The organism is Gordonia sp. NPDC058843 (assembly GCF_042743165.1).
Classification (GTDB): domain Bacteria; phylum Actinomycetota; class Actinomycetes; order Mycobacteriales; family Mycobacteriaceae; genus Gordonia.
In genome coordinates this window covers 112,408-169,204 of sequence record NZ_JBHYNC010000004.1, presented here as the reverse complement: position 1 = coordinate 169,204, position 56,797 = coordinate 112,408, and the positions used below count along the sequence as shown (strand labels likewise).

The 56,797-nt window shown below is 67.5% G+C and carries 52 protein-coding genes (2 of these 52 running past the window's edge); 21 read left to right on the top strand and 31 right to left on the bottom strand.

Annotation, left to right across the window (positions count from 1 at the left end):
* The 3 genes in view from recC to recD are tightly spaced (each overlapping or abutting the next) and all read left to right on the top strand, a layout consistent with a single transcriptional unit that may run on beyond the window.
* Window positions 1–970, top strand: the final stretch of a protein-coding gene (recC, locus tag ACFW3F_RS04870) for an exodeoxyribonuclease V subunit gamma (protein ID WP_388054858.1). Its footprint begins 2,510 nt before the window's first position; 970 of the gene's 3,480 nt are visible here — the last part of the coding sequence; its start codon lies beyond the left edge, outside the window; it ends in the stop codon at window positions 968–970.
* Complete coding sequence (locus tag ACFW3F_RS04865; protein ID WP_388054856.1) at window positions 967–4,341, top strand: UvrD-helicase domain-containing protein; 3,375 nt, start codon at window positions 967–969, stop codon at window positions 4,339–4,341. Before recC ends, ACFW3F_RS04865 begins: the two co-directional genes overlap by 4 nt.
* Window positions 4,338–6,245, top strand: a complete 1,908-nt coding sequence (gene recD / locus ACFW3F_RS04860) for an exodeoxyribonuclease V subunit alpha (protein ID WP_388054854.1) — start codon at window positions 4,338–4,340, stop codon at window positions 6,243–6,245. Before ACFW3F_RS04865 ends, recD begins: the two co-directional genes overlap by 4 nt.
* A gap of 86 nt (window positions 6,246–6,331) precedes the next feature.
* Here recD and ACFW3F_RS04855 read toward each other — a convergent pair whose 3' ends face one another.
* Complete coding sequence (locus tag ACFW3F_RS04855) at window positions 6,332–7,087, bottom strand: PIG-L family deacetylase (protein WP_388054852.1); 756 nt, start codon at window positions 7,085–7,087, stop codon at window positions 6,332–6,334.
* 174 nt (window positions 7,088–7,261) lie between these two features.
* On the opposite strand from ACFW3F_RS04855, the gene htpG reads away from it, so the two are divergent.
* Window positions 7,262–9,271 (top strand): molecular chaperone HtpG, encoded by a 2,010-nt coding sequence (htpG, locus tag ACFW3F_RS04850; RefSeq protein WP_388054850.1) that lies wholly within the window; start codon window positions 7,262–7,264, stop codon window positions 9,269–9,271.
* A 31-nt stretch (window positions 9,272–9,302) separates the two neighbouring features.
* Window positions 9,303–10,298, top strand: coding sequence for a hypothetical protein (locus ACFW3F_RS04845; protein WP_388054848.1), 996 nt, complete (start codon window positions 9,303–9,305; stop codon window positions 10,296–10,298).
* A 21-nt stretch (window positions 10,299–10,319) separates the two neighbouring features.
* Here ACFW3F_RS04845 and ACFW3F_RS04840 read toward each other — a convergent pair whose 3' ends face one another.
* On the bottom strand, window positions 10,320–10,793 hold the full coding sequence (locus ACFW3F_RS04840; protein WP_388054846.1) for a nitroreductase family deazaflavin-dependent oxidoreductase: 474 nt from the start codon (window positions 10,791–10,793) through the stop codon (window positions 10,320–10,322).
* A 149-nt stretch (window positions 10,794–10,942) separates the two neighbouring features.
* Here ACFW3F_RS04840 and ACFW3F_RS04835 point away from each other — a divergent pair, with 149 nt between their 5' ends.
* Window positions 10,943–11,917 (top strand): N-acetylglucosamine kinase, encoded by a 975-nt coding sequence (locus ACFW3F_RS04835; RefSeq protein ID WP_388054974.1) that lies wholly within the window; start codon window positions 10,943–10,945, stop codon window positions 11,915–11,917.
* A gap of 566 nt (window positions 11,918–12,483) precedes the next feature.
* Here the strand turns inward: ACFW3F_RS04835 and ACFW3F_RS04830 are convergent.
* On the bottom strand, window positions 12,484–13,326 hold the full coding sequence (locus tag ACFW3F_RS04830; protein ID WP_388054844.1) for a crotonase/enoyl-CoA hydratase family protein: 843 nt from the start codon (window positions 13,324–13,326) through the stop codon (window positions 12,484–12,486).
* A gap of 122 nt (window positions 13,327–13,448) precedes the next feature.
* Here ACFW3F_RS04830 and ACFW3F_RS04825 point away from each other — a divergent pair, with 122 nt between their 5' ends.
* Window positions 13,449–14,108: a PaaI family thioesterase gene (locus tag ACFW3F_RS04825; RefSeq protein ID WP_388054842.1), complete on the top strand. Its 660-nt coding sequence runs from the start codon at window positions 13,449–13,451 to the stop codon at window positions 14,106–14,108.
* 42 nt (window positions 14,109–14,150) lie between these two features.
* Here the strand turns inward: ACFW3F_RS04825 and ACFW3F_RS04820 are convergent, their stop codons facing one another.
* From ACFW3F_RS04820 to ACFW3F_RS04800, 5 genes are all read right to left on the bottom strand, one after another.
* A complete protein-coding gene (locus ACFW3F_RS04820; protein ID WP_388054840.1) occupies window positions 14,151–14,705 on the bottom strand; it encodes a dihydrofolate reductase family protein in 555 nt (184 codons plus the stop codon).
* Window positions 14,705–15,646, bottom strand: a complete 942-nt coding sequence (locus ACFW3F_RS04815; protein ID WP_388054838.1) for a helix-turn-helix domain-containing protein — start codon at window positions 15,644–15,646, stop codon at window positions 14,705–14,707. The genes ACFW3F_RS04820 and ACFW3F_RS04815 overlap by 1 nt, the downstream gene beginning before the upstream one ends.
* Before the next feature lie 67 nt (window positions 15,647–15,713).
* Window positions 15,714–17,465: an alpha/beta hydrolase gene (locus tag ACFW3F_RS04810; RefSeq protein WP_388054836.1), complete on the bottom strand. Its 1,752-nt coding sequence runs from the start codon at window positions 17,463–17,465 to the stop codon at window positions 15,714–15,716.
* Between the two features lie 103 nt (window positions 17,466–17,568).
* Window positions 17,569–18,381: an ABC transporter permease gene (locus ACFW3F_RS04805; protein ID WP_388054834.1), complete on the bottom strand. Its 813-nt coding sequence runs from the start codon at window positions 18,379–18,381 to the stop codon at window positions 17,569–17,571.
* On the bottom strand, window positions 18,378–19,301 hold the full coding sequence (locus ACFW3F_RS04800; protein ID WP_388054972.1) for an ABC transporter ATP-binding protein: 924 nt from the start codon (window positions 19,299–19,301) through the stop codon (window positions 18,378–18,380). Before ACFW3F_RS04800 ends, ACFW3F_RS04805 begins: the two co-directional genes overlap by 4 nt.
* A gap of 123 nt (window positions 19,302–19,424) precedes the next feature.
* Here ACFW3F_RS04800 and ACFW3F_RS04795 point away from each other — a divergent pair, with 123 nt between their 5' ends.
* Window positions 19,425–20,585 (top strand): sensor histidine kinase, encoded by a 1,161-nt coding sequence (locus ACFW3F_RS04795; RefSeq protein WP_388054971.1) that lies wholly within the window; start codon window positions 19,425–19,427, stop codon window positions 20,583–20,585.
* Complete coding sequence (locus ACFW3F_RS04790; RefSeq protein ID WP_388054832.1) at window positions 20,582–21,232, top strand: response regulator; 651 nt, start codon at window positions 20,582–20,584, stop codon at window positions 21,230–21,232. Before ACFW3F_RS04795 ends, ACFW3F_RS04790 begins: the two co-directional genes overlap by 4 nt.
* Window positions 21,233–21,329: 97 nt before the next feature.
* On the opposite strand, the gene ACFW3F_RS04785 is transcribed toward ACFW3F_RS04790, so the two are convergent.
* Entirely contained in the window at window positions 21,330–22,415 is a 1,086-nt protein-coding gene (locus ACFW3F_RS04785; RefSeq protein WP_388054830.1) for a diacylglycerol kinase, read from the bottom strand.
* 134 nt (window positions 22,416–22,549) lie between these two features.
* Between ACFW3F_RS04785 and ACFW3F_RS04780 the strand changes: the two genes are divergently transcribed.
* A complete protein-coding gene (locus ACFW3F_RS04780) occupies window positions 22,550–23,284 on the top strand; it encodes a glucose 1-dehydrogenase (protein WP_086534758.1) in 735 nt (244 codons plus the stop codon).
* Here the strand turns inward: ACFW3F_RS04780 and ACFW3F_RS04775 are convergent.
* Window positions 23,259–24,227, bottom strand: coding sequence for an arsenic resistance protein (locus ACFW3F_RS04775; protein WP_388054828.1), 969 nt, complete (start codon window positions 24,225–24,227; stop codon window positions 23,259–23,261). The genes ACFW3F_RS04780 and ACFW3F_RS04775 overlap by 26 nt on opposite strands.
* Window positions 24,228–24,296: 69 nt before the next feature.
* Between ACFW3F_RS04775 and ACFW3F_RS04770 the strand changes: the two genes are divergently transcribed.
* A complete protein-coding gene (locus ACFW3F_RS04770; protein WP_388054826.1) occupies window positions 24,297–25,007 on the top strand; it encodes a CPBP family intramembrane glutamic endopeptidase in 711 nt (236 codons plus the stop codon).
* A gap of 37 nt (window positions 25,008–25,044) precedes the next feature.
* On the opposite strand, the gene upp is transcribed toward ACFW3F_RS04770, so the two are convergent.
* The 5 genes from upp to ACFW3F_RS04745 form a co-directional block, all read right to left on the bottom strand.
* A complete protein-coding gene (gene upp / locus ACFW3F_RS04765; RefSeq protein ID WP_388054824.1) occupies window positions 25,045–25,674 on the bottom strand; it encodes a uracil phosphoribosyltransferase in 630 nt (209 codons plus the stop codon).
* Between the two features lie 51 nt (window positions 25,675–25,725).
* On the bottom strand, window positions 25,726–26,970 hold the full coding sequence (locus ACFW3F_RS04760; protein ID WP_388054822.1) for a URC4/urg3 family protein: 1,245 nt from the start codon (window positions 26,968–26,970) through the stop codon (window positions 25,726–25,728).
* Window positions 26,970–28,217, bottom strand: coding sequence for a GTP cyclohydrolase II (locus ACFW3F_RS04755; protein ID WP_388054820.1), 1,248 nt, complete (start codon window positions 28,215–28,217; stop codon window positions 26,970–26,972). The genes ACFW3F_RS04760 and ACFW3F_RS04755 overlap by 1 nt, the downstream gene beginning before the upstream one ends.
* 173 nt (window positions 28,218–28,390) lie before the next feature.
* The gene (gene katG / locus ACFW3F_RS04750; protein ID WP_388054818.1) at window positions 28,391–30,664 is read right to left on the bottom strand and encodes a catalase/peroxidase HPI; all 2,274 of its coding nucleotides are present in this window, start codon (window positions 30,662–30,664) and stop codon (window positions 28,391–28,393) included.
* Between the two features lie 161 nt (window positions 30,665–30,825).
* Window positions 30,826–31,245, bottom strand: coding sequence for a Fur family transcriptional regulator (locus tag ACFW3F_RS04745; protein WP_388054816.1), 420 nt, complete (start codon window positions 31,243–31,245; stop codon window positions 30,826–30,828).
* A 126-nt stretch (window positions 31,246–31,371) separates the two neighbouring features.
* On the opposite strand from ACFW3F_RS04745, the gene ACFW3F_RS04740 reads away from it, so the two are divergent.
* On the top strand, window positions 31,372–32,256 hold the full coding sequence (locus tag ACFW3F_RS04740; protein ID WP_388054815.1) for a hypothetical protein: 885 nt from the start codon (window positions 31,372–31,374) through the stop codon (window positions 32,254–32,256).
* A gap of 40 nt (window positions 32,257–32,296) precedes the next feature.
* Here ACFW3F_RS04740 and ACFW3F_RS04735 read toward each other — a convergent pair whose 3' ends face one another.
* Both ACFW3F_RS04735 and ACFW3F_RS04730 read right to left on the bottom strand, forming a co-directional pair.
* Window positions 32,297–32,710 carry a hypothetical protein gene (locus ACFW3F_RS04735; protein ID WP_388054813.1) on the bottom strand — a complete coding sequence of 138 codons (414 nt, stop codon included), beginning with the start codon at window positions 32,708–32,710 and terminating at the stop codon, window positions 32,297–32,299.
* Between the two features lie 73 nt (window positions 32,711–32,783).
* Complete coding sequence (locus tag ACFW3F_RS04730; protein WP_388054811.1) at window positions 32,784–33,344, bottom strand: DUF4334 domain-containing protein; 561 nt, start codon at window positions 33,342–33,344, stop codon at window positions 32,784–32,786.
* A gap of 123 nt (window positions 33,345–33,467) precedes the next feature.
* Between ACFW3F_RS04730 and ACFW3F_RS04725 the strand changes: the two genes are divergently transcribed.
* Window positions 33,468–33,899, top strand: a complete 432-nt coding sequence (locus ACFW3F_RS04725; RefSeq protein WP_388054809.1) for a PPOX class F420-dependent oxidoreductase — start codon at window positions 33,468–33,470, stop codon at window positions 33,897–33,899.
* 67 nt (window positions 33,900–33,966) lie between these two features.
* Entirely contained in the window at window positions 33,967–34,404 is a 438-nt protein-coding gene (locus ACFW3F_RS04720) for a VOC family protein (RefSeq protein WP_388054807.1), read from the top strand.
* A 71-nt stretch (window positions 34,405–34,475) separates the two neighbouring features.
* Here the strand turns inward: ACFW3F_RS04720 and ACFW3F_RS04715 are convergent, their stop codons facing one another.
* A complete protein-coding gene (locus ACFW3F_RS04715; RefSeq protein WP_388054805.1) occupies window positions 34,476–36,119 on the bottom strand; it encodes an alkaline phosphatase D family protein in 1,644 nt (547 codons plus the stop codon).
* A 163-nt stretch (window positions 36,120–36,282) separates the two neighbouring features.
* Here ACFW3F_RS04715 and ACFW3F_RS04710 point away from each other — a divergent pair, with 163 nt between their 5' ends.
* Both ACFW3F_RS04710 and ACFW3F_RS04705 read left to right on the top strand, forming a co-directional pair.
* Window positions 36,283–36,582, top strand: coding sequence for a putative quinol monooxygenase (locus ACFW3F_RS04710; RefSeq protein WP_388054803.1), 300 nt, complete (start codon window positions 36,283–36,285; stop codon window positions 36,580–36,582).
* Between the two features lie 68 nt (window positions 36,583–36,650).
* On the top strand, window positions 36,651–37,334 hold the full coding sequence (locus ACFW3F_RS04705) for a DNA alkylation repair protein (RefSeq protein WP_388054801.1): 684 nt from the start codon (window positions 36,651–36,653) through the stop codon (window positions 37,332–37,334).
* 105 nt (window positions 37,335–37,439) lie between these two features.
* Here the strand turns inward: ACFW3F_RS04705 and ACFW3F_RS04700 are convergent, their stop codons facing one another.
* From ACFW3F_RS04700 to ACFW3F_RS04685, 4 genes are all read right to left on the bottom strand, one after another.
* Window positions 37,440–37,958, bottom strand: coding sequence for a hypothetical protein (locus ACFW3F_RS04700; RefSeq protein ID WP_388054799.1), 519 nt, complete (start codon window positions 37,956–37,958; stop codon window positions 37,440–37,442).
* On the bottom strand, window positions 37,955–39,082 hold the full coding sequence (locus ACFW3F_RS04695) for a MerR family transcriptional regulator (RefSeq protein ID WP_388054797.1): 1,128 nt from the start codon (window positions 39,080–39,082) through the stop codon (window positions 37,955–37,957). Before ACFW3F_RS04695 ends, ACFW3F_RS04700 begins: the two co-directional genes overlap by 4 nt.
* A gap of 51 nt (window positions 39,083–39,133) precedes the next feature.
* On the bottom strand, window positions 39,134–40,495 hold the full coding sequence (gene gdhA / locus ACFW3F_RS04690) for an NADP-specific glutamate dehydrogenase (protein ID WP_388054795.1): 1,362 nt from the start codon (window positions 40,493–40,495) through the stop codon (window positions 39,134–39,136).
* Between the two features lie 192 nt (window positions 40,496–40,687).
* Window positions 40,688–41,035: a hypothetical protein gene (locus ACFW3F_RS04685; RefSeq protein ID WP_388054793.1), complete on the bottom strand. Its 348-nt coding sequence runs from the start codon at window positions 41,033–41,035 to the stop codon at window positions 40,688–40,690.
* A 20-nt stretch (window positions 41,036–41,055) separates the two neighbouring features.
* On the opposite strand from ACFW3F_RS04685, the gene ACFW3F_RS04680 reads away from it, so the two are divergent.
* The gene (locus ACFW3F_RS04680; protein WP_388054791.1) at window positions 41,056–41,334 is read left to right on the top strand and encodes a hypothetical protein; all 279 of its coding nucleotides are present in this window, start codon (window positions 41,056–41,058) and stop codon (window positions 41,332–41,334) included.
* A 59-nt stretch (window positions 41,335–41,393) separates the two neighbouring features.
* Here ACFW3F_RS04680 and ACFW3F_RS04675 read toward each other — a convergent pair whose 3' ends face one another.
* The gene (locus ACFW3F_RS04675) at window positions 41,394–42,389 is read right to left on the bottom strand and encodes an alpha/beta hydrolase (protein ID WP_388054789.1); all 996 of its coding nucleotides are present in this window, start codon (window positions 42,387–42,389) and stop codon (window positions 41,394–41,396) included.
* A 281-nt stretch (window positions 42,390–42,670) separates the two neighbouring features.
* Here ACFW3F_RS04675 and ACFW3F_RS04670 point away from each other — a divergent pair, with 281 nt between their 5' ends.
* A complete protein-coding gene (locus tag ACFW3F_RS04670) occupies window positions 42,671–44,050 on the top strand; it encodes an NAD-dependent succinate-semialdehyde dehydrogenase (protein WP_388054787.1) in 1,380 nt (459 codons plus the stop codon).
* 96 nt (window positions 44,051–44,146) lie between these two features.
* Here the strand turns inward: ACFW3F_RS04670 and ACFW3F_RS04665 are convergent, their stop codons facing one another.
* The 3 genes from ACFW3F_RS04665 to ACFW3F_RS04655 all read right to left on the bottom strand — a co-directional run bounded on the left by ACFW3F_RS04665 (window position 44,147) and on the right by ACFW3F_RS04655 (window position 46,090).
* Complete coding sequence (locus tag ACFW3F_RS04665; RefSeq protein WP_388054785.1) at window positions 44,147–44,893, bottom strand: MBL fold metallo-hydrolase; 747 nt, start codon at window positions 44,891–44,893, stop codon at window positions 44,147–44,149.
* A gap of 189 nt (window positions 44,894–45,082) precedes the next feature.
* On the bottom strand, window positions 45,083–45,592 hold the full coding sequence (locus tag ACFW3F_RS04660) for a putative immunity protein (RefSeq protein WP_388054783.1): 510 nt from the start codon (window positions 45,590–45,592) through the stop codon (window positions 45,083–45,085).
* Window positions 45,593–45,616: 24 nt separating this feature from the next.
* Complete coding sequence (locus tag ACFW3F_RS04655) at window positions 45,617–46,090, bottom strand: winged helix-turn-helix transcriptional regulator (protein ID WP_388054781.1); 474 nt, start codon at window positions 46,088–46,090, stop codon at window positions 45,617–45,619.
* A 125-nt stretch (window positions 46,091–46,215) separates the two neighbouring features.
* On the opposite strand from ACFW3F_RS04655, the gene ACFW3F_RS04650 reads away from it, so the two are divergent.
* Complete coding sequence (locus tag ACFW3F_RS04650) at window positions 46,216–47,391, top strand: acetyl-CoA C-acyltransferase (protein WP_388054779.1); 1,176 nt, start codon at window positions 46,216–46,218, stop codon at window positions 47,389–47,391.
* Between the two features lie 181 nt (window positions 47,392–47,572).
* Window positions 47,573–48,853: a low temperature requirement protein A gene (locus ACFW3F_RS04645; RefSeq protein ID WP_388054777.1), complete on the top strand. Its 1,281-nt coding sequence runs from the start codon at window positions 47,573–47,575 to the stop codon at window positions 48,851–48,853.
* A gap of 53 nt (window positions 48,854–48,906) precedes the next feature.
* Here ACFW3F_RS04645 and ACFW3F_RS04640 read toward each other — a convergent pair whose 3' ends face one another.
* From ACFW3F_RS04640 to ACFW3F_RS04620, 5 genes are all read right to left on the bottom strand, one after another.
* Window positions 48,907–50,523 (bottom strand): APC family permease, encoded by a 1,617-nt coding sequence (locus ACFW3F_RS04640; protein ID WP_388054775.1) that lies wholly within the window; start codon window positions 50,521–50,523, stop codon window positions 48,907–48,909.
* A 171-nt stretch (window positions 50,524–50,694) separates the two neighbouring features.
* Window positions 50,695–51,990, bottom strand: coding sequence for an NtaA/DmoA family FMN-dependent monooxygenase (locus ACFW3F_RS04635; RefSeq protein WP_388054773.1), 1,296 nt, complete (start codon window positions 51,988–51,990; stop codon window positions 50,695–50,697).
* A 58-nt stretch (window positions 51,991–52,048) separates the two neighbouring features.
* Complete coding sequence (locus ACFW3F_RS04630; RefSeq protein ID WP_388054771.1) at window positions 52,049–52,966, bottom strand: N5,N10-methylene tetrahydromethanopterin reductase; 918 nt, start codon at window positions 52,964–52,966, stop codon at window positions 52,049–52,051.
* 2 nt (window positions 52,967–52,968) lie between these two features.
* The gene (locus tag ACFW3F_RS04625; protein ID WP_388054770.1) at window positions 52,969–54,219 is read right to left on the bottom strand and encodes an acyl-CoA dehydrogenase family protein; all 1,251 of its coding nucleotides are present in this window, start codon (window positions 54,217–54,219) and stop codon (window positions 52,969–52,971) included.
* 62 nt (window positions 54,220–54,281) lie between these two features.
* On the bottom strand, window positions 54,282–55,481 hold the full coding sequence (locus tag ACFW3F_RS04620; RefSeq protein ID WP_388054768.1) for a GNAT family N-acetyltransferase: 1,200 nt from the start codon (window positions 55,479–55,481) through the stop codon (window positions 54,282–54,284).
* Between the two features lie 251 nt (window positions 55,482–55,732).
* Here ACFW3F_RS04620 and ACFW3F_RS04615 point away from each other — a divergent pair, with 251 nt between their 5' ends.
* Window positions 55,733–56,797: the 5' portion of an ABC transporter substrate-binding protein gene (locus ACFW3F_RS04615; RefSeq protein ID WP_388054766.1), read on the top strand. Its footprint extends 531 nt past the window's final position; only the first 1,065 of its 1,596 coding nucleotides appear in the window; it begins with the start codon at window positions 55,733–55,735; the stop codon falls past the right edge of the window.

The window sequence follows — 56,797 nt, the reverse complement described above, 5'->3', positions numbered from 1 at the left end:
TCTCGCCACCCTCATCGAGTTCCACGTCGATCCGATCGTCGCGTTCGTCCGTCAACGACTCGGTACACGCATTCCCGACGACGACCGGCCGCACGACGATCAGCTCGACGTCGAACTCGAACCGCTGGACAAGTGGGGGATCGGTGACCGGTTCCTGTCCCGGATGCTGACCGGCGTGTCCATCGGGGAGTGTGAAGCGGCCGAGCTCCGGCGCGGCACGCTGCCGCCCTTCGCCTTCGGGACCCGTGAACTCCGCGCGATCTCGCGGACGGTGACCCGTCTCCATGGCGTCGTCGACCCGCTGCGGACCGGGACTCCCACGACCCTCGACGTCCTGGTACGCCTGCCCGACGGGCGCCGGGTGCACGGGACGGTCAGCGACGTGTTCGGCGACATCGGCGCGGCCGCGGTGGTGCGGGCGACGTATTCCAAGCTCAAGGCCAAACAGCAACTCAGCGGCTGGATCACGCTTCTCGCGGTCGCCGCTGCCGCGACTCAGGGCAACGTCGCCGCAGCGCCGGTGGAGTCGGCGGTCATGGTCGGCCGCGCCGCGCGAGGCGGCGGGACCAGCACCATCAGGCTCCGGCGCCCCGAGGATCCGGTCCCGCTTCTCTACGACCTCGTCCGACTTCGAGACGAGGGTCTGCGCCGCCCCCTGCCGTTGCCGCTGGAACCGGCGTGCACGTTCGTCGAGAACGACGGTCCCGGCCGTCGCAGCTCCTTTGCACTGGCCAACGCGCGCAAGAACTTCGACGACAAGTTCGGTGCCGCACACGATCCTTGCGTGAAGCTCGCGTTCGGTGGGGATGTGCTGGCCGACGTCGAGTTCGACGACCTCCTCGACGGCCCGGGGGCCGAGCACCGCACCGTCGGCGGTGTCGAATTGCCGATCGCCCCGGACGAGACCCTGTTCGCCGGCCTGGCACGAACCGTGTGGGTACCGCTCAACCAGCACCGGGAGGGCACGTGAGACGGCCGGCCACGTTCGACATCACCGCCGACCTGCCGGATCACACCACGGTCCTGGAGGCGAGCGCGGGCACCGGAAAGACCTATGCGATCGTCGGTCTCGCCGCCCGGCACATCGCCGAGGGGGTTCCGATCTCGGAGATGCTCCTGGTGACGTTCAGCCGGGCCGCGACCGCGGAACTGCGCGAACGTATGCGAGACCGCGTGCGGGAACTGCTCGGCGGGCTCGGCCGGATCGGCGCGGCCGCCCACCACGACCCGCTGCTGCAGATGCTGGCGCAGGGGTCACCGGACGAGGTCGCCGCGCGTCGCCACAATCTGGCGCGCGCCCTGAGCGATTTCGACGCGTCGACGATCGCCACCACCCACACCTTCTGTAATCGCATGTTGGAGGCGCTCGGTTTCCTCGGCGAGCGTGAACTCGTCTACTCGATCGTCGAAGAGGTCGACGAGCTCACCGAGGAGGTGGCGCTGGACCTGTACCTGCGGGGCTTCTGGGCAAGCGACACACCGGAGTTCGACTACTCCGAAGCCAGGGCGATCGCCCGCGACGCGGTGCGTCAGGCGTCGGTCGCGTTGGCACCGGACGGGTCCGAGTCGCCAGATGGGCCCGGTGCCGACGCCGTGGCGGCCCGCCGGGTGAGTTTCGCGTCCGCGGTCCGCCGCATCGTGGAGTCCCGGAAACGCGATGCGCGCGTCCGAACCTACGACGACCTGCAGGCCATCCTGCACCGGATCGTGACCGACCCGGTGGTCGGCGAGCGTGCGTGTGAACGTATCCGCAACACCTTCACGGTGGTGCTGGTCGACGAGTTCCAGGACACCGATCCGTTGCAGTGGGAGATCCTGCGCCGCTGCTTCCACGGCCACCGCCGTCTCATCCTCGTCGGCGACCCCAAACAGTCGATCTACGGGTTCCGCGGTGCCGAGGTCCTGAGCTACCTTGCCGCGGTGTCCTCCGCCGACACCCTCCAGGCACTCGACGTGAACCGTCGATCCGACGGCGCGCTCGTCGACGCTCTCGGCCACCTGTACGGCGAAGCCGCGCTGGGACATCCGGACATTGTGGTCCATCCGGTCACCGCGGCGCACGCCGGTAGCCGTCTCGACGGTCGGCCACCGCTGCGCATCCGCGCGTTCCTGCGCAACGACTTCTCGTCCCGGAACTCCTACAACCTGCCTTCGGTGAAGGATGTCCGCGACCGGATCGCGACCGACGTCGCCGACGACATCGCGAACACCCTCGCCCAGGGAACGCGGCTCGACGTCGACGGAATCTCCCGCCCGGTCGACCCCGGTGACATCGCGATCCTGGTGCGGCTCAACAGCACCATCGAACCGCTCCAGCGAGAGCTGGCCGCGCGTGGGATCAACTCGGTCATCGGGTCGGGGGTCAACGTGTTCTCGACGAGCGCGGCCCAGCACTGGTTGTGGGTGTTGCGCGCCGTCGAGCAACCCTCCCGCGCCGACCGGGTGCGGTTGGCCGCGCTCACAACGCTCGTCGGCTGGTCGACCGAGCAGGTCGCGACCGCGGGCGAACCGGAGGTGGCCGAGCTGGGCGCCGAGATGTCCTCGCTGGCAAGGGTGTTCGTACAAGGCGGATTCGCCGCGATGGCGCAACGGTTGCTCGACTCGCACGGCGTGGCCGCCCGGGTCCTGGCCACCGAGAACGGTGAACGCATCCTCACCGATCTCCTGCAGGTGTCCGCGCTGTGCAACAAGCACGTGGTCGAGACCTCGGCGGGACTCAGCGCGCTTGTCGAGTGGCTTGCCGAACGGATCGCGGACACGTCCGCGCGGCAGCGATACGAGGACCAGAGCCGGCGACTCGACCGCGACACCCAGGCCGTCCAGATCATGACCGTGCACGGCAGCAAGGGTCTGCAGTTCCCGATCGTCTACGTGCCCTATGGCTGGGACGGGACGTGGATCGGGGACCGCGGCAACATCACCTACCACGACGAGTCCGGCACCCGGCGTCTCGATGTCGGCGGTGGGCAGGCTCCGGGGCGCGCAGCTCGGCGCAAGCGATACGCCGAGGAGACGGCGGGCGAGGACCTCCGCCTGCTCTACGTGGCGCTGACGCGAGCACAGTCGCAGGTCGTCGCATGGTGGGCGCCCTCGATGAACACCACGAGTGGACCGCTGCACCGGCTGATCTTCGGGCGCGGCACCGCGACGCGAATCCCTTCCGACACCGGAGAATCGGTGTGGTCGGTCGCTTCCGACGTTCCCATCCCGGATGACGACCCCACGTGCGTCAGCGTGCTGCGCGCACTGACCGAGCGCGACGCGGCGATCTCGGTCGAGCCCGCCGGCCGGATCGAGGCTGCCACAGTGTCGGGCCCGCCGCACGCCGCAGGCGAGCCCGCGACGCTCGGGGTCGCGCGATTCCGGCGCGGGATCGATCAGGAATGGCGTCGGACGTCGTACTCGTCCATCGTCGCCGACGTCGCGCACGGTGCACCCGCCGGCCCGGTCGTCACCACCGGCAGCGAACCGACCGAGGACATCGTGGGTGACGAACCGGCCGTGGCTCCGACCGAGATCGACGAGACGCTCCCCGACGTCGAGCGTGCCGGGATGCCGTCGTTGATGAATGGGCTGCCCTACGGTGCTGCATTCGGCACCCTGGTGCACGAGGTTCTCGAGTACGTCGACACCTCCGCCCCCGACATCGACACACATGTGCGCGATCTGTGTTCCCGCGCGCTCGGGGTCCTGCCGGCCGACATCGATGCAGACGTGCTGGTCACCGCTCTCGTCGGCGTCCTCACCACCCCGCTCGGATTCGGCGACCTCTGGGGTGTCGAACCCGGTGATCGCCTCGCCGAGCTCGACTTCGAGCTCCCGCTGGGGCCGGCCGATAGCGCCCCCCGCGCGGGTGGCGCGACACCGGACATGCTGGCGGAACTCCTGGACCGGCATCTGCCCGACGACGATCCGTTGCATGACTACGCCGACCACCTCCGCGAGCTCCCCGCCCGCGAACTGCGCGGGTTCCTGACGGGCAGCATCGATTCGGTGCTGCGCACCCCGGAGGGGCGTTACGTGGTCGTCGACTACAAGACCAACCGGATCCGCGCGGGTGACCTCGTCGTCGAGGACTTCGACACGGCGGCGATGGCAGGCGAGATGATCGCCGCCCACTACCCGTTGCAAGCGATGCTGTATTCGGTTGCGCTGCACAGATATCTCCGTTGGCGCGTCGCCGGTTACGATCCGGTCCGGCATCTCGGCCCGGTGCAGTATCACTTCGTGCGCGGGATGGCCGGCCCGGACACACCGCCGGGTTGCGGCGTGTTCGAGTGGGATCCGCCCGCGGCGCTGATCACCGCCTTGTCCGACGCGTTGGCGGGAGGATCTCGATGACCACTTCCGATGTCCAGGTGGTGGAGTGGGCCACCGGGGTGCTCGCCGAGTGGAACGAGGCCGGGGTGCTCGCCGCCGCGGACGTACACATCACCGATCGTCTCGTGGCGATGTGCGCGCCCGAACCGGTGTCCGAGTCCGCGCGACTCGGCGCCGCGCTGGCGGTACGGGCCGTGCGGCTGGGTTCGACGTGCCTGGCGCTGGACCGGCTGGGTGACCTGGTCGGCGAGGCCACCGCGGACCTCGTGATCCCGTCGTCGGGTGAGGTGCTCGATGCACTCCTCGAGAGTCCGCTCGTGGCCGGCAGCGACGCGGGCCCGTTGCGTCCGCTGGTGGTGCGGCGGTCCATCGATGGCCCGCTGGTGTACCTGCAGAAGTACTTTCGGCAGGAGCAGACCATCCGGGACACGCTGGCCCGGCGTGCGCAGACGTCCCCAGTGGTCGATCCCGGAGCCCTGCGCGCCGCGATTGCCGCCGTGTACACCTCGCCCGAGGACGGCCATCTGCAGAAGCTCGCCGCCGCGGTCGCCGCGACCCGCTGGACCACAGTGCTCGCGGGCGGTCCGGGCACGGGGAAGACCTACACCGTCGCACGCATTCTCGCCGTACTCGACTCGCTTCAGGGACCCGGTCTCCGGATCGGGCTGTGCGCGCCGACCGGCCGAGCGGCGGCTCAGCTCCAGGCCTCGGTGGAAGCGGAATCGACGGTGCCGGTCACGACGCACGCCGTCACGCTGCACTCGTTGCTCGGGTGGCGTCCGGGATCCAACCCGCGGTATGGCCGGGGGCGTACGCTGCCGCACGACGTCATCGTCGTCGACGAGACCTCGATGCTGTCGATGACCGCGATGAGTCGTCTGCTGGATGCGGTCCGTCCCGACGCGCGCGTGATCTTTGTCGGTGACCCGCATCAGCTCGCATCGGTCGAGGCGGGGGCGGTCCTCGCCGACCTCGTCGAACGACCGGACACCGGTGACGCGCAGATGGACTCGGGAACAGCGGTGGCCGTATCGCAGGCTGCGCTGGAGGCGGTGGGTCCGGCCGTCGCCGAAATGGAGTCGGGGGACGTGGACCACCTCGCCGACGGGGTCATCACCCTTCGGCGGCAGTTCCGATTCGGCGGCGGGATCTCGCGGGTTGCCGCAGCCGTGAACTCCGGTGATGCCGACGAGGTCGTGAAACTCGTGACCGCGGAGGATGTCCCGAATGTCGAGCTCGTCTCACCCGACGACCTCGACGGCGTGCGCGCCGATCTCGTCGAGTGGGGGAGGGCGCTTCGAGCGGCGGCCCGCGGCGCCGATGCCGAAGGCGCGCTGGACGCGCTCGACACGCATCGCGTCCTGTGCGCACATCGGGAGGGATCGTGGGGCGTCCGCGGATGGTCGGCCAGGATCACCGAATGGCTGGGTACCACCGGCGCGGAACACGCCGGATGGTATCCGGGACAGCCGATCCTGGTCACCGCCAATGATCGCCAGACGTCGACGTTCAACGGCGACACCGGCGTCGTGATCGCCGATCCCGAGGGCCGAATGCAGGGAGCCGACGCCGTCCGCGTTGCCTTCCGCCGCGGCGGATCTGTCCGATTGCTGCATCCGACGCAGCTCGCCGATGTGGTGTCGGTCCACGCGATGACGATCCACCGCAGCCAGGGGAGTCAGTTCCGGCAGGTCACGGTGATCCTGCCGCCCGCGGGTTCGGAACTGCTCACCCGGGAGTTGCTGTACACAGCCATCACGCGCGCCCGCGAACGCGTACGGATCGTCGGGACGCCTGAGGTCCTCGCCGCGGCGGTCAACCGTCGCGTGCAGCGCGCCAGTGGTCTGCGATCGACGGTGACGCCCTTCGACGATCAGGACAATCGGGCGTCGCCACATCCCGGCAAACCCACCCCGTTTCCGTGAACCCACCCGGTCCGAGCGCGGTGGGAATCTGGAAAAGGGGTGGGTTTGCGGGCGCGGGTAACCGCGCGATGTATCTGTCGACCGTCCTAGATCAGGTCGCAACCACCGGGGACGAGGTCGCGGCGCTGGTAGCACTCGACGCCGAGCAGTTTCTCCTGGATGTCGTCGGGTAGCGACATGAACCCCGAGATGGCCCGGCTGCGGTCGATCTCGGAACGATGCGCGGTGACCGCGGCCCTCTTCCGGGCCGTGAGGTCGGACACGTCGACCACCACGTCGATCTCGGACTCGGGTGTCCCGGGCAGCTGCGCGCGCGGGATATCCGCGAAGAGACTCTCCGCGAGGATGTCCATCATCCATTCCGGAATCGTGGCGAAGTACAGCGAGCGGACCCGCCAGGCCGGCCCGGCGCGGTGGTAGAGCTTTGTCGACGCCGCGGCGTCGGCGGCCGCGCAGGCGAGGCGATGTGCGTGCACGTGGTCGGGGTGACCGTAGATGCCCAGCGGATCGTAGGTGATCACGATGTCGGGTTTCAGGGCACGGATGTGATGGGTGAGAGCACGGACCTGTTCGTCGAACGACGCGTCGCACAACCGCGGTGCGTCGGGTGCCGATTCGGGCCGGCGGTCGTCGGCGTAACCGAGCATGATCGGCGGCCGCCGAATGCCGAGGATGTCCACTGCGGCGGCGAGTTCGCGGTGCCGGACCGTGCCGTCGGTCCAGGTGCACATGACGAGGTCGGCCTCGCCTCCGGCGTCGGTGTGACGCGCGATGAGGCCTCCGGTCCACAGCGATTCGTCGTCGGGGTGCGCGTGCACCAACAGCAGTCGCGGTGTGCCCATCCACCTGGCTTCCTGATCGTTCCCGCACGGCACGGATGTCGTCCGGGTTAGTCGGTCCCCGACCCAGGGTAGCCACACCACCGCTCGGTAAAGTCGGTGTCCGTCCCCACGTGTCGCACCGGTGCGTGACCTCGGGTCCGCTCGGTGCACGAGAACAGAACATGGAGGTCTGCGATGAGCGCTCAGCCCGAAGTCCACGAGTTCCAGGCCGAGACCCGGCAACTGCTGGATCTCATGGTCCACTCGATCTACTCCAACAAGGACAGCTTCCTGCGCGAGTTGATCTCGAACGCGTCCGATGCGCTGGACAAGCTGCGGCTGGAGTCCCTGCTCGACAAGGATCTCGACGTCGACACCTCCGACCTGCACATCACGCTCGAGCCCGATGCGCAGGCCCGCACGCTGGTCGTCGCCGACAACGGGATCGGCATGACCCGTGACGAGGTCGTCGGATTGATCGGCACGCTTGCCCGTTCGGGCACCGCCGAGCTGCGCCGGTCGCTCGCCGAGGCCCGGGCGAACGGGGTGTCCGACGCGGCTGCCGAGGAACTGATCGGCCAATTCGGTATCGGCTTCTACTCGACTTTCATGGTTGCCGAGAAGGTCACCCTGGTGACCCGCAAGGCGGGGGAGAGCACCGGTACCCGCTGGGAGTCGACCGGCGACGGCACGTACACGATCGACGATGTCCCCGACGCGCCGCAGGGCACCTCGGTCACGTTGGCGCTCAAGCCTGTCGACACCGAGGACCACCTCTACGACTATTCGGATCAGAGCAAGCTGCGCCAGCTCGTGAAGCGGTACTCGGACTTCATCGCCTGGCCGATCCGGATGGACGTGGAGAAGACGGTTCCGGTCGAGACCCCCGACGCCGAAACCGGCACCGACGAGTCCGACGAGCCTACGGCGCCGGAGACGAAGACCGTCGTCGAGTCCGAGACGATCAACTCGATGAAGGCGCTGTGGGCGAAGTCGCGTTCGGAGGTGACCGACGACGAGTACCAGGAGTTCTACCGGCACGTCTCGCATGCCTGGGATGCGCCGCTGGAGACCATCACGCTGCAGGCCGAGGGCACCTTCGAGTACCAGGCGCTGCTCTTCATCCCGACGCAGCCGCCGTTCGACCTGTTCATGCGGGATAGCAAGGTCGGCATCCACCTCTACGTCAAGCGCGTGTTCATCATGGACGACTGCGCCGAACTGATGCCGGAGTACCTGCGGTTCGTCAAGGGCGTCGTCGATGCGGCCGACCTCTCGCTGAACGTGTCCCGCGAGATCCTGCAGCAAGATCGGCAGATCCGCGCCATCCGTCGCCGGCTCACGAAGAAGGTCATCTCGACGGTCACCGAGATGCGCGCCGGTCGTCCGGACGACTACCGAACCTTCTGGGACGCCTTCGGTCGGGTGTTCAAGGAAGGTCTCGTCAACGATCCGGACAACCGCGATGCACTCCTCAAGGCGTCGTCGTTCGCGACCACCCACTCCGAGGACGAGCTGACCACGCTGGCCGACTACATCGGCCGGATGAAGAGCGGTCAGGACACGATCTACTACATGACGGGCGAATCGCGTCAGCAGATCGTGAACTCGCCCCACATGGAAGCGTTCCGCGCCAAGGGGATCGAGGTCCTCGTCCTGTCCGATCCCGTGGACGAGATGTGGGTCTCGGCGGGTGCCGAGTTCGAGGGCAAGACGTTCCAGTCGATCGCGAAGGGAGCTGTCGACCTCGAGGATGACGACGAGGACGTCGACGATTCCGCCAAAGAGGAACAGAACAAGACCTACGCGGACCTGTTGGGGTGGCTCACGAGCACACTCTCCGACGACGTCAGCGAGACACGACTCTCGTCGCGCCTGACCGAGTCGCCCGCCTGTCTCGTCGGTGACACGTTCTCGATGTCTCCGCAGCTGGAGAAGCTGTACCGGGCGTCCGGGCAGGAGTTCCCCAAGTCGAAGAGGGCACTCGAACTCAATCCCGATCACCCGCTGGTAGCCGCACTCAACAAGGCTCACGGCGCCGGTGATCACGAGCAGCTGGTGCCGACGGCGAAGCTGCTGTACGGCATGGCCGTCATCGCCGAGGGTGGCGAGCTCGACGACCCGGCGGAGTTCGCGAAGATCCTGGCCGGTCGCCTCACCGAGTCGTTCACCGGGGACGTGTCGTCGGCCGGTTCGGAGTCCTGATCCGGTCTGCCCGACCACGGACGACGCGCCGGTGAGCCGCCGGAGACGGATCGTCGTCTACGGCGGCCTGGCGGTTGTCCTGGTGATGGTGCTGGTAGCCGCGCTCGTCGTCGGTCTGGCGCGCGAGGACGAGAGGGCCGCCACGCCCGCCGATGCGGTCCGGACCTATCTGAACGCACTCGCCGCCGCCGACGCCGACGCTGCGCTGGGTGTGATCGGCTCGCGTCCCGACGCCCGGTTCCTGACCGACGGCGTGTTGCGTGCACAACGCGCCGCCGCGCCCCTCGCCGACATCGAGATCTGGCCGGCTGCCGACGGCGAACCGCAGGCGAATGTCCGGGCCAGATACCGGATGGGGGCGCGGGTGGTCGACACCGAGATCCGGACCGCACGGGTCCCCGACGGCTGGGCAGTCGCCGACGGCGCGATCGCGGTCCGGATCGAGTCGCTGCGGGTCGTGCGCCCGACGCTCTTCGGCGGCGAGGTCGAGGAGGGCGGCACAGTGCATCTGTTCCCCGGACCGCAGCGCTGGGGCTCTCGCGACACCGATTTCGTGGCGCGCGTGTCGGATGACGAGCATCCGACAGCGCCGCGCGGACCGATGGCGGTACGAGTCGTCGGCGAACTGAGTGCCACCGGCGCAGGGGCCGTCAGCGATGCGGTCTCGGCCCATCTGGCGGCGTGTGCGGCGGCGACCCGGGCCGATGCCGGGCGGCAACTCGTCGGGTGTACCCAACGGCTGTACCGCTCGGCGGTCGACGGCAGTGTGCGGTGGTCCGCGCCGAGGGACCTGTCCGGGCTGCGCTATCTGCTTCGTGATCCGGACTCGGCCTCCCCGGCGGACAGGGGGACCCAGGGCGGGGGCGGTCTCGGGACCGTCGACGTCGTCGGTCCGGTGCGCTGGCGGGTTGCGTACACGCCCGACTACGACGCCGACGGCCCACGTGTCGACACGGTCGACGAGCAGTATCTCGTCGGCCACGTCGACCTGACCGAGAGCCGGCCCGAATTCGTCACCGACGGCTGACCCCCCGACCTCGTACCGCAGTCAGGTCGGGTGGGGCCGAAGCCGGAACACCGGGATGCGGCGGTCGGTGCGCTTCTCGTACAGATCGAAGTTCGGCCACACCGTACGCAGGGTCTGCCAGGCGGCGTCCCGTTCGGCATCGAACAGCTCGGTCGCCTCGGCTGTGGACTCCTGACCGTGGACGACGATCTCGATCTCATCGGCGGCACGGAGATTGAAGACCCACGCCGGCATCTTGGGACCGCCGAAGTACGAGCCGGCGATCAGCCAGTCCGACCCGTCCGGGGCGGCGAGGAGCTGCGTCGTCCGGATCGCACCGCTCTTGCGCCCCGGGACCCGGATCGTGATGTTCGGCAGATCGCCGATGTCGAGGAGGCTGAGCCGATGTCCCGTCACGGATTGGATCACGCTGTCGCACTTCACGATCTGCGGAAGGAATCGGGGCATCCAGGAGATCGAACCGATCTTCACCGCGAGTCCGCGCCGCACCTTCATCCGCCCAGTGTGTCATGCGCGTTCTCACCCCGGCGCCGACCCTGGACGTCGTGTCGGCGCATCTGGAGGCTCCCGGCCGATCCGCCCGACGCCGCGGATGCGATGCGATGCCCGTCGGGCCGCTGAGCACCGAGGTAGCGTTGCGGTCCGTGACGACCGGTGACAACGCGACGCTCATTCTGCTCGACGGCGGCCAGACCGGGACGCGCGTGCGGATCGAATTCGCCGGCGGATCCGCCGATCGCGAGGCGCCACCGATCCGGACCGACCGGCCGGTCGTGGAGCAGATCGCCGCAATTGTGCGGGACATCCTGGAAACGGGAGCGGGCAGGCCGGGGCCCGACGGGTCGGCCGGCCCGTCGATGGTCGCGGCCGGTGTGTCCGGACTGACCCCCGACGCCTCTCGACCGGCCGACCTGCTCGAGACGCTCGCTGGAGTAGGAGTCGTTTCCGTTGCACTGACGCATGATTCGGTGACCGCATACCTGGCCGCCAATCGCCACGAGTTCGGCGCGGTCACCGCCGTGGGGACGGGTGTGGTCACGCTCGGCGTCGGCCGGGGTGGTGCGTGCCGCGTCGACGGCTGGGGTCACCTGTTCGGTGACGCGGGCAGCGCGTACTGGATCGGGCGCTCGGGTGTCTCGGCGGCCCTGCGTGCGTTCGACGGCCGTGGTCCGGACACGGCACTCCGCGCGGCTGCCGAGAAGGAATTCGGTCCGTTACCCGAGTTGTACATGGCGGTGCAGGCCGACCCGGATCGGGTAGCGCGCGTCGCCGGCTTCGCCCGGGAGGTCGACGCCGCATCGGAGGCCGGGGACGCGGTGGCGCAACAGATCCTCGACGACGCCGCCGGCGAGTTGGCCCTGTCGGTCCTCACCGCGCTGGACCGAAGCGGGCGCGAGGCCGACGAGAAGGCGCGTGTGAGCTGGGTGGGCGGCGTGCTGTCAGCGAGTAATCGACTCCGAAACCGGTTCGTGGACAATGTGTCCGGCCACGCTCCGGGGGTGTCTGTGGAACCGCCGCACGGCCGGCCCTTCGACGGGGTACGACTCCTGGCGGACCTCGACGTCACTCATCCACTGGCCGCGGAAGTACACCGCGCGAGCGCTGATCCTCACCCATGAGAAGCACATACCCACTGGCCCTCCGATCCCTGATACGGAAGAAGGCACAGACCCCCTCTGCTCCCTAATCCGAAAGAAGCGATCCACCCCTGCTCCCTGAGGTGCGAGGAGCGCATAACCCCTGCTCCCTGAGGTGTGAGGAGCGTAAGCGACGAGCCTCGAAGGGCCTGCTGAGACACGTTGCGAGACCCTTCGTGGCTCGCTTCGCTCGCACCTCAGGGAGCGTGGATTTCGGACACTCACGAGTGTTCTTTCGTGGTCCACGACGGCCGCTAGGCCGCAAATACTGAGGTGAGGAGCGCAAGCGGTGGCTGACCTCTGCTCCCTAATCCGAAAGAACCGCATAACCCCTGCTCCCTGAGGTGTGAGGAGCGCAAGCGACGAGCCTCGAAGGGTTCGGCGACCGAGGTTGCGAAACCCTTCGTGACGCTCGCAAGCTCGCTCCTCAGGGGGCAGGGTGGGTTCGCTCGCAAGCTCGCTCCTCAGGGGGCAGGGTGGGCTAGCTCGCTCCTCAGGGGGCAGGGGTGACGCTCGCTCCGCTGGGAGCAGGAGAGCCCCCTTCCGGCTCAGCGGCCCTTGAACTCTGGTTTGCGCTTCTCGAAGACGGCGGTGATGGCCTCGGAGAGATCCTCGCTGGGCAGGAACGCGGAGTTCCATGCGGCGACGTAGCGGAGGCTGTCGTGGACGGCGGCGCTGCGCGAATGGTCGAGGACGGACTTGATGCCGTGGACCACCAGCGGTGGATTGTCCGCGATCTCCCGGGCGGTCGACCGGGCGAGTTCGAGGACGGCGTCCTGATCGTCGGCGACGTCGTTGACGAGACCGATCTTCTCGGCCCGGGCGGCGTCGATGTCCTTGCCGGTCAGCGCGAGTTCGCGTAGATGACCGTCGCCGATGATGAACGGCAGGCGCGCGAGCGTGCCCACGTCGGCGACCATGCCGACCTTGACCTCCCGCACACTGAACTTGGCGTCGGCGCTCGCGTAGCGGACGTCTGCCGCGCAGATGAGGTCGACACCGCCGCCGATGCACCAACCGGACACGGCCGCGACCACCGGCTTGCGGCAGTCCGCGACCGCGGTGATCCCGGCTTGCAGTTTCCGCAGCGAGTCGAGGAACTCCGTGCGCGGCGCCGCTTTGGCGTCGCCCGCCAGGACACCCGACAGCGTCCCGCCCATCGCGACGAGATCCAGACCGTACGAGAAGTTCTTGCCCGACCCCGTCAGCACCACCGCGCGCACGGCGGGATCGGTGTCGAGGTGTCCGAACAGCTCCGGGAGTTCCTGCCAGAAGTCCGGTCCCATGGCGTTGCCCTTGCCCGGGCCGATCAGGGTGACCTCGGCGAGGTGGTCGGAGACGGTGACGTCGAATGCGGTCCAGGCGCGATCGTTCCAGGCGTGGTCTGTCATGCGAGGGAGCCTACTCGGCAGTCAGAACCGGCGGTGGCCGGATCCGCCACCGCCGTGGCAGCCCTGACCGATGGCCGCAGGCCTGCGGTGACCACGGCACATCAACCCTGTTAGATGGGCACATGAGCGGATACATCCAGGAGGACATCGGGCCGGAGGAACTCGCGCACCGGACCAAACTCGCGTCCGCGATCGCGGGCAGCGTCCGGGAACTGATCGATGCGACGGTGCGCACCGAGGTCGGCGAATCCGACATCGCGGAGGCGAGACGCCTCATCGCGGCCGCCACCGAGATCCTCCAGAAGGACCAGCTGCCGGGGCCGTTCGGCATCCGGTTCAACGCGGACGGCACCAAGCGGTCGTGGGGTAATGCCGTGCTCGGCCGGCGCAACCCGATCGCACCGCCGGTCGAGATCCGTCACGAGGCCGAGTACAGCTGGCTCGAGGTCGAACTCGGACCCCAGTACGAGGGTCCGGCCGGCCTCGTCCACGGCGGCGTCCTCGCCCTCGTCTTCGATCAATTGCTGGGCTCGGCTGCCGAATTCCAGGGTGTCCCCGGCATGACGGGCACTCTTACCGTGCGGTATCGGCACGGCACGAAGCTCGGCGTGATCCGCGGTGAGGCACGTGTCGATCGGGTGGAGGGCGTGAAGACGTTCGTCACCGGGACGATCTCGGTCGACGGTGAGGTCACCGCCGAGTCCGAGGGGATCTTCATCCTGCCCCGGTGGGCTCGCGGGGAAGTGCCCGACGCCATGCGGAACTCGGTCGGCGAGGGCTGAACCCGCCGATCGTCGGACATGACCTCTCAGCCCGTCAAGCGATCAGACGTCGGCGGGGACTGGTCGCGGTCCGACCGGCGAGTAACGCGCGCACAGGAACGCGCCGTTGCGTGCGAAGTCCTGCAGCTCGAAGTCGTAGGGGCGTGGGAAGAGCGGTCGTCCCGACCCGAGGGTGACCGGCGCGATCGAGACGATGACGTCGTCGAGCATGTGGGCCTCGGCGAATTGCGCGGCCAGGTCGCCGCCGCCCACGACCCAGACGTCGCGGTCGCCTGCTGCCTCGACGAGACGATCGCGGAGTTCTGCCGGGTTTCCGGCCACCACCGTGATGGTGTCCGACACCGGCGTGAGCGACCGATGGGTGAAGACGAACGTGGGAATCTCGTACGGCCAGGGCTTCCCGTCGGAGACCTCGTGATCGAGCAGCCACTGGTAGGTGGTGGCACCCATGACGGCGACGCCGACGTTGGCGAAGAAGTCGTCGTAGTTCATCGGACCGCCTTCCTCCAGCGGCTGGCTGAGCAGCCAGTCGAGGTTGTCGCGGTCGTCGGCGAGGAAGCCGTCGAGGGTGGTTGCGGTGTAGTAGCGGAATGCCATCAGAATCCTCCGGAGTGTTTGCGATGCCACATGATCGGGTCGGGGTCGAGTGCCGGATCGGTCACGTCGACGCCGGCCTCCCGCAACATCCACCGGGCGACGAGCCTGCGGTGGGCGGAAAAAGTCAGAACGTGCGCGACGATCTGCGAGAGCAGGAACGATTCGGGTGGATCGCACAGGGCGTCGATGACCCGGTCCTGCCACGCGCCGCGGCGGTCGATGTCGCGGATCAGAGCCAGCCAGCGAGGTGCGATGTCGCGATGGAGCTCGACCAGGTCGGTCAGGTCGGTCGGCGCGTCCGGCGGCAGATCGGCCCCCTCGACCGTCGACAGCCAAGGGAGTTTGTCGGCCACGAGATGCGAGATGACTTGAGCGAGAGTCTCTTCGGGTCCGCTCCAGGACATCAGCTGATTACCGGTCAGGCGTGGCGCGGTCCACGAAGCCGGGTCGACACCCTTCGCGGCGTCGAGAAGTGCTTCGATGTCGTCGAGGTCGTGGCGGACCATGAGCATCACCACGTTGCCCGCGTTCTCGGTGGTGGGTGAGCCGCTGTCGACGTAGAGGACGGTGGGCGAGTGGAAGTGGATCCCGTTGGGCGCCGGCAGCCAGTGGCTGTGCTCGCCCGCCGCGCCCATCCGGCCGGGACTGTGTCCGAAGGCTCGGCTGAACGCACGCGAGAAACCGTCCACCGACGAGTATCCGGAGTCGAAGGCCACGTCGGTCACCGATTCGCCGCGCTGCAACAACCAGGCCGCGCGTTCGAGGAGGACACGGCGGCGCAGGGCCACCGGCGCCTCGCCGGCGGCGCGCCGTACCTGCCGGGTGAAGTGGAACGGTGACGCGTAGGCGCCCGCGGCCATGTCGTCGAGCGATGCATTGTCGTCGGACAGCACCGCATCGAGCAGTTGCCGAAGACGGTCACGGTCGGAGGGGGTCACCATCTGAGTATGGAACCGCGGGGGCCCCGCGCGCCCGACCGAAATTGCTCCTGTGGGTCGGCGGTCGCGATCAGTCCCTCGTCAGCAGCGGGATCAACCGTTCGGTCTTGGCCTCGGTCCAGCCCGGCGGTTGCAGGATCTTGGCCCAGGCTGCCGGTATCGCGGACAGGTAGTTGTGTCCATGTCCGTCGGGGACACCGACGGAGACCGCCATGTCTGCGCTGACCTGGAGGAAGGTCACGAACGGGATCCAGCGCATCGCCGAGAGCACATCGCGCCCGGGATCTTCTTTGAGCCAGTCAGGTTCACGCAGGATCAATCGCGGATTCCACCACGAGATCGGATCGGAGGCGTGTTGCAGGTACACGGCGCGACCCGACGGGGACACCCACTCGGTGGTCGGGTCGTCGAGGTCCGGTGCGTCGGCGATGAAGCGGACCTGCCGGCCGTCGTCGTAGGTGGGCAACACCTCCGGGGTCCCGTCGTCGCGCGACCCCGTCGTGTCCACCCACAGCTTGTTGTTGAAGGTCGGGCCGCTGAACAACGCGCCGTCGGTGCGTGCGCTCAACGCCGGAATGGTCCCGAACGCCGACTCGGCAGCGAACGAGCCGAGGCTCTCGCCGAAGACCACGAGTCTCGGACGCTGGGCCTCGGGAACCTCGCGCACCCGTTCGGAGACCGCTTCGAAGAGCGCCTGCCCCGCCTGTCGCGCGCGTTCCTTGTCGACCAGGAACGACAGCCAGCTGGGTAGGTACGAGTACTGCATGCTGACCGTCGCGGTGTCGCCGTTGTACATGTACTCGAGGGAGTCGACGGTGGCCTGATTGATCCAGCCGGTACCGGTGGTCGACGCGACCGCGATGAGTTTGCGTTGCAACCCGCCGGCGCGGACGAGCTCCTCCGCGGCGAGTTCGGCGTTGGCACGCAGGTCTTTACCCGAGCCGAGTCCGACGTAGGCGCGGATCGGTTCGGTCGCCGGGGCGCCGTTGAACTCGCTCAGTTCCTGCACGGTCGGCGACACCGACACGAAGATGCGGCCCTGACGTCCGAGCGAATCCCATGTCACCAGCGACCCCGGACCGCCCGAACGCAGCGGCGTCGTCGGCGGATTGGAGTCCGCGGTGGTCTCGTCGTTGACCGCGGCGAATGAGGAGTTCAGTGCCTGCATCCCGTAGTTCGCGACCACGCCGTTGAGCACCAGGACCGTCACGATGACGGCGATCGTGGCGGCCGCGAATGCCGAGATACGAGGAGGCGCAACTCGATTGATCTTCCGCACGAGCCACGCCACGCCGTCGCCCCACGCTTGCCCGATGGTCATCAGCAGCGCGAAAACCACGACGGCGATCAGCACGATCTGCGGGTACGCGGTCCACGACAGCAGATCGACCCCCATCATCGTGCGGACTTGGTCCTGCCACCGCTGGAATGCGACGAGCATGACCACGCTCCCTGCGATCGCCGCCAGACCCAGCGCCACCCAGAGGCGGCGCATCGGTGGAGGCCACGGGTCGTCGCGGGAGATCATGTACCGGATCAGCCATGAGATCAGGACACCGAGGCCGTATCCGACGGCCGCCGAGGCCCCGCTCACGATGCCCTGGAACAGCGGTCCGCGGGGCAGGAGCGACGGTGTCACCGACAACCACAGGAAGATCAGTGCGACCGTCAGCCCGACACAGGAGTACCGGTGGAGCCGCCGGCGCCACCACGACGGTGCCGACCCGCCCTCGGTGTCGGCGGACGCGTCGCGCTCCGGAAGCGGCGTCTCGGCCGGTTCCGGAGCGGCGGGGGTGTGCGAGGTGGGTGCTGTCGACGACACTGGGTTCCTCTTTTCTCGAGAACCCGAGAACCGTAACACCGGTCGCCGGTGCGGCAGCGGCGCTTACGGGGTCCGTGACCGTCGTGCCGCCTACCGGCGTCCGTTACTTGACCTCGGACCGCAGGATACGCAGTACGCCGATCCCGAGCGGCAAACCGATCCAGATGACGGCCGAGACCAGCATCCTCGCCCATTCGCCCCCGGTTGCCCAGTCACCCTCTTGGAACGGCAGGTTCGTCAGGCCGGTGTCGACCCATTGCCCGAGGTTGTCCTTGAACCATGGGACCAGTTCGCTGACCACGGTCAGGGCGGTGGGCAGGGCGAAGTAGGCGACGATCGCCCCCGGGGTGTTCAGGATGAGGGTGGCGAAGCCGAACCCGAGGAGCAGCCCGAAAGTCTGCGACACAAAGGAATTGACGAAGCCCGCAAGGGTGAGGTCCCAGGAGCCGGCGGGATCGGCGAACGCCAGGCCCGCGATCCCGTTGCCGATGACACCGAGGACGAGTGCGACCGCGACGGCCGCGACGGCGGTGAGGAGCGCCGCCACCAGCTTCGCCCCGACGATGCGCTGCCGTCGTGGCTCGAGGGTGAACGTCGTCAGGGCGGTGCGCTGACTCCACTCGCCGGTCACGAGCAGGATCGCCAGGATCGGCAGGATGATGCCGGTGGGGATGTTCATCATGCCGAAGAACTGTCCGAGGTTCAGGTTCTCAGGGCTGTTGCGGTTCGCGATGAGCATCGCGATCACGACGACTGCTGCGATCACCCCGATCGAGGCGGTCAGCCAGAAGCCGGCGCGGGTGTCCACGAGCTTGCGGAGTTCGACCCGGACGAGCCGGGAGAAGGGGATTCCGGGGCGGTCGACGTCGATCACGTCGGCCGGCGGCAGGGGTGTGCCGAAGTCGGCGAGGGTCATCGGGCTGCTCCTTCGAGTGTGGTGTGTTCGCGCTGGGTCTCGGCGGTCAACTGCAGGAACATGGCTTCGAGCTGGGCTCCGTCCGCTGGACGCAGCTCGGTGAGGACGACGCCGACGGCGGCCGCGGCGCGTCCCACGTCGACGGGATCGGCATCGACGTCGAACCCACCGGAGGCGTTGCGGTGCACCGTGATCCCGGCGGACACCAGTGCCTCGCCGAGGGTCGGGTCGTCGAGCGATCGGACACGCGTCCCGGCGCCGGCCAGCAGTTCGTCCTTGGTGCCCTGGGCCACGATCCGCCCGTTGCCGATCACGACGATGTCGTCGGCGACGATCTCGATCTCGTGCAGCAGATGTGACGACAGCAGGACTGTTCCACCGCGATCGGCGTACCCGCGCAGCAGGGTTCGCATCCAGTGGATGCCCGCGGGGTCGAGTCCGTTGGCCGGTTCGTCGAGGATGAGGATCTTCGGGTCACCGAGCAGGGCCGCGGCGATGCCGAGCCGCTGGCGCATGCCGAGCGAGTAGTTGCGCACTCGCCGCCCGGCCTCCTCCGGGGTGAGGCTCACCAGTTCGAGCATCTCGTCGACGCGGTCTCGACCGATCCCCATGGTCATGGCCGACAGCCGCAGCACCTCTGCACCGGTTCGGCCCGCGTGCTGCGCCGAGGCGTCCAGGAGGATGCCGACCTGGGTGGCCGGGTTCGGGATCGTCCGGTAGTCGACGCCGTACAATTGCGCGATTCCGGAGGTCGGCGGGGTCAGTCCGGCGATGATCCGCATCGTCGTCGACTTCCCGGCGCCGTTCGGGCCGAGGAATCCGGTGACCTGCCCGGGACGGCAGGTGAACGACACGTCGTCGACCGCGACGTAGTCTCCATATCGTTTTGTCAGATTCTTCACTGTGATCATGGTGTCCATCGTCGCGGCCCCGAGCGCCGCGCACATCGGACGACCGGACATCGTCGTATCGGCCGAAAGTCGTAGGGGTCGGCACCCATCGGTAGGACGCGCTCGTCGGCGATGTACGACTACGGTGACGGTGTGCGTCCCGAGCAGTACCAACCCCCGATGACGTGGGCCGGCCGAATGTGGCGGCTCGCGGTCATGCTCTTCATCTCGGCCGCCACCTTCGCCACGCGTGCGTCGTACCTCTGGAACGAGGCCCGGTGGTGGTTCATCGCCGACCTCGCACTCGGGGTGGTGTCCTACGTCGTGATCTGGTGGCGCAGAGAGCATCCCGTAGCCGTGACGACGTTCACCAACATCGTCACCATCGTGTCCTCGTCGTCGCTCGGGCCGGGAACCCTCGCCATGGTGTCCTTGTCCAGCAGGCGACAGTGGCGCGAGATCATCCCGCAGGCGGTGCTGTCCGTCGTCGCGGGCATCATCGCCCTCGCGTTCTTCGCCACGCCGACCGAGACGAACGATCCCGTCATCGTCCAGTACTCGGTCACGGCGGTCGCGACGGCGGCCATGGTCGCGTGGGGTCTCTACATCGGTTCGCGGCGTGAGCTTCTCGCGAGTTGGCAGGCGCGCGCGCTCGCCTCCGAGGCCGAGCAGCAGGCGAAGGTCATGCAGGCACGTTCACTGGAACGAGCACGGATCGCGCGCGAGATGCACGACATTCTCGCGCATCGGATCTCGGCGATGAGCATGTCCGCGGGCGCGCTGGCCTACCGCTCGGACCTCACCGGAGAGCAGATCCGCGAGACGGCGCAGACCATCCAGGAGACCTCACATCTGGCGCTGACCGAACTCCGAGAGGTGCTCGGCGTTCTGCGCGAAGGTCCTGGCGACGCCACTCCGGAGAAGCCGCAAGGGGTTCCGGACCTGTTCGCATTGATCGACGAGGCGCGCGGCCTGGGTATGCGCGTGGAGAGTCGCTGCGACGCGGACGTGAGCTCGTTGAGTCCGGCGATCTCGCGCACGCTCTATCGGTGTGTGCAGGAGGCGCTGACCAACGCGCGCCGTCACTCACCGAGCGCACCCGTTTCCCTGCACATCCGCGGCGGACCGGAGCACGGAGTGGATCTACTCGTCGAGAATCCGCTGCCGCTGTCGACGGGTTCGAGCGATCCCACACCCGGGTACGGCCTCGTCGGCCTGGCCGAACGGGTCGGGCTGCACGGCGGTCGCCAGTCGGCGACGGTGAGTGAGGACAAACGGTTCCTGTTGCACGTCTGGCTACCGTGGCAGTCATGACCGCCCGCATCATGATCGTCGACGACGACCCCCTCGTCCGTTCGGGACTCCGGCTCCTCCTGGGCGGCGATCCGGGCCTGCACATCGTCGCCGAGGCGGGCAACGGGCAGGACGCCCTCGACGCCCATGACGACGCGCCCGTTGATCTGGTCCTCATGGATCTGCGGATGCCGGTCCTGGACGGGATCGCGGCCACCGGCCGCTTCAAAGCGCTGGCCACGCCGCCCGCGGTCATCGTCCTCACGACCTTCGACGCCGACGACTACGTGGTCCGCGCTCTGGCGATGGGCGCCGACGGATTTCTCCTGAAGGACACGCCACCCGACGACATCGTCGCCGCCATCCGTGAGGTGCTCAACGGCCGGCCGGCCCTGAGTCCGTCGGTGACGGCTGCGTTGATCAAGCAGGTCGTGACCACCGGCGGACACCGGACGTCGTCCGCGATCGAACGCGTCGACCAGCTCACCGCACGCGAGCGCGATGTGGCCGTCGAACTGGCCCGCGGGGCGTCCAACGCCGAGATCGCCGAACGTCTGTACATGAGTCTCGCGACGGTCAAGGCGCACATCTCGCACATCTTCACCAAACTCGACGCGACCAACCGGGTTCAGGTCGCGATCCTCATGCACGACGCCGGGATGGTGTGAGCGCCTGAGTCTGTCGAGATCTCCCCGGCGGGGGAGCATCTGGCTGCCGGTTGGCGCTTACCCGCCGGTTGAGCGTTTTACCCGCCGGTTGAGCGTTCTACCCGCCGGTTGAGCCTGTCGAAACCCCGGGACCCGTCACCAGCGGCAGGTCGAGTGTCGTGCGGAGTCCCGCCGGTCCGTCGACGACCGCGGGGATCGCGTTCACGATCCGGCCCGCCGCGGCGACGATCGCGGCGTGGTTGTGGTCGCCCTTGAGGCTCGTCGGGCAGATGTCGACCGTGTACGACGGCTCGCCGGTGATCTCGACGCGATAGCACCCACCCGGTTGGGCGGGTTGGGCCCAGTCCGGCCGGAGGTCGCCCCGAAGTCGCGTCACGTGTTCGATGACGATGACGGGTTCGCCGGCCACCTTGCCGATGATCTCGAAACGAACGGCAGCGCGGGTGCCCGCGGCGATGTGACCGGCCGCGATGTCGAAATCTTCTGGAGCGGGCTCGCTTTCGGACACCTCCTCGATGTCGTCGACCGTGACGCCGAGACCGGCGGCCAGTTGCCGGATCGTCGTCCCCCACGCCAGACCGAGCACGCCCGGCAGGAACAGCATCGGCGTCTCGTCGAGCGGTTTGCCGAAGCCCATGACGTCGAACATGACGGTCGCCCCGTCGTAGGTCGCGTAGTCGGCGATCTCCATGCAGCGCACCTGCTCGATCCGCTGGCAGGTGCCCGCGAACACGAACGGGATGAGGTCGTTGGCGAAGCCGGGATCGACACCCGTCACGAACAGGCTCGCCCCGCTGGCCGCGGTCGTGTCGTCGATCTTGGCGATGGTCTTCGCAGGCATCACGCCCCAGGGGTACTGGAGCGTGTTGGGGGAGGACCCGACGACGTCGATCCCGGCGGCGAGGATGCGCACCACATCGTCGAAGGCCTCGACGGGACGAGTGTCACCCATGGCGCAGTACACGACGCAGTCCGGCCTCGTCGCGATCGCCTCGTCGAGGTCGCCGACCGCGAGGATTCCGGTGGGAGTCTGTACTCCGGCCAGTGTCGCGGCGTCGACCCCGACTTTCTCCGGCGAGGACACGCAGACCGCCGTGAGTTCGAAGCGCGCGTCCTCGATCAGTTGAGTGAGGCACAACCGGCCGACGTTGCCGGTTCCGACGAGAGCTACCCGGATGGACATTGCGTGGAACTCCTTGCGCTCGGTAGTCGCCGGTAGGCGTGGTGTACACCTGTCCGGACGTTTGTCTGTTCAGTAGACCATTTCTTGGTGAAACCTGTTCTATTTTCGATCTCGTCGCGGTAGCGTTGCCGCCCATGGGACGCGTAGACGACAAGGTTGCAGTGATCACCGGCGGTTCGCGGGGGATGGGTGCCGAGCATGCTCGGGCCCTCGTCGCCGAGGGTGCGAAGGTGGTGATCGGCGACATCCTCGATGACGAGGGCAAGGCGCTGGCCGCCGAACTCGGGGACGCGGCGCGCTACGTCCACCTCGACGTCACGTCACCCGAGGACTGGCAGACGGCGGTGTCGACCGCGGTCGACGAGTTCGGCAAGGTCAACGTCCTGGTGAACAACGCGGGCATCGTGAACGGGTCGACCATCCAGAAGTTCCGGCTCGACAAGTGGAAGCAGATCCTGGACGTGAACCTGACGGGCACATTCCTGGGCATCCAGGCGGTCGCCGACCTGATGATCGACGCCGGTGGGGGGTCGATCATCAATGTCTCGTCGGTGGAGGGTCTGCGCGGCAGTCCGTGGGCGCACGGTTACGTCGCGAGCAAATGGGGCGTGCGGGGACTGGCCAAATCGGTTGCGCTCGAACTGGCCCCGCACAACGTGCGGGTGAACTCCATCCACCCGGGTCTCATCCGCACGCCGATGACCGAGGGGATCCCCGACGACATGGTGACGGTGCCGATGGGCCGTGCCGCGGAGTCGCGCGAGGTGTCGACCTTCGTGGTGTTCCTGGCCAGCGACGAGTCGTCATACGCCACCGGCGCCGAGTTCGTGATGGACGGCGGCCTCAGCGCCGACGTGCCACACAAGTGAACGCCCACACCAAGACAACCATCCCGATCAGTTCGACGAGGGTCTGCGTGATCACCGCCGCAGCGGCCAGTTCGGCCCCGACCGGCAGCGCCAGAGCCAGCGGGAGGACGACGAGCGAGTTTCGAGTGGCACCGGAGAAGACCACCGCCGTCGCGGGTTCCGGGGTGAGTCGGAACAGCCGGGTCACGACGTACCCGATCGCCACCATGCCGACCAGGAACGCGGCGTAGACCGGGATGACACCGGCGATGTCGGCGAAGCGTGAACCGACAAGTGGCACCTGAGAACTCACGGCGGTGAAGAGCACCGCGATCATCAGCGGGACCATGGTCGCGACGGCGCCGTCCGAAGTTCGTCGGCCCACCGCGGATCGATCCGCCCACGCCTGGGTCAGCCACGCCAGTGCCAGTGGGCACACGATGAGGACCAGGAAAGCCCAGAGGAACGGCTCCGGCTCGATCACCGAGCGTCCGTCGCCCATTAGCACCAGGAGATACAGCGGCGTCAGCAACATCTGGGCGAGCAGCAGCAACGGCGTCGCCGCGACAAGTCGTCGGGCGTCGCCGCCACCGAGTCCGGCGAACACGACGACGTAGTCGACGCACGGGCACAGCAGCACCAGCAACGCCCCGAGACGGATCGAGTCGTCGGCGGGAAGCGCGAGGGACAGCACCGCGACCAGGAGTGGTGCGAGGGCGAAGTTCAGGACCAGCACCGCGACCATGAACCCACGGTCGCGCCACGAGGCCAGCAGGTCGGACAGACGGATCTGCAAGAAGGTGACGTAGAGCAGTGCTGCGAGCAGCGGCGTGATCGCGGGCTCGAGGTTCTCGGCGGGTGAGGGTGCGAGCAGTCCCACCACCAGTCCGGCGAGGATCGCGGCGAGGTACAGCGTGACCTGATGACGTTCGAGACGGTCGACGACGGTCGCAGGGGCGGGCACCGCATCATTCTGCGACACCGCGGCCGCGTTCACCGACACCGCGGTGGCGCGGTACGGCAGACTCGACGAGTGATCACCCCGTCCCGGCGCACCGACGCCGCGCTGCTGGTCGTGGTGGTCGTGTTCCTCGCCGCGGTGAACATCGGCGCGCATCTCGCCGAAGGTGCGGTCTCGGTGGCGATCATCCCGATCGCCGCGGTCGTGGCCGTGATCATCGCGCGTCTGGCCGGTCTCGGCTGGCGGGATCTCGGCCTGAGCCGCGCCGAATTGCGCGCCGGCATTCCCGTCGCGGTGGCTGCGGTACTCGTGGTCGCCGCCGTGGTCTCGGCGGCGGTCGCGATCCCGGCCACGCGCGAGTTCTTCCTGTCGGACCGATACGACGACACCTCCGAGGCACTCCTGGCTGCGTTCGTGATCATCCCGCTGCAGACCGTTCTCCCGGAGGAGGTCCTGTTCCGCGGTGTGCTGCAAGGGGTTCTCAGCCGGTTGTTCGCCCCGCTGACGACTCTGGTGGTCGGCGCGATCGCCTTCGGGCTGTGGCACATCCTGTCCTCGACGGGCCTCACCGCGGGCAACGAGGGCCTCAGCGGCGCTCTGGGATCCGGGGCGGTCGCCCAGTTCGCCGGGGTCGCGGGTGCCGTCGTGGCGACCGGGGCCGCGGGTTTCGTGCTCGGCTGGCTTCGGCAGCGCACCACGAGCCTGCTCGCGCCGATCGCGCTGCACTGGGCCCTGAACGCGACCGGGGCGATCGGCGCTGCTGTGGCCTGGCAGGTGTCCTAGACCGGCCACCTCTGCTGGTGGTGGCGATCACCTCGGATCAAGCGGTTCCGAAGATGCGATCGCCCGCATCACCGAGCCCGGGACGGATGAAACCGTTCTCGTCGAGTTCCCGATCGACTCCCGCGGTGAAGATCGGTACGTCGGAGTGTGACCGGTGGAGCACCTCGATGCCCTCCGGGCACGCGAGCAGACACACGAACTTGATGGACTTCGGGCCGTACTCCTTGATGCGATCGATCGCGGCGACCGCCGAATGGCCGGTCGCCAGAAGCGGATCGACGATCACGACGTCGCGCTCGGACAGCTCCGACGGCATCTTGAAGTAGTACTCGACGACGACCATGGTCTTGGGATCGCGGTAGAGGCCGATGTGTCCGACGCGCGCGCCGGGAACGACCGTCAGCATGCCGTCGGCGATCCCGGCGCCGGCACGCAGGACCGCGGCGAACACCAGCTTCTTGCCGTCGATGACCCGCGCGGTGGTTGTCTCGAGCGGCGTCTCGATGGTGACGTCATGCATCGGGATGTCGCGCAGGACGTCGTACGCCATGAGGATCGAGATCTCGTCGAGGAGGCGCCGGAAGTCGTTGGTCGACGTCTCCTTTCGACGCATCAGGGTCAGTTTGTGTTGCACCAGCGGATGGTCGATGACGGCGACGCTACCCATGGATTCCTCTCGGTTGGCGAGATGTGCGCTCTTCTCAGGGCCTGCCGCTGTTCAGAAGACGGTGCCCGTACTACGTATCGACAACGGCGGCAGCCCATCTCGAAGTCGGTTCGCCAGGACTCGACCGGCTGCCCACGTACCGCCCTCGAGAACACAGGCCAGTGGCATCGTGGTCGCATCCGCGCCGAGACGCTTTCGCACGAGGTCGGCGACCTCGTCGAGGAGAGCAACGGTGAGCGCACGCCATTCGACGACGAGCTCGTCGCCGACCTCCCACTCGCGGCCGGCCCAGCTGTCCTCACGGAGTTCGAGCACACCGGAGTCGATGAGGAGCCCACCGTTGCGGTACTCGGGGAGGCCGGTCAGCTCGTCGAGCCCGGTCACCTGGACGCCGGACCATCGAAACGGCTCCAGCAGTGAGTAGGTCAACCACTGCGACAGCTTGTGGAACGGTACCCAGCCCGCCGTGAGCCCTGGTCCCGCGACCGCGTCGTGGTGCCAGCAGTCGCCCAGTGGATGGGTGTCGATCGTGTTGTCCGACGGCCAGATCGGGGCCAGGTGATCGAGGACCGCGCTCAAGATGTCCACCGCGGACACCTCGGCGCGCCCACCACGGGTGAGGTGATCGAACAGGCCGCCGGGCCGCGCATCCGGTCCGAAGATCTCTGGCCGGCGGGACAGGGCCGCACCCAGCCGACGCAAGAGATCGACCCGTCCGGGCAGACCGGTGAGATGGTTGTCGGGACCGACCTGGAAGGCGGCGCCGAGGGAGTCCGCCGTGATCCGGCTCAGACCGGCGGCGTCGACGCGGAGGGGCTGAGCCGGGTCGCTGGAGAACAAGCCGTCGCAGAAGGCCACCCAGCTCGCGACGCCGAGGCCCTCCGAACGCGTGAGAACGAGGTCGCTCGACTGTTCGCGGTAGGACCAAGCGGGTCCGGCTCCGGCATCGAGAAGGACGCTGACGAGCACGACGTCGATGAGGGCGCGGGTCCGCTCGGCCGAACCGGCGGCGGGTAATCCGACATCGATCGCACCGAGACGGTCGACGCCGCCTGCCTCGAAGTGACGCCACCGACTGTGAAAAGGTATGTCGCCGCTGGGATACCGCGAACCGGTTGTCTCCGCGACGATTCGGGCCGCCGCGTCCAGTGCGCCATCGTGGACCAGAAACCACGACGACTCGCCCGCCCGCGCTCGTTCGAGGAGCTGCCGCGACCGGCTCCGGATCGTGGCCGGGGACCGCAGTAACCGGGCGGCCTGGGAAGCCGACAATTCGACGCCTGGTGCGCCGGTCATCACAGCCCCCGGCCCTTGACCTGTCGTAGCTGCTCCGCGTCCGGGACCGGCCCGGGTGTGAAGTAACCGGCAGCCATCTTCGCGTCGATCTCGACGCGGGCGTCGGCGGGGATCAGTTCGTCGGGGATGTTGACGCGCTCGCCGACCTCGATGCCGGAGCCGGTGATGGCGTCGTACTTCATGTTCGACATCGACACCAGATGATGGATCCTGGTGATGCCGAACCAGTGCAGAACATCGGGCATGAGTTCTTGGAACCGCATGTCCTGCACGCCTGCAACACATTCGGTGCGTGCGAAGTACTGATCGGCGGTGTCGCCGCCGAGTTGGCGTTTGCGAGCGTTGTAGACTAGGAACTTGGTGACCTCGCCGAGGGCTCGCCCCTCCTTGCGCGAATAGGAGACCAGGCCGACGCCCCCGCGCTGAGTGCCGCGGATGCACTCTTCGATCGCGTGTGTCAGATATGGCCGGCAGGTGCAGATGTCGGAACCGAAGACGTCCGACCCGTTGCATTCGTCGTGAACGCGTGCGGTGAGGTCCACCGAGGGATCGGCGAGGTCGCGGGCGTCACCGAAGATGTAGACCGTCTGTCCACCGATGGGCGGCAGGAAGACCTCCAGATCCGAGCGCGTGACGAGTTCGGGGTACATGCCGCCGGTCTCCTCGAACAGCACCCGACGCAGCTCGGCTTCGGTGCAGCCGAAGCGATCGGCGACGCCGGGCAGGTGCCACACCGGCTCGACGGCCGCCTTGGTGACCAGCGCGGCGCCGCTGGGCAGGAGAACCTCACCGTCGGGGACGAGACGACCCTTCTCGATCGCCTCGGCGATCTCGGGGAGGATGACGTGGGCCTTGGTCACCGCGATGGTCGGCCGGATGTCGTAACCGCGGCGGATCTCGTCGGGGAAGCTCTCGGCCACCGTCGCACCCCACGGATCCAGCGAGACGATGGCACGCGGATCACCCCATTGCGGATACGGTCCGATGTGGTCGGTGGGCGAGGTGTTGGTGAGGTCGGCCCGGTGTTCGCGCGCGAGAGCACCGGCGGCGACGGCCAGTGCGCGGTAGACGCTGTAGGAACCGCTGTGGGTGCCGATGACATTGCGATGGGCACGCGTGCCCGTGGTCCCGATGACGGGACCGCGTTCGGCCGCGGTGGAAGCACCCCAGCGGATGGGCGGCGCGTCGATCCCGCCGCTGTGTGAGGTCAGTCGGATGTGGCCCAGGGACCTGTGCTCGCCAGACATCGTCGTCGTCCTCACCTTCTGTCGAGACGGTCACCCGTCACCGGAGGGAAAGCGCCAGCATAGTTCCGGATGCACGTGTCTGCCGGATGATGCCGAACGCCACGGCGGCGGCACCCGCAGGAGGTGCCGCCGCCGCGTTCAGGCCGTTGTGGTGACGGGTGGACCCTTGTCGATCAGAGTTCGAAGCGGTCCAGGTTCATCACCTTGTCCCACACCGCGACGAAGTCGTCCACGAACTTCTCGACGGCGTCGTCGGCCGCGTAGACCTCGGCCAGAGCGCGCAGCTGAGAGTTCGACGAGAACGCCAGATCGGCCCGGGTACCGGTCCAGATCTGCTCGCCGGTGGCGCGATCACGTCCGATGTACACGTTCTCCTCATCCGACGCCGACCAGGCCGTCGACATGTCCAGCAGATTGACGAAGAAGTCGTTCGTCAAGATGCCGGGGCGGTCGGTCAGCACACCCGCCGACGATCCGCCGAAGTTGTTGCCCAGCACCCGGAGCCCACCCACCAGCACGGTCATCTCGGGAGCACTGAGGGTCAGCAGGGATGCACTGTCGACCAGTGTGAACTCGGCCGGGAGACCACTGGCCGTTCCGACGTAGTTGCGGAACCCGTCGGCCTCCGGCTCGAGGTGCGCCAGGGAATCCACGTCGGTCTCCTCCTGCGAGGCGTCGGTACGTCCGGGGGTGAACGGCACGGTGATGCCGACGCCGGCGTCCCGCGCGGCCTTCTCCACTGCCGCCGCGCCGCCGAGGACCACGAGGTCGGCGAAGGAGATCCTCGCACCGGCCTCGCCGGTGAACGTGTCCTGGATGCCCTCCAGGGTGCGGATCACGGTCGCCAGTTCGGCGGGCTCGTTGACCTCCCAGGAGGACTGCGGCTGCAACCGGATGCGGCCGCCGTTGGCGCCGCCGCGCTTGTCGCTGCCGCGGAAGCTCGACGCCGACGCCCAGGCGGTCTTCACGAGTTGCCCGACAGTCAATCCCGAGTCGAGCAGTGTCGCCTTCAGCGCTGCGACGTCGGCCTCGGACACCATCGGCCCCTCATGCGCGGGGACATTGTCCTGCCAGAGGTAGGTCTCGGTCGGGACCAGCGGACCGCGGTACCGGACGGCCGGTCCCATGTCGCGGTGCAAGAGCTTGAACCAGGCCTTGGCGAACTCGTGGGCCAGTTCCTCCGGGTGATCGAGCCAGCGTCGGGTGATCTGCTCGAACCCGGGGTCGTATCGCATCGCGAGGTCGGTGGTCAGCATCGACGGATGGGTCTTCTCGTCGCCGAACGCCTTCGGAACGGTGCCGGCCCCGGCGCCGCCCGTCGGACGCCACTGGTTGGCCCCGGCCGGACTCTTGTAGAGCTCCCACTCATACCCGTACAGAGTCTCGAGAAATGCGTTGTCCCAGCTGGTCGGGGTGGGGTTCCAGATGACCTCGAGTCCGCTGGTGATCGCGTCCGCCCCCGTGCCGGATCCATGCGAGCTGGTCCAGCCGAGACCGGCATCCTCGAGGGCCGCCGCTTCGGGTTCGGGACCCACCAGTCCGGCGTCACCGGCGCCGTGGGTCTTGCCGAAGGTGTGGCCGCCGACGATCAGGGCAGCGGTCTCGACGTCGTTCATCGCCATGCGCGCGAATGTCTCGCGGATGTCGACCGCGGACGCGAGAATGTCCGGATTGCCGTTCGGACCTTCGGGATTCACATAGATGAGCCCCATCTGCACTGCGGCCAAGGGATTCTCGAGCTCGCGGTTGCCCGAGTAGCGCTGATCGGCCAGCCACTCGAGCTCGGGTCCCCAGTACACCTCGTCGGGCTCCCATTCGTCCACACGCCCGAAGGCGAAGCCGGCGGTCGTGAATCCCATCGACTCCAGTGCGACGTTGCCGGCGAAGACGAGCAGGTCGGCCCATGACACTGCTTTGCCGTACTTCTTCTTGATCGGCCAGAGAAGGCGACGAGCCTTGTCCAGGTTCGCGTTGTCCGGCCAGCTGTTCAGGGGGGCGAATCGCTGCATTCCGGCGCCGGCGCCACCTCGTCCGTCCTCGACCCGGTAGGTGCCCGCGGCGTGCCAGGACATGCGGACGAACAGACCCCCATAGTGCCCGAAGTCGGCGGGCCACCAGTCCTGGGAATCGGTCATGAGTGCGGTCAGATCCGCGCGCAGTGCCTCGACGTCGAGGGCCTCGAGGGCTGACTCGTAGTCGAAGTCGGCGCCCATCGGATTCGCGACGTCCGGATTGTGCTGGAGGACCTTCAGATTCAACTGGTTCGGCCACCAGTCGCGGTTGCCTCCGCCCTGCGTGGGAGGCGTGAGCCGTCCGTGTGCAACCGGGCATCCACCGGTTCCGGGCTCGGTGTTCGCCTCGGCGATGGGGGGATGCTCCTGCGCCTCGGGGGCAGCGGAAGGATGGTTGGCGGAAGGGGGAACTGACGAGGGGTCGTGCTGCGCCATCTGGAATTTCCTTTCGGGCACGGGGAGAACTGCGATCGCCGGGACGGGGATCGCAGAGGAAGGGAGTCGGCGGTGGGTTATAGATCGGGTCAGGCGCCTGGAGCGAAGCGAGCGGGTTGGGTGGGTTAGGCGCCGGGAGCGAAGCGAGCGGGCCGGGTTGGTCAGGGAACGCAGTCGGGGCAGCGGCCCCAGTAGATGACCTCCGCTTCGTCGATGACGAAACCTCGGTCGTCGGCCGGGGCCAGGCACGGGGCTTCGCCGATTGCGCAGTCGACGTCACCGATGAATCCGCATGTACGGCATATCACGTGGTGGTGGTTGTCCCCGACGCGTGACTCATATCGAGACACGTGGCCCGGAGGCTGGATGCGCCGCACGAGGCCGGCCGAGGTGAGTGCGCCCAGGACGTCGTACACGGTCTGCTGCGAGACCTCCGGCAACCGGGCACGTGCGAACCGGAAGACCTGGTCGGTGTCTGCATGGGGGTGAGCTCGGACGGCCTGCATCACCGCGATGCGCGGACGGGTCACCCGCAAGCCCGCGGCACGGAGGTGTCGGCCGCAGTCGTCGTCGGTGAGCATGCGACCATGGTGCCGTCTTTTCTGGAATCATTCAAGTTAAGTGCGGCGAGTGAGGTGCCGGTCACGGTCGCCGTCGTAGGATCGGCACATGCGGACAGCGACGCCGGCCGATGCGTGGGGGACCCGATGACCCCGTACGACGAGATCGTCGACGAGCTCTACGGTCTGGCGCCCGAGGCGTTCGTGCAACGTCGCAACGAGATCGCTCGCGAGGTCAAGGCGGACGGCGACCGCGAGCTGGCCGGCCGGGTCGCGAAGCTCCGGCGGCCCACCCAGGCGGCCTGGGCCATCAACCAATGGGTTCGTGCGAATCCTGACGAGAGTGCACTCATCGCCGAGTTGGCGTCGGAATTGACTGCGGCTCAGCGTCGCTCGGCGGTCGACAAGATGCGGACGTTGTCGAGCCGCCGCCAGGAGCTGATCGGTGCGTCGGTGGCGGCGGTCGCGCGGACTGCCTCAGATCTTCATGTGGCGTTGGCGGACAGTGCAATTCGGGAAGTCACCCAGACGCTGCGGGCCGCGGTTGCCGACCGCGAGGTTCTCGAACAGGTGGTGCGGGGGAATCTCACCGCGTCCGCCGAATACAGCGGTTTCGGGCCCGCCGGTGTGTTCGTGGTGCCGGAGCCGGCACCAGGGCCCGAGGCGGGTGAGCCCGGGGCCGGCACGAATCGCGCCGACGATGATCGCGCCGACCCGTTGCCGTCTGACGACGCCGATCGCGAACGGCGCGAACTCCACGCTCGACTCACCGACGCGGAGGAGGGGGAGCGGAGTGCGCGATCCGACCTCGACGATGCATCGCAGACCGTGCACGTCGCATCGTCGGAGGTCGACGAGATCGTCGGGCGCGCTCAGGAGCTGCGCGCGGAGCTGGCTCGCTGCGAAGAGTCGTTGCGCTTCGCGCGGCAACGTCTCTCCTCTGCTGAGCACGGTCGGGCCGAGGCCCGGATCGCGCTCCGCGAAGCCGTTGCGACGACCAACGAGATCCGTGCGGCGATCGCCGAGATCTGAGGCGCGCCGCCGGCGCCGGACGTGACCTGCGCGGCGGGGATCAGCGCGTCAAGTGGAAGCGCAGCAGCTCGGTCGACCCCGTCAGCGCGCGACCCCAGTAGCCGCCGCGGCCGTCGGCGCGGAGCTCGTCACGCACGAATCCCACGGGAGTGCCTGAATAGTCCACGACGATGACGGGTGCGCCGTCCTGCACCGAGCGCCCCGGGTAGACCGCGCCCGGAAAGGCCCACCCGATGGCGGTGTTGTTGACGACTCGGGAACCGATGAAGTCCTTGCCGAACCACACCGTGTCGGCGATGGGTGCGCTGGTGACATCGCCGCGGTAGTACCCGGTCGGCATCGGCGGCGCGGCCTGCGCGGTCCCGGTGGCGGCCAGCGTCATGGCTCCAGCCAGGACAACGGCCGCCGTCGGTAGGGCGCAGTGCCGGAGAGGGGAGGTCGGAAAGGGTTTCATCTACCCATTGAACGCTTCCGCGATCTGAAGGAACCGTGATTCGACGGACCGGCCGGTTGCGCGACGCGGCAGTTCAGTGGCCGATGAGGCGTAACGAATCGTCGCGGCGAAGGACGAAGAAATACGGGTTCGGCGAACCCTTCAGGTCCATCGCGCCGAGGACGGCGTCGTCGGAGATCCGGTGGAAGACGTCGTTGATGGGTAGCTGGTCGTAGACCATCGTCGCGGTGTCGGTTCCGCGGTAGCGAGTGGTGCGCAGTCGGGCGCGCGATCGGCGGGTCTGGCTGAGAAGCCGGGTGGCTGCGATCGGAGTCGCGAATGACATGGACTTGACGCCGTGCGCCTTCTCGGCGACACCGAGGCCGCTGAAGGCGAGCGTCGGATTCATCGCCCACAGAGCGGAACCGTCCCGGGTCGGGAAGAGCAGCGGGTGGACCGTCTCGGCGTCGAGGAACTGCTTGCCCCACCAACCGCTCGCGGCGAGGAATCCGTCGAGCGGGTGGTCGGTGGGGAGTTCGGCGCCCCGCCAGGTACCGATCATGAAATCGGGTTCGACGGCGGCGCAGGAGTCGAACAGGTCGAGCGCGTCGGCGGTGGTCGTCGGCGTGGTGGTCAGGATGTCGCGCACATGCATGCCGACGATGGTACGTGCAAAGACACAAGATCTGAAGATTGTCGCAACCGGTGACGGGTCAACCGGTCCGCCGAGACGGGCCCTCGGCGGAATATGCCGTGCGTACACCGGGTTGCCGCACGCATGAGCCAACCCACATACGACCCCCGTGACCTCCTCGCCGAAGGTGGTCTCGGTGTGCTCGCCACGATCAAGTCCTCGGGACTTCCGCAGCTGTCCCCGGTGACCCCCTTCTATGACCGCGACACCGAGACCGTCTACGTGTCGATGACCGAGGGTCGGGCCAAGACAGCGAACCTCCGACGCGATCCCCGCGCCGCCCTGGAGATCACCGGACCCGATCGATACACGTGGGCGACCGCGGAGGGCACCGTGACGTTGATCGGTCCGGGCAGCGAACCGGACGGCCCCGAGGTCGAGGCGCTCGTCGACTACTACCGCAAGGCGGCCGGTGAGCATCCGGACTGGGATGAGTACCGCAGGGTGATGGTCACGGACCGACGAGTCCTGATGGTGATGGCCGTGGATCGGGTGTACGGCGAACAGGTTCGCTGACATGTCGATCTAGGACCCGCGTCGATCTAGGACCCGCGCTGTCCTCATCCTGGCGCAGAGTGGTCGCATGGCGACTGATTTTCAGGTGACGTTCGATTGTGGTGACCCGGCATCGCTGTCGGGGTTCTGGGCCGAGGTGCTCGGCTACCGGCTCCAGGACCCACCGCCGGGCTTCGACAGCTGGGATGCCGCACTGGACGCGTTCGGCGTGCCCCCGGAGAGCCGAAACGACGCGTCGGGCGTGATCGATCCCGACGGTCGTGGGCCCCGGTTGTTCTTCCAGCGCGTGCCCGAGGGCAAGGCGGCCAAGAACCGCGTTCACCTCGACGTCCTGGCGGCCCCCGGCCTCAGCGGCGACGAGCGGATGAACGCCCTCGAAGCCGAAGCGGACCGGCTCGTGGGCCTCGGTGCCACCCGCGTCGAGCGACACGACCCCGCACCGCCTCTCGACGAGGGGCACATCGTGCTGCAGGACCCCGAAGGTAACGAGTTCTGCCTGGACTGAGGATGTCGTGGACCGAGGATGTCGTGGACTGAGGGTTCCGTGGACTGAGGATTCGGTGGCGACACTGCGCGCTAGTCGCGCGTTGTCGCCACCGAATCCCGGGTCAGGGAGATGTTTCCGGCCCGGCCCAAGGTTCCGTCGAGGTCAGGTTGCTCGAAGGTGACCTCGGCTGACCGTCCGTCCACCGACAGCGTCGCGATGGTGTTGCCGAACAGCGGGCCGAGTGTGTTGCGCCAGGCGACGGGCAGCTCGGGTGAACCACCGCGACGGGCCCAGCGGCGGACGACCGAGGCGAGCCGACTCGACCACCCCAGGCGGAAGACCACCTTGATGTAGGGCGGAATCGCGTTGTGGACCGGTGAGCACACCAGCTGGTGGACGTCGGCACTGGTTGCGTCGGCGAAGGTCGCCCGCGCGGCATAGCTGTGGTGGACGTCGCCGGACAGCACGCTGACTGTGGCCGGCCCCGAGTCGCGCGCCGCGACCCGGCGGATCATCTCGCTGAGCCGGACAAAGGAATCGAAGAATGCCGGCCAGTGCTCGAGGTCTGCACCCTGGCGGATCTTCTCGGCCAGTTGTCCACGACGACCTGACCGCCGGGCCCCGATCTCATTGAGGGTCTCCGCGTCGCCGACGACCGGTGGTAGCAGCCACGGCAGCGAGGAACCGAGCACGAGGTGGTCCAGTCGCTCGAGATCGTCGTCGACCTGACTCTCGATCCAGTCGAATTCGACGTCGCTCAACATCTTTCGTGTTCCACCGGAGAGGATGCGGCCGTTGCGGGAGTCGATCATGATGAGCCTGGTGTTGCCCAGGTCCCATCGGAAGCTGAAGCGGACGCCCTTGGTTCCGTCGGTTTCGCGATCGGCACGATCAGCGACATCAACCAGATGGGGCCAGCAGTCGCCGTCGATGTCACGAACACGGCGGTAGTCCTCGGACTCGGCGAGTTCGGCGGGGGAGAGGTTGCCGAGGTGCTGATACACCCAGTACGACGCGAGGCCGGCGCGAATCCGGTCTTGCCACCAGGGTGTCTCGCTCATCTGCCGACGCCAGGTGTCCGAGGTGTTCCAGTCGTCGCGGATGTCGTGATCGTCGAAGATCATGGCCGTCGCCACCGTCGAGAGGATCCAGCGGATCTCGGGGTCACCCCAGGTGTGCCGATACAGGCCCTCGTACTCCTCGAAGTCGACGACCTCGTCCGACGGTCCGGCGGTCGATGTCCGGCTCGATTCCAGCGACTGCTTCACCTGCGGGGTCAGTTCGTCGGCGTACACCTGATCGCCCAGCAGGATGAGCGTGTCCGGCCACTCTTCCACCGGCAGGTGGCGCATCCGGATGGCATAGCAGTCGAGTGCGTCGAGTCCGAGTTGCTGGTCGAGCTTCGGATCCTCGGCGCGGGGATACCGGCAGGAACCGAACACGAATCGGTGCCGGTCCGCGGTCTCCGGTCCCCGGGTTCGGATGACGCTGGGCGGGAACTCGGTGTCCGGGAGGGGCCACTCGAGGGCGCCGTCGACCCGGACCTGGTACTCCGTCACGGTGTCCGGCACCAGGCCGGTGACCTCGACCAACGCGTAGTGGTGACCGGACACCTCGAAGGTTCGGGTGCCGCACCCGAGGACCTCGACCTCGCTCGGCTCGTCGGTTTGCACCCAGACCAGCGCGGAGGTGTCGTCGACGTGCCGGAGGATCGGACCCAGAACCAAAGCCATTCGACCACAGTAGGCCGTGGTGCCAATTCGTGCGGGCGCGTCCATCGGAGGGCGATGAGTTCGCCGGGACAAGTCGGTCTGTATTCCTGTCGCGTCCCCGCAGAGGACACGGCTGTGCGCCGGGAACGGGCGGCACATGGCGAATCGACGGAGGAGGGACCCCATGGTCATCGTTGCCGGCAGTCTTCGAGTGGAGCCGCACGAGCGGGCGGCGTACCTCGCCGGATGCGAGGAGGTGATCAGGGCGGCGCGCCGCACCCCGGGATGTCTCGACTTCGCAATCGGTGCGGACTCGACGGATTCGGGGCGGATCAACATCTTCGAACGGTGGGACTCGCAGTCAGCGGTCGAGGCGTTCCGGGGCGACGGGGTCGGCGACGACCAGGCGCAGACGATCCTCTCGGCATCGGTCGCCGAGTACGACGTCGCCGACATCCGGATCCTGTCGGGCACCTCGGACTGACGAACGGGGCAGCCGATCGGTCACATCGTCGTCGTAGGCTGTGTGCGCGTCGCAACGAGGGGAGGGCCATGACCGGCACGACCGGTATTCAGCAGACTGTCACCGAGGTGCTCGATGAGCTCCGCACTCTCGACGACCCGAGGATTCGGGCAGTCAACGAGAAGCACGGCGACGACCATGGGGTCAACCTCACGGCGCTCAGGGCCATTGCGAAACGTCTTCGGACGCAGAGCGATCTCGCTGGGGCGCTGTGGGCGACGGGGGACACCGCGGCGCGCCTGCTGGCACTACTGATCTGCAAGCCCAAGGCGTTCGACGCCATGGAACTCGACACGATGATCCGCGAGGCCGACCGACCGAAGGTCCACGATTGGTTCGTCAACTATGTCGTCAAGAAGGGTGCGCACGCCGAGGACCTGCGTGCGGCGTGGATGGCTGACCCCGATCCCGTTGTCGCGGCGGCAGGCTGGGCCCTGACCATCGATCGGGTGACCAAAGCACCCGACGATCTCGACCTCGCCGGCCTGCTCGACACCATCGAGTCAGACATGGGGACCGCTCCGCCACGGCTGCAGTGGGCGATGAACACGTGTCTGGCGACCATCGGCATCGAGAGTCCCGACCTCCGTTCCCGGGCAATCGACATCGGTGAGCGGTTGCGCGTTCTGGAGGACTACCCGACCTCGCCGGGCTGTACGTCGCCGTATGCGCCGACATGGATCGCCGAGATGGTGCGGCGCCGGCAGGCTTGACCCGCCTGTCCGATGGCCACCCGACGGGTCCGGCGCTGCGCGTACGGAACTCGGCCGGTCGAACTCGCGTCCCGGTTGCGCGCTCGCGACAGCCCGGCAGAATCCTCACCTGTGACCGTCGGCGCCCGATACGCCCGGATGCGAGTCCCGAGCGGTCATGTCGCGATGTTCGACCGCGACAGCGATGTCATCGATCAGTTGTCGGATCATGGTGCCGTAGTGCCCTTGCGGAAGGTCGTCTGCGGCCCGGCGTGCTGCGTCGATATGCCGGCGGGCGGAGTCGAACGATCCCAGCCGCCGATGATCATCGGCGAGGTTGAGGTGCAGAGACGGATAGAAGCCTGTCACGGAGAGTTCGGGGTGGTGCGTCTGTAGTCGCCGATCGGTCAGAGCGTCGGCGGCGTCGAGCGCACGGACATCCCATGCGAGCGACTCGGCGGGGTCGCTGTACAGGTCGGCCAGGTGATGCGCGAGCGTGCAGCGATGGAGCACATCGCCCTGGACGCCGGGTGTCGCCCACAATGCCAGGAGTCTGTCCCGAGCCAGGTCGGTCTCGCCGCTGCGTCCGAGGGCCACCGCCTCGGTCAGTTCGCGCATCGTGTGGTCCGTATCGGCGTCGGTCATGTCACCGGCTCCCGTCGTGGTGGTCGGTCGATATGGGCGGGCGGGCGGGCGGCCGGCATGACGAAGGTTGTGAGGTCGCCGCCGTCGGCGGAACGAATCGTCATCGGGAGGTCGGCAGCGCGCACGTCGAGCAACAGCTCGGCCCCGATCGACACACTGATCGCGGGGTAGAGCGTCGCGACCTCGAACCACAGCGCGACCTGGGGACCGCATGCGTCGGCAGGCACGACGCCGACCGCTGTCGACGAGGCGTCGCTCAGCGCCAACGCCGTCGAGGTGAAGTCCAGGTGCACTCGTTCGGTGACACAGTGCTCCAACGACTGCAGCACAGCGGATTTCGCGACACTTGCGCGCATGATCACCGGTGGCAGTGCATCCACCATCGCATCATGGGAAGGAAACGGTCCGTCGAGCAGGCGGCACCACAGGTCGTCCCGACCGTCGAGTGCGAACCGGACCGTGGTGGTCCCGGCCTCGACACCGATGACGCCGCCTCGGGCCAGGTCGGACAGACCACCACGTAGATCACCGGCGCACAGCGTCCCCGACCACCGGGTGTCACTCGGTTCGAGGGTCGGTAGCGATCGTGACGACAGTCGGTAACGATCGGTCGATGTGAGGGTCAGCGTTCCATCCTCGAGGCGGAACTCGACGCCGTCGAGGACGGGGTGTGCGGCATCGCGAGCGGTGGCGGTGAGCACCTGCCCGATCGCGGCTGCCAGGATCGGACCACGCACGGACGTGAGCGCGGTCGTCGAGTCCGCCGCGATCGACAGCTTGATGGCCGTGGCCTCGCGTCGGGTCCGGTCGGCCTCGGTCGCGACATGTCGCACGTGGTCGTCGATGAGGTTTCCTGCGGTACTCGGTTCGGCATCGAGGACCACGCGGATGTCGGCGAGCGACATACCGATCTCGCGGAGTCGCCGGAGCGTGATCGCATGCGGCTCCTGCGACGCGCTGTACAGGCGGTACCCGGTCGACGCGTCCACGCTGGCCGGGTCGAGCAAACCCGAGTCGGCGTAGAACCGCAGCGCGGAGGCGGTGAGTCCGGTGCGTTGCGCGAAGGCGCCGATCGGGACGAGCTGATCGGGTTCGGTGTCGGGAGGAGGCACATCGGAGATCATCCGGCTTCGACCTACCTGAAGGTCAAGTACCGCACATCGCCGGCGCCTCGATCAGATGAGACCCAGCGCGAGCATGGCGTCGGCGACCTGGGTGAACGCGGCGATATTGGCCCCGGTCGCATAGTTGCCCGGTGCGCCGTACTCCTCGGCCGTGTGTAGGCAGTGATCGTGGATCGCCGTCATGATCTCGGAGAGCCGCTCCTCGGTGTGAGCGAACGTCCACGAGTCGCGGGATGCGTTCTGCTGCATCTCGAGTGCGCTCGTCGCCACCCCGCCCGCGTTAGCGGCCTTGCCCGGCGCGAAGCTGACGCCCGCGTCGTTGAAGATGCGTACACCCTCCGGCGTGGTGGGCATGTTCGCGCCCTCGGCAACGATGCGGCAGCCGTTCTTGACCAGCTCGGTTGCGTCGACCCCATTGAGCTCGTTCTGCGTCGCGCAGGGGATCGCGATGTCGGTGGGCACGCTCCACAGCGATCCCGAGCCGACGAATCGCGCGGACTCGCGGCGGGCCTGGGCGTAGTCGGCGATGCGCCCGCGTCGGCCGTTCTTGATCTCCTTCAGGAGATCGAGGTCGATGCCGGCCTCGTCCACGACGTAGCCACCGGAGTCGGAACAGGCCACGACGCGGCCGCCGAGCTGCTGCACCTTCTCGATGGCGTAGATCGCGACGTTGCCCGAGCCCGAGACGACAACGGTCTTGCCGTCGAGGTCGTCGCCGGCGGCAGCCAGCATGTCGCGGACGAAGAACACGACGCCGTAACCGGTTGCCTCCGTGCGGACCTGCGAGCCACCCCAAGAGAGTCCCTTGCCGGTGAGCACGCCGGATTCGTAGCGATTTGTGATGCGCTTGTACTGGCCGAAGAGGTAACCGATCTCACGACCACCGACGCCGATGTCGCCAGCGGGTACGTCGGTGTACTCGCCGATGTGGCGGTAGAGCTCGGTCATGAAGGACTGGCAGAAGCGCATGACCTCGCCGTCGGAGCGACCCTTCGGGTCGAAGTCGGCGCCGCCCTTGCCGCCGCCGATCGGGAGACCCGTCAGCGCGTTCTTGAAGATCTGCTCGAACCCGAGGAACTTGACGACGCCCAGATAGACGCTCGGGTGAAAGCGCAAGCCTCCTTTGTACGGTCCCAGAGCGGAGTTGAACTCGACCCGGAAGCCTCGGTTGATCTGGACCTGGCCCTGATCGTCGACCCACGGCACCCGGAAGATGATCTGGCGTTCCGGTTCCGTCAGCCTCTTGATGATCCCGGCGTCGGCGTAATGGGGGTGCTTCGCCAGAACCGGACCCAGACTGTCGAAGACCTCCCGGACGGCCTGGTGGAACTCGGCCTCCCCCGGGTTGCGTGCGACAACCTGCGCGTACAGATCGCTGATCTTCTCGTCGAGCACGGCCACGATGGCGACCACTTCCTTTTCCGATACGTGTGGGACGGCGACGTGCCCGGATGAGCACGCCGCCACCCGCACCCTATCGAGTGACAGGAATTCGACCGCAGACCGGTCCGACGGACGAGGATCGGCGGGTGTCCGCGATGGGGCCGTCAGAGTCCACCTGCCGCTGAGGCGAGGTGGCGGGTCGCATACCCCGACACGCGGTCATCACGATGTCGCGAGGAGGGGTCTCTGCACGTCGAGCGTCGGATGCCGGGTCACGATCTCACGCCGGGACACCTGATCTGCCCCAGTGGTGAGCGTCAGAATCCAGGGCACGGATTCAGCAACGTCCGAGGTCCACGGATCCGGTTCGAGGTAGGCCAGGATGTCGCGCGACAGGCTCTCCAGTCTCGCAACGGTCAGCCGACCGGACGGGTCCGCGAACCCGACGCACACGTCTCGGCCCTCCGGTACGCCGAACACATCGACGTCGTTCTCACGGTGCCATTGCCTACGCAGGAGCAACGAGTCGGATTCCTCGACGACGATCGAGCACTTGGCTGGATGCGACAAGGCGTCCGAACCTCGCGTCGATGCGCGATTCACGAATTCTCTCAATCGACTGGGCGAACCGCATACGCGTATACGGCACTCCATCACAACCGCTTTCACGGCCACTCTTCCTTTCTCAACTGCCGGTCATCCGGACCGGTGCCATGGACTCTAGCCGAGAAAAAAATAAAAGCCAGTCCGCCGAATTGCGTGAAGCCGTGCGGGCGAAATCTGCTGTGCAGCAGCATGTGAAGCTCTTCATCATGCGCATGAGACTTTTATCGAGAAAGGAGCAAATCGTGATGTTTGCGATTGTGTAGTAAAAAGTGGTTTATAGCGCGGATTTTCGCTACAAAACCCCGGTGGGGCCGATCGCAGGTCAGCGCGCGACCTTCAGCGCCCGGGCGATGGTGGGCCAGGCGCGGTGCAGATCTTGGTTCCAATAGCCCCAGGAGTGCAGACCGGATCGGAAGTCGTAGGTGATGTCGACTCCTGCGCGGTCCGCGCGACGCTTGAAACTCTCGGTGCACTGAGCGACGATGCCTTCGAGGACGCCGCCGACAGGTGATGCGAGCCCGGCGAGCCCGAGTGCGGGGTCGGGTAGGCCGTTGCCGACTGCGACGTACACGGGCTTACCGCGCAGCGCGGACACATGATCGGCAGGGTTGTGCGCGTCCCAGCTGTCGTGATCGAGCGGCCCCCACATGTTCTCCGGGTTGCCGCCACGGGTGGTGACCGACGTGGCGGTCGCCTGGCGGAACTCCGGTGATCCCTGATCGAGACATCCGCTGAAGGCGACGACGCCCCGATAGAGATCGGGATTGCGTACCGCGATCGACATCGCGCCGAGTGCTCCCATCGACAACCCGCCGATCACATTCCGTCCGTTGCCTCGAAAGCGTTTGTCGATCAGCGGAGGGAGCTCCACGGTCAGAAAGGTCTCCCACATGTTTCGTCCCAGCACGGGGTCGAGCCGACGCCAGTCGGTGTAGTACGAACCCGTACCTCCGATGGGCAGAACGACATTGACCTTCTTGTCGGCGACGAAGCGTGCGATGTCGGTTTGGAACGTCCACCCGCTCTGGGTGTAGTTGGTGTAGACCCCGCCGTCGATGCCGTCGAGCAGGTACACGGTCGGTCGCGGGCCGGTCCGTTCGCGGGGAACGAGCACGCTCACTCGTACCGGCCGCTTCATCGCCGCTGAATAAACGGTCATCGTCGCGCGCGTGGGCGTCTCCGAGGACACCGCGAGGATGCGTGAGGTCTTGCTGAGACCTGGTGGAGCTGCTGCGGCCGGTTGCCCTGCCGAGACGCTCGCGACGACCGCGATCAGGAAAGCACAACTGAGCCCTGCGGCTCGCTGCCAGCGTGACACTCTTCGTTCCCCCTCGGACACTGCCGACCATGTTCCCGACGACCCACCCCCAGGTCGACGGTCGGCCTTCGCCGCATGTCGGTCGATCACGGATCCGAAATCGGACCGCCGACATATTAGAACAGGTTCGTGACCGTTGTGTGACCACAGTGCGGGTGACGGTCCACCGCAGGCGACCGGTAGGGCGTGCGGTCGGTGTTTCGGTCCACGAGACCCGGGTACCCGAAAAATCCCGGGCTGTGGACAGTCGGGATTCAACGACAGAGGAAGGTAGGTGCTCTGTGAGCACATATGTCACCGCGAATCCGACCACCGGTGTGACCGATCGGGAATTCCCCGGACTGAAGGACGACGAGGTGGCCGGCGTTGCCGAACGGTCACTTGCGGCGTACCAGAACTGGCGTGCGACCGATGCGTCCGAACGAGCCGCGATACTCTCGCGGACCGCCGAGGAGTACGAGAGGCGCGCCGACGAACTCGCGGCCGTCATCACGACCGAGATGGGCAAACCCGCCAAGGAAGCGGCTGGAGAGGTTCAGCTCGCAGCCGACATCTATCGCTGGTACGCCGAACACGGACCTGACCTCCTCACGACCGAAGCCCTCGATCCGCAGGGTGCGAAGGCCTCGATCGTGCAGGTGGCGCCCATCGGGCCGCTCGTCGGCGTCATGCCGTGGAACTACCCGTACTACCAGGTCGCTCGATTCGTCGCGCCGAACCTGTTGGCGGGCAACACCGTGATCCTCAAGCACGCGTCGATCTGCGCGGCGTCCTCGGCTCTGATGGCCGACATCCTGCACGATGCCGGGGTGCCCGAAGATGCGTACATCAACGTGTATGCCAGCAGTGACCAGATCGCAGACATGCTCGCCCACAATGCGGTACGCGGAGTGTCCCTCACCGGTAGCGAGAAGGCTGGTGCGGCCGTGGCGAAGGTGGCGGCGGAGAACCTGAAGAAATCCGTGCTCGAGCTCGGGGGCTCGGACCCGTTCATCTTGCTCGATTCCGCCGACATGGAACGCACGACGAAGATCGCGGCTCGAGCGCGCTTGTCGAACGCCGGCCAGGCGTGCAATTCGCCCAAGAGGTTCATCGTGCTCGACGAGTTGTACGACGGTTTCGTCGATGGGGTGGTGAAGCAGTTCGAGTCGACCGCAGTCGGCGATCCGGCGGACGAATCCACTCAGATGGGACCGCTGTCGTCCCTGTCGGCACGCGACACCGTGGCCGAGCAGGTCGAGACCGCGGCCAAGCAGGGAGCCACAGTGCGGACGGGTGGGAAGCCGATGCAGCGAGACGGAGCCTTCTTCGAGCCGACCGTGCTCACGGACATCACCCCGGACATGGATGCGTACTCCGAGGAGATCTTCGGCCCCGTAGCCATGATCTACAAGGTGGCCTCGGCCGAGGACGCCGTAGCCCTTGCGAACGACGTCGAATTCGGCTTGAGCGGGTCCGTGTGGAGCGGCGACATCGGCAAGGCCGAGCAGGTGGCCGACCGGCTGGACGTCGGGATGGCCTATGTCAACGAGCACGGCACCACGCTCCCCGGACTTCCGTTCGGCGGAGTCAAGAGGTCCGGTTACGGACGTGAACTCGGTCGCTGGGGTATGGGAGAGTTCGTCAACACGAAGCTGCGCCGAACAGCCTCCGACCAGTAGACCCGCGCCCCAGAAGACGGTCCGGACGCACAGGACGGCAGGGCGGGCCGGCGCGGTGAGCGCCGGCCCGTGCCGGGCTGTCGGGTCCGGCTCGGGTCAGCCACAGGTCTCACGCGCACGGGCGACCGCGACGGCCGCGCCATGGTGCCACGGCACCCCGTGGCCGGGCAGGAGTGACTTCGCCTGCGTCGCTGCCAGTGCGTCGAGCGACGCGCGATTGCGTTCGAGGTCTGCGGTCGCGGACCCGGCGATCATGCGGGGCCCGGTCGCCGCGGTGTACGGATCGAGAGTCACCAGGGCGTCACCGGCGATCACTGCGTCGCGGAGCGGGAAGTGCAGCGACACATGACCGTAGGTGTGTCCCGGCGTCGGCACCACTTGCGCGCCGCCGGGGAGTATTGCGTCGTCGTCGAAGGTCGTCACGTCGGTGCGGTCGACGCCGCGCACGGTGAACGCGCCCGCGACCGCCATCCGTCCCAGAAGGCGAAGTGAGCGCGGATGACGAAGGGGAACACCGAATCTGGTGGCATTCTGGTGGGCGTAGCGATAGGGATGTGACGCCAGCCATGCATCGTCACGATGAACGTGCACCGGGATCCGCCACTCGCGGGACAGGCGTCGCGCGGTGCCGACATGGTCGAAATGGCCATGGGTGATGATCAGATCGGAGACGGCGTCGGTGTCCCGGCCGAGTTCGTGAATCGCGGAGACCAGCGGTTCGTACGAACGGGGGAGCCCGCAGTCGATGAGGACCAGTCGGTCTCGGTCCTCGACGACATACTGATTCGTGTGCGCGTATTCGAGCCAGTGGATGCCGGGGACGACGTCGCGGTGGAAGGTCATGCATCGCCGGATACCCGGCGGTGACAGGCGCTAACCGCGGCGTGACCCTCGAAGTTTGGACAAGACCGGGGGTTTCTGTAATCACCCCGGCCTCTGGCTCGACATGCGGGTTACAGCACCGCGCGAGCGTGACTGCGACAGTATCAGGTCCATACCGCAGAAAGCGAATCGCGGGCATCGGCACCGGACTCAGGCCGAGGAAAAGACGAACCAGCACAAGTCGTTCCGCGCACGCTGGTCGTCGAGCACCAGAGTGCGGAGCCGGTCCGGGAGTTGTGCACGCTGCCAGGAGGATTCGCGTTCGCCCGCATCGTCGCTGCCGTGTTCGGCGCGCACCGCCTTGATCGCGTACGCCGCGGCACCCAGATCGTGGGACGCGACGTGCGCGGTCACTGCAGCCTGCCCGGCGGCGTACGCGGCGAATCGCGGTGCGCCACGCAGGTCGCGAGCGGCGCCCATGGCATGCCCACCGGCCGCGCGCGACTCCATCATCGCCAGCTCGCCCCGGGTCCACGCGCGGACCGCGGCGATGGCCTGGCGGGGTCGCGGGTCATCGGGACATGCCGACTCGAACAAGGGGAGAACATGATCGGCGCACGTCGCGGCCCATAGCGCCAGCAGGTGGTGATCGGCGTCGGTGAGGGTTCCGCCGCGACGGATGGTGACCAAGCGGGGATCGAACACCTTGGGGAGAATCATCTCGACTGTACTGTCTGCGCCGGGTCAGCCTGGGCGCCGGGCGATGTGCACCTCGACGTCCTCGGGTGAGAGCACCACGGTGGGTTCGGCAACGACCCCCACACGCACGGGTGCATGATCGATGCCGGTCACTGCGAGCGGAGCGCCGGCGGGTTGGAGATGATCGTTGCCCCACTGCATCAGCGACATCACCACGGGAAACAGGTCGCGGCCCATGTCGGTGAGTTGGTACTCGAACCGTTCGCGCTGCCCGGACTCGCGGTAGGGCACCTTGGTGAAGATCCCGGCTTCGGTGAGCTCTCTCAGGCGGGCCGATGTGACCGCGTCGGTGATCCCGACCCGTCGGCTGAACTGATCGAACCTGGTGGCGCCGTAGAAGGCCTCCCGCAAGATGAGGATCGCCGACCGGGTCCCCACCAGGTCGATCGCCTTGGCGATCGAGCAACCGCTCGCTTCCCAGCTGTCGCGCTCGGCCAGCGGTCCCTTCAGGTGCATCATGACTCCACCCTACCCTGACTTGACAGAAGCATAGTCAGAGCGTAGACCTGACTTTGGTTGACAAGAGTCAGCTGGGTAGTCGGGTCGGGTGGAATTCCGATCCGCGCACTGATGGAGGATCAGTCATGAGATCTGCGGTCATCGTCGACGCTGTTCGCACACCCATCGGCAAGGGCAAACCCACCGGCGCCCTGCATGACGTCCATCCCGTCGACCTCCTCGCGCACAGCTTGCGGGCGATCGTGGATCGCTCGGGAGTCGATCCCGTGCTCGTCGACGACGTCATCACCGGGGTCGTCAGTCAGGTGGGCGAGCAGAGCTTCAACCTCGCGCGTCGCGCCCTCCTGGCCGCGGGCTACCCCGAATCGGTGCCCGGCGTGACTGTCGATCGCCAGTGCGGCAGCGGCCAGCAGGCCATTGCATTCGCCGCTCAGGGCATCATCGCGGGAACCTACGACGTCGCGGTCGCCGCGGGAGTCGAATCGATGTCTCGGATTCCGATGGGCTCAGCCGCCGCCGGCACCGGCGATCTCAACGGGCGGTCGTTCGACGAGCGCTACCCGGAGGGACTCGTGGGCCAGGGGATCTCGGCCGAACTGATCGCTGCCCGCTGGGACATCTCGCGGCGTGAGATCGACGAATTCTCCTTGCGGTCACACGATGTGGCCGCCACTGCGACCAAGAACGGACTCTTCGACGCCGAACTCGTAGCCATCGCGGGTCTTACCTCGGATGAGGGGATTCGTCTCGGAGGCAGTATCGACGATCTGGCCCGACTGCGGCCTGCCTACCACGACGAGGCGATCGCTCGCCGGTTCCCGGAGATCGACTGGAAGATCACGGCGGCGAGTGCGAGTCAGATCAGCGACGGGTCATCGGCGGTGCTGCTCATGAGTGAAGAGAAGGCCGCCGAACTCGGCCTGCGCCCGCGCGCCCGTGTGCACACCATCGCGGTTGCCGGTGACGATCCGCTGTTGATGCTGACCGGGATCCTTCCGGCGACTCGAAAGGCGCTGTCGCGCAGCGGACTGCGGGTCGAGGACATCGACCTGTTCGAGGTCAATGAGGCTTTCGCGCCGGTCGTGCTGGCGTGGTCGCGGGAGTTCGATGTGGACGTGGACAAGATCAACGTCAACGGCGGTGCGATCGCGCTCGGCCACCCGCTGGGTGCCAGCGGTACCCGTCTCGCGACCACCGGACTCAATGCCCTCGAGCAGCGCGGCGGTCGCTATCTCTTGCAGACGATGTGTGAGGCAGGAGGACTCGCCAACGCCACGATCTACGAACGACTCGCCTCCTAGGTCGCGATGTCCGGACCCCACCGTGGTTGAGGGCGGCCGCTGATCGAGGGTTGCCCCTGTCGTTTAGGTGTTGCGACGGTGGGGTACCGGAGTGCACCGACGAGGCGTCGCTCCAATGCGTCGACGCCCGCAGGGCAGGACGGGTAGCGGACGAGCCCGCCCGGCCGAGGATGGGACGCCGATGATGGGTGAGAGTACGCAGTCGCCGCCGGACGGTGGGCACGACGACGCTGCCGGCGTCGACGACGCAATCGAGGTACGGGACAGCGAGGACAGCAGCGGTGCGGGCCAGCGGGCCCCGCTCATCGAACCTCCCCGGTTGCGCGTGGAAGAGGACCGGGCTGCCACCAGGCTCGAGCTGTTCTTCGATCTCGCCTATGTCCTCGTCATCCACCAATTGGCGCTGGCGCTCACCGACAGCATGGGCTGGCGGGGCGTGGGTGTGTTCGCCGGGTTGTTCGTGGTCACGTGGTGGTCGTGGGTGACCACGACGCTGTACGCCAACCGTTTCGACACCAATGATGTGATCTACCGGGTCCTGAAACTGGCTGCAACGTTCGCGGTCGCGCTGATGGCCGCGGGTGCCGCGACCGCGGTCGGCGGCGACGGTACCGTGGCGTTCGGGGTGGGTTACATCACGACCCGGGTCATCCTGGCGGCGTTGTATTTCCGGGCTTGGCGACACATCGTCGAGGTGCGCGTCACGGTCGACATCTATCTCGCGGCCACCATCGTGAGTGCGCTGATCTGGACGGTCTCGCTGTTCATGCCGTCACCGGTCACCTACATCCTGTGGGCGGTGGGCATTCTCGTAGAGGCGGTGGCGCCCTTCGCCGCGACGCGCTGGGGCCCGGACGTGCCGCTACACCTCGAACACCTTCCCGAACGCTTCGGGTTGTTCGTCATCCTCGTTCTCGGCGAATCGATCTCGGCCATCGTGCTCGGCATGAAGGACAGCCACTGGGCATGGTCGTCGACCGCGGTGGCAGCCCTGGGGTTCACGATCGCCGCCTCCGTCTGGTGGATGTACTTCGACATTGGCGGGGCCGAGGCCAAGGTCGAGATCCAAGAGGACGACAGTGCCGTGGGCAGCGGACGGGCCGACGGGTACATCTACGGTCACCTGCCGCTCACCCTGGGTGCAGCTCTCCTGGGGGTGGGTATCGAACAGTATGTGCTCCACCCGATTGGTGAGTTGGAGTCTGCCGGGCGATGGATCCTGTGCGGCGGTATCGCGCTCTTCACCGTGGGGGTCTGCTCGATTCTCGGGTGGAGCTCGGGCAACTGGAAGACCGTGGCGCCCTGGCCCGCGTTGGTCATCCCGGTGGTGCTCGTCGTGGGCGCCGTCGACAACGCTCTTCCGTATGCGTCGGCGGTTGTCCTCGCCGTCGGTGCCGTCATCGCCGTGGCGACCGGGGTCGTCCGGCGGCGGCGGAGCCCTGTCGAGACGACCGAGACCTGACCCCCGGTCGACCTCGGGACGGCGCCTCGGCCCCGGGCCGACCGGGCTCAACATCAGTGACGCGGTGCCGCGTCGATGTGGTCTGTGTCGGTGCGCCGGTGATCGTCTGTGGTGGAGTCGCTCTCGCCGTGAAGGACCTCGACGATGCCGAGGTCGGCAAGGCGGGCCTGCTCCTCGACCGACAGTGTCTGGATGCTGCCGATCCGGCGTGCCACCTCGGGGCGAGCGCGACGTAGGTAGACGTACCATCCGACCGCTACCGCGAGGAAGCCGCCGAACACGAGAGGCAAGACGTTGAACGGCCACTCGGGTTGTGGATAGACGTTGTTGACGATGACGTAGCCCAGGCCGAGCGCGGCCAGAGCCGAGATCGTTGCACTCACCGGCGTCAGCGCCTTGATCCGGTACAGCCAGACGGGGGTGGCGATCACCACCAGCAGGTAGCTGATGAGGAACCCCCAGTTGGCCACGTACGCGCCGTACACGTCGAACACCAGTCGGCCGGCCGAGCTAAAGGTCGCGACGACCGAGAAGACGAGGGCCGCCGCGCCCACGACGAGGATGCCGACCCACGGCGTCCCATGACGGGGGTGCACACGGGCGAGAGCTCGTGGCAGCGCGCCCTCGTGGGCGAACGTGAAAAGTGTGCGTGCGGCCGATGTGGTGACAGCGGTGACGAAGACGATGAACGCGATCGCGACCGCCGCGCTGACGAGGGTGTTGATCCACGAGACGCCGGTCTCGTCGGCGAGCTGGGGCAGAACAGCCTTGTCGGTGTCGATGCCGTCGAAGTGCAGGACCTGCGGATAGGTTGCGAGCAGGTACAGTACGCCGATGATGAGCACCACCCGGAGCAGCGCCCGCGCGATCGTGCGATGGGCCTCACGTGCTTCGGCGCCGAGCGACGCGACGCTCTCGAACCCGGCGTACGAGCCGACGGCCGTCACCGCCGCCACGAACGTCGCGCTGTTTCCCAGATTGGACAGGCTCCACTGCTCGCTGTCGATGCGGAACCCGTATTCCAGATACGACGAGACGATGATCACCGCGATCGCGATCAGGGCCAAGACTTCGAATGCGAGTTCGTATCTCGCCGCCAGCGTCGCGCCGCGCAGCGGAAGGTAGATACCGATACCGACGACAATCACGACGAGCAGCAACTTGAACCATGTCGCCTCGCTACCGAATCCGATCTCGAACAGGAACGAGTCGACGTAGAGCACTCCGCCGAGCGCCCCGGTGGTGGCGAATCCGATGTATCCCAGCAGCAGACTCGTGCCGGCGACGAATGCGAAGCCCGGGCCGAGCCCGTTGCCGGTGTAGGTGCCGAGTGATCCGCTGGACACCGTCCGGCGCGCCTGGAACCCGATGGTGAGGGCGATGAGGAGGACGATCACGAGGCCGATCACGGCCGCCCACGCCGCGCCCTTCCCGGCGGCGGTGAAGAGCGCGAAGGGAACGACGGCGATCGCCACGCTGGGCGCTGCGGCCGCCAGGCCCTGGGCGAACACGCCCCAACCGCTCAACTCGTTTTTTCGCAGGCCGGTGGCGTCGGCTGAGGTGAGCGTGCGCCCACGAAGCGAGACCGACGGTGGCGGCGCCCCAGCTCCTGCTGCTGTGGCAGTCGCGGTGGTGTCGGTCGTCGGTGGGGTCTCTGCCGATGCAGTCATGACTCCCTGTCCTTCTGGTAGTCCGACCCCGGGTGAGAAACGTTGACGCGCTTCGTCTCCAGGAGGTCGTTCGTGAGGTGTTCCGGTCGACAAGGAGTATGCGCGCGCGTCGACGTCGTGAGATGCGTTGCGCTCGAGTAGGTTCTATGTGTCCGATTTGGGACCGCAGGATCAGAGTGCGGTCGCTGGTGTGGGTGCTCCCGCGCGCAGATGCTCACGCAGAGTGTGGGTCTCGTACTCATATCGGAACAGTCCGCGACGGCGCAGGATGGGTACGAGCTCGTCGACGATCACGTCCAGGCCATCGACGAGGACATCCGGTTGGAGATTGAAGCCGTCGATCGCACCGGAGTGGAACCAGTCCTCGATGTGATCGGCCAGCTGCTCCGGAGTCCCGACGAAACCGGCATGTCCGGAACCGGTGTAGCGCGTCTGTTTGAGGTAGTCCCGAACCGTCGGGTTGGTCTTTCTGATCTGGGCGACGATCGATTCGCGGAAACCCACACTGCCGGCGAAGGTCTGGAGGTCTGCCGGTGCGGCCAGCACGTCTTCGGGGAACGGCTCGTCGAGTTCGAGCTTGGTGGCGTCATAACCGATGGCCTGCGACAGCCATCCGAGGGAGTACGACGCCGGGCCGCGGTCGTGCAGGTCGTCGCTCCGCCGACGGGCCTCTTCCTCCGTACTGCCCAGGGACAACAGTAATCCCGGGAGGATCTTGACGTCGTCGGGGGAGCGGCCGGCGGCGCGGGCGAGACCCTTGACCAGGCGATAGTGTTCGATGGCCTTGTCCCGTGTCAGTTCGGCGGCGAACACACCTTCGGCAACCCGCCCCGCCAGTGCGCGCCCCTTGGCCGAACCGCCCGCCTGGAAGAGCACCGGATGGCCCTGCCGGGAGGGTGGTACCCGCAGCCGCGTATCCACGGAGAAGAAGTCACCCCGATGGTGTACCTCCTGTCCGGTGGCGGCCGAATCCCACAGTGCGCGAACGAGGTCGACGAACTCGGCGGCACGTTCGTACCGGTCGTCGCGGAGTGGGACATCGGGCAGGCCGAAGTTGCGGGCGGGTGCCGTACCCCGGCTCGTGACGATGTTCCAGGCGGCGCGGCCACCCGAGGCGAGGTCGAGCGACAGCAGTCGTTCGGCGAGTTCGACGGGATCGTTGAACGTCGTCGAGGCCGTCGACACCAGGCCGACGTTCTCGGTGACACCGGCGACGTGGCCCCAGTTCACCGTCGGTTCGAGGTGCGCGGGGTTGGCGTCGTGGGCGGGATCGCCGAGGGCCGGGACGTCGGCCAGGAAGAGGGCGTCGAGGGTGCCCCGCTCGGCGGCCGCCCCGATCCGTCGCCAGTATGCGGGGTCCACGAAAGACCGAGCATCGAGTTCCGGCGACTGCCACGCCGCGGGTAGATAGCCGAGGACCAGCACGTTGATCCCGAGGATGACGTGTCCGTCGCGACGCTCGGTCATGGGTACTCCTGAGGATTGTGTCGGTGTGCCGGGGTCGGGCCGGGTACGTCGGTGATCACTACAGCCATGGATGGGGCTGGGGTACGGCGAATGCCGGGCGGCCGCGGTCGCGTGCGGGTGTCGGTAGGGAGAGGGCCGTGCGCAGGGGCCGAGACCGGTCCGTGGGACGAGCTCCGTCTGCCAGCCACCGACGCGCGGTGGCCAGCACCTCGGCGAGATCGGAGTCCGCCTGCGATCGGAGTACGACGCCGGTCGCGTCGCCGGGGATCGCCTCGCCGGGATTCACGACGGGGACCGGACTGGCGCCGCCGATCACGAGGTCGACCGCGCCGTCGGTTTCGACCGCGCCGTCCGTTTCGGGCGCGTCGTGCGCACCGGCCGCGTACCACGCGATGACGGACGGACCGTGCAGCGGTTCCGGGACCGTCAGCGGGCCGGCGATCCGGTAGATACCCTCGACGTCGACGTGATGGATCTCGTCGGAGCGCACGAATATCCCCGAGTCGCGGTCGCCCACGACCGACTCCAGCGGCCAGCTTCGTTCCAACGCCCGCACCGCTCGGGCTGCAGCGACGGCTCGACCCGTCGGGGACGTGTCCACTGACACCTCGGCGGCCTCCGCCCACGGGTCCTCGGAAGGGCTTGCATGATCCAGGGATCCGAACACCACCCCGCTTCGGCCCGTCGACAAGTGGCCGAGGGATGCGACGCGGCGCGCGAGGTTGTACGGATGATCGCGACGAGGCGGCGCGGGAACGAGGACGCGCGCAGCGACGGTACGCGCCAGAAGGACAGCCGCGGCGGCGCTTCCGTCGACGGTCGCAGCAGCGGGACCGGCACGTCCGTCGAGCAGGTCGATCCCGAGGATCGAGAACGCCAGCGGGAGGTCGTCCCAGTCGGCCCTCAGTTCCGGGTCATCGAGGAGCCGCAGAACCGCCGAGCCGGTCAGTCCGAGCGCGAGGAAGGGGTCGGCCATCGTCAGTTGCCCTGTCCGCCGCGACCGGCGGCGAAGAGGTTGGGCACCGGATCGGTGCCGTTCACCAACCAGTCCCCGAGGATGCGTGCCTTGTAGACGCGCGGGTTGTGTGATGCGAGGGTTCGCGCGTTGCGCCAATGCCGATCGAGCAGCGTGGTTGTCGACACCCCCGACGCCCCGAGTGCGTCGAACACGGTGGTCGTGGCGTCGAGCGCGGCGTCGATGATCACCAGCTGGGCCTGGTCGGTGGCCACCTGGGAGGTCCGGACACGCAGTGCGCGCTCGTCGGCATCTCCGGCAGCGTGCGCGAGGGCGAGGCGGTCCAACTCGCGAGCGGTCTGCCGCAGGGCCGCTTCCGCGGCGAATCCGTGGGCCGACACACTCCCGATGACCTGCAGCAGCTGGGGATCCGACGCCGGCACCGGGTCGAGTCCCTGGGGATAGTTGCGTCCGCGTGCGCGCAAGGCGGTCACGCCGTCGCGCAAGGCGGCACGAATGATCCCGGTCAGGACCGCGAGTATCGCGACCTGGTAGAAGTGCCCCTGGTACACGAATCGCTCGGCAACCGGGAACACGTCTCCGTCGTCGGCGGGCACGTCGATGTAGTTCGCGCTGCCGCTCGCGGTGGTCTGTTGCCCGAATCCGGTCCAGTCGTCGACGAGTTCGACACCCGGGTGGTCACGACGGACGAGGGCGGTGAGCAGTGCGCCGTCGTCGGTGCGGCCGATGACGTCGAGCCAGTCGGCGAACAGGCTGCCGGTCGCGTAGAACTTCGCCCCGGTGACCCGGTAGTCGTCGCCGTCGGGGCGGATGGTCGTGGCCATCGCGGCGAGGGTGCCGTTGCCCGCCTCCGTCCATCCGCCGCCCACGAACTCGCCGGCCAGGAATCTGTCGAGCCACCGGTCGTTGGCGGCCGATTGCGGTGCGTTGAGCCGGTCCTCGACGAAAGCGAGGTGGTTACGCCAGACGTGGGCCACGTTGGCATCGGCCTCGGCGAGTGCAGCCAGGATCGCGAAGGTCTGTTCCAGCGATGCCCCCAGCCCGCCCTTCTCGACGGGGATCCGGATCCGCCCCAGACCTGCGGCCTTGAGCCACGACACCTGGTCGTGGGCGAATTCGCGGCGGCGTTCGCGGTCGACGTTTCCCGCGGCGATGCGTTCGAAGATCGGTGCGAAACGTTCGTCCAGTTCGGCGTCGGTGGCCGTGGCGGGCCGCAGATACACCGGCGCGGTCGGCGCCGCGGTGTCGGTCATGTGCTCACTGCTTTCTGTCGAGAATGTGTCGGGGGATCGGGTTTCCGGAGTGGGCGCGGGGATCAGAACGAGGTTCCGGAGAAGGGCAACCGGTCGGTGCCGAACAGCACATCGAGTCGACGGATCGCGTCGTCCCGGTGCACGGTGACCCGGCCGACCGCCGCAAGTTGGCGCCACCGGGTGCCGCCGAGGTAGGTAGCGCCGAGCGCGGACACGTCGACCGTGACATCCGGCCGTGCGTCGGTGCGCCGCACCGATTTCGAGGCGACCTCGTAGACGCCGGAGTTCGACGGCAGTTGCGGATCGACGACGGCGACGCTCACCGGGTCCTCTTCGGCATATGTCCGTGCACCGAGAGCCGCCTCGACGTCGATGAGCCGAAGCCAGGTCTCGTCGCGTTCCGGGCCGAGCGCGAGCGACCGGCGGTCGTCGACCGCCAGCACGATCGGGTCGTCGAGTGCGACAGCTGCGACGTCGATGACGTCCACGAGGTCGAGCGAGAGCAGGTGCCGCCACAGGCCGGCCCGGGCGGAGTCGTTCGCGGCGACGAAGTCGGTGACCGTGATCGTCCGTTCACTGCTCTCGAACCAGTGCTCGGAGTCCTCGGGACGGTAGATGGCGAAGCCGTCGTCCACGTCTCCGGTGCGGTGCACCACGACGTGGACGGAGGCCGGGTCACCGGCACGACGCAGACGCTGGAGTTCCCACCACGGCTCCGGGAGCGCGATGGAACCCGGCGACTCCACGAGCGCGGCGATGTCTCTCAATCGGCCGGTGGTCACCGCGTCGTCGACGAGGTCGACGCGGCCGCCCTCCGGATGCGTGGTCCGCAACCGGGCACCCCGCGCATCCACCCGAATCGAGCGGGCGCTGCTCGCCACCCCGTAGCCGAACCGCTCGTAGATGACGGCCTCCGACGCCCGCAGCGTCGCGACGATCTCCCCGCGCCGTGCGAGTTCGTCGAACTGCGCCGCGAGCAGCCGGCTCAGCACCCCGCGGCGCCGGTGTGTCGGCAGTACGCCAACGTGCGTCACGGCGGCGTGGGGTATCCGTGCGCCACCGGGAACGACGAGGTGACCGCTGTACGAGTCGGTTCCGCCGATGACCCGGCCGTCGTCGAGTGCTCCGATGTAGCGCCCGGGCTCGGTGATCGTGGTGGCGTCGAGTGTCAAGGGGGGCAACCCCACCATGGATCGGAAGAAGGCGCCGAGCGCCGACCTCACCTCCGCTGGCGTCGACAGGTTCCGGAACTCGAGGGTCACTCGCACGAGTATCGGCGTGCAAGCGACGGAAATCGATCGTTTGGCGCGCTGAGATTTCATTGTCTACAGCGGGAATCATTCTGTGCGGCAACTGAATCTGAGTCTTCGACGATGGCGACTATTCCTGCTGTCCGACATCGGATCATGCTGAACCGAAGAGATGCCGGATGACGTTCCGGGGCCGTAGGGTCGTGCCCCGACGTGGGCAGGCGATCACCTGCGCACCCCTACGAAGAACGGTCCCCACCCACATGCTCATCAAGCGGATTCGTCGTCGTGGCGCCATCGCGGCCGCCCTGACACTCACGGTCGCCGTCGTCGCGACCGCATGCGGCGGCGGAGGAGGCGATTCGATCGCCTCGAAGAATCCCTCCGACACCCTGGTGGTGGGGCTCTACACGGAACCGACGGCAATCGACCCGCAGCGCGAGTACTTCTGGGAGACCTTCCGTGCGTCACGCAACATCTACGAGCCGCTGGTGCAGGAGGTGCTGTCGAGCGACCAGGGCGTGACGGAGTTGGCCCCGGGCCTCGCGACGACGTGGCGACACAGTCCCGACGCCAGCACCTGGACATTCGATCTCCGCCGCGGAGTGAAGTTCCACGATGGAACGGACTTCGACGCCGCCGCACTCGACTTCAACGTCAAGAGGTTCTCCGACCCCGGCTTCGAGTTCTATGACGAGAAGAGCGCCGCGATGCTCAAGGCGCGCTTCAACGACCTCAAGGGCACCCGCATCGTCGACGATCACACGTACGAGTTCACCTTCAATCGGCCGTATCTGGGCTTTCCCCGTCTGCTCGCCCAGTCCATCGGGTCGCCGCTGATCTTCAGCCCCGCAGCACTGCGGCAGTACGGCAACGACGGCCTGTCCGAACATCCGACCGGCACAGGGCCGTATCGATTCGTCGAGCGCAAGATCAACGACCACATCACGCTCGATCGCTTCGACGGCTACTGGGGTGAGAGTCCCTCGCTCAAGCGCCTGGTGTTCCGGACCATCCCGAACAACCAGAGCAGGCTCGCAGCGTTCCAGAGTGGGGAGATCGACATCCTCACCCGAGTGCAGCCGACCGATGTCGAGCTGCTCGAACGGCAGGGAGCGGTGGTGCCGAAGGGCACTGGGGCGCAACTGGACTACGTGTCGTTCCTCTTCGGAAACCGGTGGGCGCAGAACCCATCGGTGCGCGAGGCGGTCTCGCTCGCCATCGACCGGCAGAGTCTCGCCGACAACATCTACTCCGGTCACGCCCAGCCGTTGTGGTCGTTCCTCAACCCCGGCAACGAGGCCTACGACGCGAACCTCCGGAACTAC

Excerpts from the sequence above, each read along its gene's own strand:
- recD (WP_388054854.1), top strand. The coding sequence starts at position 4,338 with ATGACCACTTCCGATGTCCAGGTGGTGGAGTGGGCCACCGGGGTGCTC.
- ACFW3F_RS04855 (WP_388054852.1), bottom strand. The coding sequence starts at position 7,087 with ATGGGCACACCGCGACTGCTGTTGGTGCACGCGCACCCCGACGACGAA.
- htpG (WP_388054850.1), top strand. The coding sequence starts at position 7,262 with ATGAGCGCTCAGCCCGAAGTCCACGAGTTCCAGGCCGAGACCCGGCAA.
- ACFW3F_RS04840 (WP_388054846.1), bottom strand. The coding sequence starts at position 10,793 with ATGAAGGTGCGGCGCGGACTCGCGGTGAAGATCGGTTCGATCTCCTGG.
- ACFW3F_RS04830 (WP_388054844.1), bottom strand. The coding sequence starts at position 13,326 with ATGACAGACCACGCCTGGAACGATCGCGCCTGGACCGCATTCGACGTC.
- ACFW3F_RS04825 (WP_388054842.1), top strand. The coding sequence starts at position 13,449 with ATGAGCGGATACATCCAGGAGGACATCGGGCCGGAGGAACTCGCGCAC.
- ACFW3F_RS04820 (WP_388054840.1), bottom strand. The coding sequence starts at position 14,705 with ATGGCATTCCGCTACTACACCGCAACCACCCTCGACGGCTTCCTCGCC.
- ACFW3F_RS04815 (WP_388054838.1), bottom strand. The coding sequence starts at position 15,646 with ATGGTGACCCCCTCCGACCGTGACCGTCTTCGGCAACTGCTCGATGCG.
- ACFW3F_RS04805 (WP_388054834.1), bottom strand. The coding sequence starts at position 18,381 with ATGACCCTCGCCGACTTCGGCACACCCCTGCCGCCGGCCGACGTGATC.
- ACFW3F_RS04800 (WP_388054972.1), bottom strand. The coding sequence starts at position 19,301 with ATGGACACCATGATCACAGTGAAGAATCTGACAAAACGATATGGAGAC.
- ACFW3F_RS04790 (WP_388054832.1), top strand. The coding sequence starts at position 20,582 with ATGACCGCCCGCATCATGATCGTCGACGACGACCCCCTCGTCCGTTCG.
- ACFW3F_RS04785 (WP_388054830.1), bottom strand. The coding sequence starts at position 22,415 with ATGTCCATCCGGGTAGCTCTCGTCGGAACCGGCAACGTCGGCCGGTTG.
- ACFW3F_RS04780 (WP_086534758.1), top strand. The coding sequence starts at position 22,550 with ATGGGACGCGTAGACGACAAGGTTGCAGTGATCACCGGCGGTTCGCGG.
- upp (WP_388054824.1), bottom strand. The coding sequence starts at position 25,674 with ATGGGTAGCGTCGCCGTCATCGACCATCCGCTGGTGCAACACAAACTG.
- ACFW3F_RS04760 (WP_388054822.1), bottom strand. The coding sequence starts at position 26,970 with ATGACCGGCGCACCAGGCGTCGAATTGTCGGCTTCCCAGGCCGCCCGG.
- ACFW3F_RS04755 (WP_388054820.1), bottom strand. The coding sequence starts at position 28,217 with ATGTCTGGCGAGCACAGGTCCCTGGGCCACATCCGACTGACCTCACAC.
- katG (WP_388054818.1), bottom strand. The coding sequence starts at position 30,664 with ATGGCGCAGCACGACCCCTCGTCAGTTCCCCCTTCCGCCAACCATCCT.
- ACFW3F_RS04745 (WP_388054816.1), bottom strand. The coding sequence starts at position 31,245 with ATGCTCACCGACGACGACTGCGGCCGACACCTCCGTGCCGCGGGCTTG.
- ACFW3F_RS04740 (WP_388054815.1), top strand. The coding sequence starts at position 31,372 with ATGACCCCGTACGACGAGATCGTCGACGAGCTCTACGGTCTGGCGCCC.
- ACFW3F_RS04735 (WP_388054813.1), bottom strand. The coding sequence starts at position 32,710 with ATGAAACCCTTTCCGACCTCCCCTCTCCGGCACTGCGCCCTACCGACG.
- ACFW3F_RS04730 (WP_388054811.1), bottom strand. The coding sequence starts at position 33,344 with ATGCATGTGCGCGACATCCTGACCACCACGCCGACGACCACCGCCGAC.
- ACFW3F_RS04725 (WP_388054809.1), top strand. The coding sequence starts at position 33,468 with ATGAGCCAACCCACATACGACCCCCGTGACCTCCTCGCCGAAGGTGGT.
- ACFW3F_RS04720 (WP_388054807.1), top strand. The coding sequence starts at position 33,967 with ATGGCGACTGATTTTCAGGTGACGTTCGATTGTGGTGACCCGGCATCG.
- ACFW3F_RS04715 (WP_388054805.1), bottom strand. The coding sequence starts at position 36,119 with ATGGCTTTGGTTCTGGGTCCGATCCTCCGGCACGTCGACGACACCTCC.
- ACFW3F_RS04710 (WP_388054803.1), top strand. The coding sequence starts at position 36,283 with ATGGTCATCGTTGCCGGCAGTCTTCGAGTGGAGCCGCACGAGCGGGCG.
- ACFW3F_RS04705 (WP_388054801.1), top strand. The coding sequence starts at position 36,651 with ATGACCGGCACGACCGGTATTCAGCAGACTGTCACCGAGGTGCTCGAT.
- ACFW3F_RS04700 (WP_388054799.1), bottom strand. The coding sequence starts at position 37,958 with ATGACCGACGCCGATACGGACCACACGATGCGCGAACTGACCGAGGCG.
- ACFW3F_RS04695 (WP_388054797.1), bottom strand. The coding sequence starts at position 39,082 with ATGATCTCCGATGTGCCTCCTCCCGACACCGAACCCGATCAGCTCGTC.
- ACFW3F_RS04680 (WP_388054791.1), top strand. The coding sequence starts at position 41,056 with ATGCGCGATTCACGAATTCTCTCAATCGACTGGGCGAACCGCATACGC.
- ACFW3F_RS04665 (WP_388054785.1), bottom strand. The coding sequence starts at position 44,893 with ATGACCTTCCACCGCGACGTCGTCCCCGGCATCCACTGGCTCGAATAC.
- ACFW3F_RS04660 (WP_388054783.1), bottom strand. The coding sequence starts at position 45,592 with ATGATTCTCCCCAAGGTGTTCGATCCCCGCTTGGTCACCATCCGTCGC.
- ACFW3F_RS04655 (WP_388054781.1), bottom strand. The coding sequence starts at position 46,090 with ATGATGCACCTGAAGGGACCGCTGGCCGAGCGCGACAGCTGGGAAGCG.
- ACFW3F_RS04650 (WP_388054779.1), top strand. The coding sequence starts at position 46,216 with ATGAGATCTGCGGTCATCGTCGACGCTGTTCGCACACCCATCGGCAAG.
- ACFW3F_RS04645 (WP_388054777.1), top strand. The coding sequence starts at position 47,573 with ATGATGGGTGAGAGTACGCAGTCGCCGCCGGACGGTGGGCACGACGAC.
- ACFW3F_RS04640 (WP_388054775.1), bottom strand. The coding sequence starts at position 50,523 with ATGACTGCATCGGCAGAGACCCCACCGACGACCGACACCACCGCGACT.
- ACFW3F_RS04635 (WP_388054773.1), bottom strand. The coding sequence starts at position 51,990 with ATGACCGAGCGTCGCGACGGACACGTCATCCTCGGGATCAACGTGCTG.
- ACFW3F_RS04630 (WP_388054771.1), bottom strand. The coding sequence starts at position 52,966 with ATGGCCGACCCCTTCCTCGCGCTCGGACTGACCGGCTCGGCGGTTCTG.
- ACFW3F_RS04625 (WP_388054770.1), bottom strand. The coding sequence starts at position 54,219 with ATGACCGACACCGCGGCGCCGACCGCGCCGGTGTATCTGCGGCCCGCC.